51 protein-coding genes and 2 pseudogenes are annotated in these 56906 nt (G+C 66.5%); 19 read left to right on the top strand and 34 right to left on the bottom strand.

The window, feature by feature from the left end; translation table 11 throughout:
• Positions 1-98: 98 nt before the first annotated feature.
• Positions 99-338: pseudogene (locus C7T96_RS24375) on the bottom strand (integrase core domain-containing protein); the annotation flags it as partial.
• A gap of 1 nt (position 339) precedes the next feature.
• Here C7T96_RS24375 and C7T96_RS24380 point away from each other — a divergent pair.
• Positions 340-501, top strand: a pseudogene (locus C7T96_RS24380) (EamA/RhaT family transporter); the annotation flags it as partial.
• Between the two features lie 208 nt (positions 502-709).
• Here C7T96_RS24380 and C7T96_RS13965 read toward each other — a convergent pair.
• The 10 genes from C7T96_RS13965 to C7T96_RS14010 form a co-directional block, all read right to left on the bottom strand.
• Positions 710-1813, bottom strand: coding sequence for an NADH:flavin oxidoreductase/NADH oxidase (locus tag C7T96_RS13965; RefSeq protein ID WP_106571862.1), 1104 nt, complete (start codon positions 1811-1813; stop codon positions 710-712).
• A gap of 42 nt (positions 1814-1855) precedes the next feature.
• A complete protein-coding gene (locus C7T96_RS13970) occupies positions 1856-3037 on the bottom strand; it encodes a M20 family metallopeptidase (RefSeq protein ID WP_106571863.1) in 1182 nt (393 codons plus the stop codon).
• A gap of 48 nt (positions 3038-3085) precedes the next feature.
• The gene (locus C7T96_RS13975; protein WP_106571864.1) at positions 3086-3823 is read right to left on the bottom strand and encodes an ABC transporter ATP-binding protein; all 738 of its coding nucleotides are present in this window, start codon (positions 3821-3823) and stop codon (positions 3086-3088) included.
• Entirely contained in the window at positions 3820-4800 is a 981-nt protein-coding gene (locus C7T96_RS13980; protein ID WP_106571865.1) for a branched-chain amino acid ABC transporter permease, read from the bottom strand. The genes C7T96_RS13975 and C7T96_RS13980 overlap by 4 nt, the downstream gene beginning before the upstream one ends.
• Positions 4797-5675 (bottom strand): branched-chain amino acid ABC transporter permease, encoded by an 879-nt coding sequence (locus C7T96_RS13985; RefSeq protein WP_106571866.1) that lies wholly within the window; start codon positions 5673-5675, stop codon positions 4797-4799. The genes C7T96_RS13980 and C7T96_RS13985 overlap by 4 nt, the downstream gene beginning before the upstream one ends.
• Positions 5676-5690: 15 nt before the next feature.
• Complete coding sequence (locus C7T96_RS13990; protein ID WP_199190485.1) at positions 5691-6512, bottom strand: polysaccharide deacetylase; 822 nt, start codon at positions 6510-6512, stop codon at positions 5691-5693.
• Between the two features lie 21 nt (positions 6513-6533).
• Positions 6534-7679, bottom strand: coding sequence for a C45 family peptidase (locus C7T96_RS13995; RefSeq protein ID WP_158264371.1), 1146 nt, complete (start codon positions 7677-7679; stop codon positions 6534-6536).
• An 85-nt stretch (positions 7680-7764) separates the two neighbouring features.
• Complete coding sequence (locus C7T96_RS14000; RefSeq protein ID WP_106571868.1) at positions 7765-8988, bottom strand: amino acid ABC transporter substrate-binding protein; 1224 nt, start codon at positions 8986-8988, stop codon at positions 7765-7767.
• Between the two features lie 29 nt (positions 8989-9017).
• Positions 9018-9776, bottom strand: coding sequence for an ABC transporter ATP-binding protein (locus C7T96_RS14005; RefSeq protein ID WP_238719877.1), 759 nt, complete (start codon positions 9774-9776; stop codon positions 9018-9020).
• Between the two features lie 136 nt (positions 9777-9912).
• Entirely contained in the window at positions 9913-10644 is a 732-nt protein-coding gene (locus C7T96_RS14010) for an IclR family transcriptional regulator C-terminal domain-containing protein (RefSeq protein WP_245414145.1), read from the bottom strand.
• Positions 10645-10856: 212 nt separating this feature from the next.
• Here C7T96_RS14010 and C7T96_RS14015 point away from each other — a divergent pair, with 212 nt between their 5' ends.
• Positions 10857-12020, top strand: coding sequence for a M20/M25/M40 family metallo-hydrolase (locus C7T96_RS14015; RefSeq protein ID WP_106572083.1), 1164 nt, complete (start codon positions 10857-10859; stop codon positions 12018-12020).
• Between the two features lie 40 nt (positions 12021-12060).
• Here the strand turns inward: C7T96_RS14015 and C7T96_RS14020 are convergent, their stop codons facing one another.
• The 9 genes from C7T96_RS14020 to C7T96_RS14060 form a co-directional block, all read right to left on the bottom strand.
• Positions 12061-13581 (bottom strand): hypothetical protein, encoded by a 1521-nt coding sequence (locus C7T96_RS14020; RefSeq protein ID WP_106571871.1) that lies wholly within the window; start codon positions 13579-13581, stop codon positions 12061-12063.
• 46 nt (positions 13582-13627) lie between these two features.
• The gene (locus C7T96_RS14025) at positions 13628-14608 is read right to left on the bottom strand and encodes a glucokinase (RefSeq protein ID WP_106571872.1); all 981 of its coding nucleotides are present in this window, start codon (positions 14606-14608) and stop codon (positions 13628-13630) included.
• Positions 14605-15603 (bottom strand): SIS domain-containing protein, encoded by a 999-nt coding sequence (locus C7T96_RS14030; RefSeq protein WP_106572084.1) that lies wholly within the window; start codon positions 15601-15603, stop codon positions 14605-14607. The genes C7T96_RS14025 and C7T96_RS14030 overlap by 4 nt, the downstream gene beginning before the upstream one ends.
• A gap of 5 nt (positions 15604-15608) precedes the next feature.
• Positions 15609-16661: a Gfo/Idh/MocA family oxidoreductase gene (locus C7T96_RS14035; protein ID WP_106571873.1), complete on the bottom strand. Its 1053-nt coding sequence runs from the start codon at positions 16659-16661 to the stop codon at positions 15609-15611.
• Complete coding sequence (locus tag C7T96_RS14040; protein WP_106571874.1) at positions 16658-17722, bottom strand: Gfo/Idh/MocA family oxidoreductase; 1065 nt, start codon at positions 17720-17722, stop codon at positions 16658-16660. Before C7T96_RS14040 ends, C7T96_RS14035 begins: the two co-directional genes overlap by 4 nt.
• Before the next feature lie 79 nt (positions 17723-17801).
• Positions 17802-18836 (bottom strand): ABC transporter substrate-binding protein, encoded by a 1035-nt coding sequence (locus C7T96_RS14045; RefSeq protein WP_158264372.1) that lies wholly within the window; start codon positions 18834-18836, stop codon positions 17802-17804.
• 40 nt (positions 18837-18876) lie between these two features.
• A complete protein-coding gene (locus C7T96_RS14050; protein WP_106571876.1) occupies positions 18877-19650 on the bottom strand; it encodes an ABC transporter permease in 774 nt (257 codons plus the stop codon).
• The gene (locus tag C7T96_RS14055; RefSeq protein WP_158264373.1) at positions 19647-20441 is read right to left on the bottom strand and encodes an ABC transporter permease; all 795 of its coding nucleotides are present in this window, start codon (positions 20439-20441) and stop codon (positions 19647-19649) included. Before C7T96_RS14055 ends, C7T96_RS14050 begins: the two co-directional genes overlap by 4 nt.
• The gene (locus C7T96_RS14060) at positions 20438-21118 is read right to left on the bottom strand and encodes an ABC transporter ATP-binding protein (protein WP_158264374.1); all 681 of its coding nucleotides are present in this window, start codon (positions 21116-21118) and stop codon (positions 20438-20440) included. The genes C7T96_RS14055 and C7T96_RS14060 overlap by 4 nt, the downstream gene beginning before the upstream one ends.
• A gap of 373 nt (positions 21119-21491) precedes the next feature.
• Here C7T96_RS14060 and C7T96_RS14065 point away from each other — a divergent pair, with 373 nt between their 5' ends.
• Positions 21492-22607 carry a substrate-binding domain-containing protein gene (locus tag C7T96_RS14065; RefSeq protein WP_158264375.1) on the top strand — a complete coding sequence of 372 codons (1116 nt, stop codon included), beginning with the start codon at positions 21492-21494 and terminating at the stop codon, positions 22605-22607.
• A 71-nt stretch (positions 22608-22678) separates the two neighbouring features.
• On the opposite strand, the gene C7T96_RS14070 is transcribed toward C7T96_RS14065, so the two are convergent.
• Positions 22679-23158: a MarR family transcriptional regulator gene (locus C7T96_RS14070; protein WP_199190482.1), complete on the bottom strand. Its 480-nt coding sequence runs from the start codon at positions 23156-23158 to the stop codon at positions 22679-22681.
• A gap of 115 nt (positions 23159-23273) precedes the next feature.
• Between C7T96_RS14070 and C7T96_RS14075 the strand changes: the two genes are divergently transcribed.
• From C7T96_RS14075 to C7T96_RS14100, 6 genes are all read left to right on the top strand, one after another.
• Entirely contained in the window at positions 23274-25346 is a 2073-nt protein-coding gene (locus tag C7T96_RS14075) for a hydantoinase/oxoprolinase family protein (RefSeq protein WP_106571880.1), read from the top strand.
• A 14-nt stretch (positions 25347-25360) separates the two neighbouring features.
• Positions 25361-27121, top strand: coding sequence for a hydantoinase B/oxoprolinase family protein (locus C7T96_RS14080; protein WP_106571881.1), 1761 nt, complete (start codon positions 25361-25363; stop codon positions 27119-27121).
• 130 nt (positions 27122-27251) lie between these two features.
• Positions 27252-28358 (top strand): sugar ABC transporter substrate-binding protein, encoded by a 1107-nt coding sequence (locus C7T96_RS14085; protein WP_158264376.1) that lies wholly within the window; start codon positions 27252-27254, stop codon positions 28356-28358.
• On the top strand, positions 28355-29905 hold the full coding sequence (locus C7T96_RS14090) for a sugar ABC transporter ATP-binding protein (RefSeq protein ID WP_106571883.1): 1551 nt from the start codon (positions 28355-28357) through the stop codon (positions 29903-29905). Before C7T96_RS14085 ends, C7T96_RS14090 begins: the two co-directional genes overlap by 4 nt.
• Positions 29892-30854, top strand: coding sequence for an ABC transporter permease (locus tag C7T96_RS14095; RefSeq protein ID WP_106571884.1), 963 nt, complete (start codon positions 29892-29894; stop codon positions 30852-30854). Before C7T96_RS14090 ends, C7T96_RS14095 begins: the two co-directional genes overlap by 14 nt.
• Complete coding sequence (locus tag C7T96_RS14100) at positions 30851-32101, top strand: Zn-dependent hydrolase (protein ID WP_106571885.1); 1251 nt, start codon at positions 30851-30853, stop codon at positions 32099-32101. Before C7T96_RS14095 ends, C7T96_RS14100 begins: the two co-directional genes overlap by 4 nt.
• Before the next feature lie 124 nt (positions 32102-32225).
• Here the strand turns inward: C7T96_RS14100 and C7T96_RS14105 are convergent, their stop codons facing one another.
• The 8 genes from C7T96_RS14105 to C7T96_RS14140 form a co-directional block, all read right to left on the bottom strand.
• The gene (locus tag C7T96_RS14105; protein WP_106571886.1) at positions 32226-33218 is read right to left on the bottom strand and encodes an LLM class flavin-dependent oxidoreductase; all 993 of its coding nucleotides are present in this window, start codon (positions 33216-33218) and stop codon (positions 32226-32228) included.
• Between the two features lie 12 nt (positions 33219-33230).
• Positions 33231-33725, bottom strand: coding sequence for a (2Fe-2S)-binding protein (locus tag C7T96_RS14110; protein WP_106571887.1), 495 nt, complete (start codon positions 33723-33725; stop codon positions 33231-33233).
• Positions 33722-34546, bottom strand: coding sequence for an FAD binding domain-containing protein (locus tag C7T96_RS14115; RefSeq protein ID WP_106571888.1), 825 nt, complete (start codon positions 34544-34546; stop codon positions 33722-33724). The genes C7T96_RS14110 and C7T96_RS14115 overlap by 4 nt, the downstream gene beginning before the upstream one ends.
• Complete coding sequence (locus C7T96_RS14120; protein ID WP_106571889.1) at positions 34543-36885, bottom strand: xanthine dehydrogenase family protein molybdopterin-binding subunit; 2343 nt, start codon at positions 36883-36885, stop codon at positions 34543-34545. Before C7T96_RS14120 ends, C7T96_RS14115 begins: the two co-directional genes overlap by 4 nt.
• A 34-nt stretch (positions 36886-36919) precedes the next feature.
• Complete coding sequence (locus C7T96_RS14125; protein WP_106571890.1) at positions 36920-38239, bottom strand: TRAP transporter large permease subunit; 1320 nt, start codon at positions 38237-38239, stop codon at positions 36920-36922.
• A complete protein-coding gene (locus C7T96_RS14130; protein ID WP_106571891.1) occupies positions 38232-38723 on the bottom strand; it encodes a TRAP transporter small permease subunit in 492 nt (163 codons plus the stop codon). Before C7T96_RS14130 ends, C7T96_RS14125 begins: the two co-directional genes overlap by 8 nt.
• A gap of 61 nt (positions 38724-38784) precedes the next feature.
• Complete coding sequence (locus C7T96_RS14135) at positions 38785-39852, bottom strand: C4-dicarboxylate ABC transporter substrate-binding protein (protein ID WP_158264377.1); 1068 nt, start codon at positions 39850-39852, stop codon at positions 38785-38787.
• Positions 39853-39956: 104 nt separating this feature from the next.
• Complete coding sequence (locus tag C7T96_RS14140; RefSeq protein ID WP_106571893.1) at positions 39957-41234, bottom strand: pyridoxal-phosphate dependent enzyme; 1278 nt, start codon at positions 41232-41234, stop codon at positions 39957-39959.
• A gap of 148 nt (positions 41235-41382) precedes the next feature.
• Between C7T96_RS14140 and C7T96_RS14145 the strand changes: the two genes are divergently transcribed.
• A complete protein-coding gene (locus tag C7T96_RS14145; RefSeq protein WP_158264378.1) occupies positions 41383-42180 on the top strand; it encodes an IclR family transcriptional regulator in 798 nt (265 codons plus the stop codon).
• Between the two features lie 35 nt (positions 42181-42215).
• On the opposite strand, the gene C7T96_RS14150 is transcribed toward C7T96_RS14145, so the two are convergent.
• Positions 42216-43424, bottom strand: a complete 1209-nt coding sequence (locus tag C7T96_RS14150) for a Xaa-Pro peptidase family protein (RefSeq protein ID WP_158264379.1) — start codon at positions 43422-43424, stop codon at positions 42216-42218.
• A gap of 218 nt (positions 43425-43642) precedes the next feature.
• Here C7T96_RS14150 and C7T96_RS14155 point away from each other — a divergent pair, with 218 nt between their 5' ends.
• From C7T96_RS14155 to C7T96_RS14190, 8 genes are all read left to right on the top strand, one after another.
• Positions 43643-44647: a TIGR03619 family F420-dependent LLM class oxidoreductase gene (locus C7T96_RS14155; RefSeq protein WP_106571896.1), complete on the top strand. Its 1005-nt coding sequence runs from the start codon at positions 43643-43645 to the stop codon at positions 44645-44647.
• A gap of 42 nt (positions 44648-44689) precedes the next feature.
• Positions 44690-45370 carry an NADPH-dependent F420 reductase gene (gene npdG, locus C7T96_RS14160; protein ID WP_106571897.1) on the top strand — a complete coding sequence of 227 codons (681 nt, stop codon included), beginning with the start codon at positions 44690-44692 and terminating at the stop codon, positions 45368-45370.
• Complete coding sequence (gene cofE / locus C7T96_RS14165) at positions 45370-46146, top strand: coenzyme F420-0:L-glutamate ligase (protein ID WP_245414146.1); 777 nt, start codon at positions 45370-45372, stop codon at positions 46144-46146. The genes npdG and cofE overlap by 1 nt, the downstream gene beginning before the upstream one ends.
• Positions 46143-47120 (top strand): 2-phospho-L-lactate transferase, encoded by a 978-nt coding sequence (gene cofD, locus C7T96_RS14170; RefSeq protein ID WP_106571898.1) that lies wholly within the window; start codon positions 46143-46145, stop codon positions 47118-47120. Before cofE ends, cofD begins: the two co-directional genes overlap by 4 nt.
• A complete protein-coding gene (gene cofC / locus C7T96_RS14175) occupies positions 47117-47815 on the top strand; it encodes a 2-phospho-L-lactate guanylyltransferase (protein WP_106571899.1) in 699 nt (232 codons plus the stop codon). The genes cofD and cofC overlap by 4 nt, the downstream gene beginning before the upstream one ends.
• Positions 47812-50268: a 5-amino-6-(D-ribitylamino)uracil--L-tyrosine 4-hydroxyphenyl transferase CofH gene (cofH, locus tag C7T96_RS14180; RefSeq protein ID WP_106571900.1), complete on the top strand. Its 2457-nt coding sequence runs from the start codon at positions 47812-47814 to the stop codon at positions 50266-50268. Before cofC ends, cofH begins: the two co-directional genes overlap by 4 nt.
• A gap of 121 nt (positions 50269-50389) precedes the next feature.
• Positions 50390-51964, top strand: a complete 1575-nt coding sequence (locus tag C7T96_RS14185; RefSeq protein ID WP_106571901.1) for a Re/Si-specific NAD(P)(+) transhydrogenase subunit alpha — start codon at positions 50390-50392, stop codon at positions 51962-51964.
• Positions 51965-51978: 14 nt separating this feature from the next.
• The gene (locus tag C7T96_RS14190; RefSeq protein WP_106571902.1) at positions 51979-53421 is read left to right on the top strand and encodes an NAD(P)(+) transhydrogenase (Re/Si-specific) subunit beta; all 1443 of its coding nucleotides are present in this window, start codon (positions 51979-51981) and stop codon (positions 53419-53421) included.
• A 75-nt stretch (positions 53422-53496) separates the two neighbouring features.
• On the opposite strand, the gene C7T96_RS14195 is transcribed toward C7T96_RS14190, so the two are convergent.
• The 4 genes from C7T96_RS14195 to C7T96_RS14210 form a co-directional block, all read right to left on the bottom strand.
• Positions 53497-53874 carry a RidA family protein gene (locus tag C7T96_RS14195; protein WP_106571903.1) on the bottom strand — a complete coding sequence of 126 codons (378 nt, stop codon included), beginning with the start codon at positions 53872-53874 and terminating at the stop codon, positions 53497-53499.
• A gap of 186 nt (positions 53875-54060) precedes the next feature.
• The gene (locus tag C7T96_RS14200; RefSeq protein ID WP_158264380.1) at positions 54061-54777 is read right to left on the bottom strand and encodes a GntR family transcriptional regulator; all 717 of its coding nucleotides are present in this window, start codon (positions 54775-54777) and stop codon (positions 54061-54063) included.
• A gap of 242 nt (positions 54778-55019) precedes the next feature.
• Positions 55020-55514 carry a DUF4149 domain-containing protein gene (locus C7T96_RS14205; protein WP_106571905.1) on the bottom strand — a complete coding sequence of 165 codons (495 nt, stop codon included), beginning with the start codon at positions 55512-55514 and terminating at the stop codon, positions 55020-55022.
• A gap of 1 nt (position 55515) precedes the next feature.
• Complete coding sequence (locus tag C7T96_RS14210) at positions 55516-55986, bottom strand: group III truncated hemoglobin (RefSeq protein ID WP_106571906.1); 471 nt, start codon at positions 55984-55986, stop codon at positions 55516-55518.
• Between the two features lie 213 nt (positions 55987-56199).
• Between C7T96_RS14210 and folE the strand changes: the two genes are divergently transcribed.
• Positions 56200-56874, top strand: a complete 675-nt coding sequence (folE, locus tag C7T96_RS14215) for a GTP cyclohydrolase I FolE (protein WP_106571907.1) — start codon at positions 56200-56202, stop codon at positions 56872-56874.
• The last annotated feature ends 32 nt before the right edge of the window (positions 56875-56906 follow it).

Here is a 56906-nt window from a genome sequence, read left to right on the forward strand (position 1 = left end):
ACAGCGGGAAGTACGGCGATATCCGCGCCATCTGGCCCTCGCTCAGCAGAAACAAATCACCCATCACGGCCTCCTTCTCAAAGACCGTGAATCACATCTCAAAAGGAATTAATAGGTCCTGAGATTAGAGCCTCGGCTGTTTGTGTTACGCCGTGGGGCGCGGGTCGAGCAGCCGGCGGAGACGCGTAGCCCTTGTCGAGCGAAGCGTCGTAGCCGGTTGCGGTGAGGATCTCGGCGAAGGCCGCCGGGGTCTAGTATCCGAGCGAGGAGTGCGGTCTCGCCGTGTTGAAGTCCCGCCTTCATTCGGCGATGGCGCTTCGGGGGTGATCGAGGCCGAAGCTTGAAACGGTGCTCACGCCGGTATGGGTGTGGATGATCTTCGCCGAAGTGCCCACCACCGCTTCGCTGATAGGCGGTTCGATATTGGTGATGACACTGATCGCCCATTCGGTCTGGGCACTCGGCCCAGGCAAGGAAATTCCCGCAAGAGCGGCCGGTTAGAAAGACCGTCATGGGCAAAATCGCCGATGACGGTGAACATCCTGAACGCCCTTTGCGCCGGAACCTGGCCCGCTTCGACCGCCTTCGGAAAACCCTTGGCGCTTCACGGCTGCCACCGGCGCCTTGCGTCACCTCCGATCCCGGTCCAAACAACCGCTGGATACGTCCGTGGCAGCCGAGCGCCGACCGGCCGATGAGCGCGAGCGTCTCAGTCGGCGTCGGAATAGGCCGCGCCGGGCCAAACCGCGTCGGCCGCGCGCTGATACTGGACCGGCCGCTCGACATCGGCACCGAGGACCCGCGCCGCTGCCCAGCCCCAATGCGGATTGTCGAGAAAGGCGCGGCCGAGCGCGACCATGTCGGCGTCGCCGGCCACGACGATCCGCTCAGCCTGCTTCGGCGTCGTCACCAGGCCGACGGCACGCACGGCAAGGCCCGTTTCATCACGCACCCGCTTCGCCAGCGCGACCTGATAGCCGGGCCCGATCCGCGGCGCCGCGCTCGGCGTCACCCCGCCGCTGCTCACGCACACGAAATCGACGCCTTCCGCCTTCAGCCCGTGGGCGAAACGCACCGCCTCGTCGAGGTCGATACCGCCCTCAACCCAGTCCGAGCCGGTCATGCGCACCCCGAGCGGTCGGTCCCGCGGCCATGCCTTTCTGACCGCACGGACCACCTCGAGCGGGAAACGCATGCGGTTGTCGATGCTGCCGCCGTAGTCGTCGGTTCGCCGGTTGGCGCGCCCGGACAGAAACTGATGCAGCAGATAGCCGTGCGCGGCATGCAGCTCCAGAAGGTCGAAACCGAGCCGAGCCGCGCGCCCGGCGCTTGCCGCATGCGCTGCCTTCACGCGCTCCAGGTCGGCCCGCTCCATGGCGCGCGGCACGTGCCAGCCCTCTCCGAAGGCCTCCGCCGAGGGCGCGATCGTCGTCCACGGCTTTTCGTCCGCCCCGAGCGCCCGGCCTCCCTCCCACGGCCGTTGCGCGGAGGCCTTGCGCCCCGCGTGGCTGAGCTGGATGCCGAGCCGCGCCGCCCCATGGTCGCGGCAATACGACACGATGCGCGCCAGAGCGTCCTCGCTGGCCTCGTCGTAAAGCCCCAGATCGCCGTGGGTGATGCGTCCTTCAGGCTCGACAGCGGTCGCTTCGACGACCAACAAGCCGGCGCCGGAGGCGCTCAGCGTGCCCAGATGCGCCAGGTGCCAGTCGGTCGCCGCGCCGTCGACGGCGCTGTATTGGCACATCGGCGATACCGCGATCCGGTTGGCAAGGGTCAGACCTCGCAGGGTGATCGGCGAAAACAACGCGCTCAAGTGCCGCTCCTCGATAAGAGATGAAGACTGGATGAAAGGGGTTTAGCCGGTCGCGAGGCTCTGGAAATGCCGCGACGTCAGCATGGCGTACAGCAAGGCGGCGCGTGGGGCTATGGTGGACACGAGAATATGCTCGTCGACGGCATGGGCGCCAGCCCCGCCGCAGCCCAGGCCGTCCAGCACCGGCCGGCCGAGCGCGGCGGCGAAATTGCCGTCCGACACGCCGCCGCGCGCCGTCTCGCCGATCGGCAGGCCGAGATGGGCAGCAAGCGCGCGAGCGGCCGAATAAAGCCGTGCCACGGCCGGCGAGCGGACGAAGGGCGGCCGATTGAGGCCTCCGTTCACCTCCAGGCGGATATCGCGGTCGACCGCCCGCCGCGCCAACATCGCCGCGACGAGACGCTCGGCGGTCGCCATGTCGTCGACGCGCATGTCGACTTCGATGCCGGCCTTGTCCGGCACGACATTGGCGCGCGTGCCGCCATGCACGGTTCCGACATTGAACGTCGCCGCACTCTCGCTATCGTTCATCGCCTCGATGGCAAGAACCTGGCGCGCGATCTCGCGGATCGCGCTGCGCCCGTCGTCGCGGTTGCCGCCGGCATGCGCGGACACGCCGTGCGCGGCCAGGTCGAAACGCGCCCAGCCCTTGCGGGCGGTCACGACGGTTCCCGGCGCGCCGTACGAAGGTTCGGGGACCAGCACGAAGGCCGCGTCGCCCACCAGGCGCTCGATGGTGCCGCGCGAGACGGGGCTGCCGATCTCCTCGTCGCCGTTGAGAAAGACGCGCACCGGGCGCGGCGGCACGATCCCCTGCCGGGCGATGCGCCGCAACGTCTCCGTCGCCAGATAGGAGCCGGCCTTCATGTCGAAGATTCCGGGCCCGTAAAGCCGGTCGCCCTCGCGCCGGACCGGCCGTTCGGCCAGCGTCCCGGCGCTCCAGACCGTATCGACGTGCCCCATCAACAAGGCCGCGTCGCCGTCGCAGCCTTCGGGCCGGTAGTCGATCACCATCTGGCCGCCGCAGCCGTCGCGCGCCGGCAGACGCCGGATTTCGACCGGCAGGCCGTCGAACGCGCTCTCGACCCGGTCGAACATCCGGTCGATCAGGTCGGGCCGATCGGACGGCGTCTCCATCTCCACCCAGTCGACGATCCCCTCGGCCAGCTTTTCGCCGTCGAAGGCCTGTGCCCGCAGCAGCGCGGGCTCGAATTCTTCCGCCATGATCCCGTCTCCGTCCGGCCTGCGCCGCGCTGAAGCGGCATGTCCGCCTCAGCCGGCATTGTCCTCGAGCGGCTCTCCGAGATAGGCGGCGATCACCTTGGGATTGGCGACAACCTGCTGCGGCGTGCCCTCGGCGATCTTCTGGCCGGCATCGATCACCACGATGCGATCGCAGACGCTGGTGACCGCCTTCATGTCGTGTTCCACCAGCCATACCGTGGTGCCCAGATCGCGCACCTTGCGCAGGCAGCCGACCATTTCCTCGGTCTCGGCCGGATTGAGGCCGGCACACGGCTCGTCGGCCAGCAGCAGGGACGGCCTCGTGGCATAGGCACGCGCGACTTCCAGCTTGCGCAGCGAGCCCACGGTCAGCCCCTCCGCGGTGCGGTCCGCAAGCTCTTCCAGACCGGCGATGGCCAGCGCCTGGTCGACCACGTCCTCGGCCGCGCGCGCGCCGGGGCGTCCGAACATCGCGCCCACCCGTACGTTCTCGCGCACCGTCAGGGCCGGAAAGGGTTTCGATATCTGGAACGCCCGGGCGATGCCTGCCTGGTTGCGCCGATAGGTCGGCAGCGGGGAAAGATCCTCTCCCTTGAAACGGATTTCGCCGCCGGTCAGCGCGTAGTAGCCGGTGATCAGGTTGAACAGCGTCGACTTGCCGGCGCCGTTCGGGCCGATCAGCCCGAAGATCGCGCCGGCGGGAATGTCGAAATCGACGTCGCGGATGGCGGTCAGCCCGCGAAAGGACTTCGTCACGCCGCGGCCGGACAAAAGAATATCGCTCATGAGCCGGTCTCCGTCGCCGCCGCCCCGCCGCCCACGGCCGGGCGCCGCCACGAGCGCAGCGCCCCGATGATGCCGCCGGGCATGAGAAGGATGATCGCCACCACGATGGCTCCGGTGATCAACAGATGGATATCCAGGAACCGCGACAACAGCACCTGGGTGATGAAGAGCATGATCGCGGTTCCGATGACCGGTCCGGCCAGCGTGCCGATGCCGCCGATCAGGCAGAAGACGATCATGTTCAGCGAAAAATCGAGCCGGAACACCGTATAGGTGGTGAAATAGCCGACGCTGTAACCATAGACCGCGCCGAACGTTCCCACGAGCACGGCCGACAGCACGAAGGCCATGATCTTGTAGCGCTCCGTCGCCACGCCGAGCATCATCGCCGTATCCTCGTCCTCGCGGATCGACAGCAGCGCATAACCGAAGCGGGACTTGCGCACCGCGACCGCGATCAGGATGGAGGCGAGCAACAGCGCGCCGAACAGGTAGTAGAAAAAGTCCTCCGGCGCGGTGCCGGCCGGCAGCGGCGTTTGAAGAAAGACGCCGACCCCGCCCTGGAACCACGACAGATTGTTGACCAGCTCGCCGACGACCTGACTGACCCCGAGCATAGCGATGGCGAAATAGATGCCGCGCAGTCGCAGGATCGGATAGGCGATGATGGCGGCGAACAGGCCGCAGATCAGGCCGGACAGCAGGATCGGCAGGACCATCGACAAAGGCCCGTCGCCGAACGGCCCCAGCCTGGTGACGATATGCGCGGCGCTGAACGCCCCCATGCCGATGAAGACGGTGTGACCGAAGCTCCAATAGCCGGCAAAGCCGCCCAGAAGGTTCCATGCGACCGCCAGGCCGGCGGAAAAGAAAAACAGCTGGATGACGCGCGTGTAGAAGGGACCGATCCACAGCGGCAGCAAAACGGCCGCGAGGACGACGGCTATGGCCGCGAGGAGGACGAGGGCGCGGTTCATCGGCTTTCTCCGAACGCGTTGCCGAGCAGCCCGCTCGGCCGTACCAGCAGCATGAGCACCAGAACCAGGAACATCGCCGCCTGCGTCAGCGAGGGACCGACATATTGCGCGGTATAGGCGTTGATGAGGCCCAGAAGCAGGCCGCCCACCAGCGCCCCGGCGGGACTGCCGATACCGCCGAGCACGACGACGATGAAGGCGTTGAGCGTCCAGGCGACCTCGCTCGCCGCCGTGAACGGCTGCACGATGCCGATGATGGCGCCGGCCGCCCCGGCCATCGCCGCGCCGAGCCCGAATGTCAGCCCGTGCAGATTCTTGACGTTCAGCCCGCAGAGTTCCGCGGCCAGCGGCTGCTGGGCCGTGGCGCGGATCGCCCGGCCGAAATGCGTCCTGGCCAGGACCAGCGCCAGAACTGTCAGCAGCACAAGGCTCGCGCCCAGGGCCACGATGCGCACGACGTCGATGCGCAGCGGCCCGAGCGGAATGCTGAGGAAACTGTAGCTCGGCGTGATGGTGTGGACGTCCGGCCCGAACACGAGCTGGAGGCCGTTGCGCGCCATCATCGCCACCCCGAACGTCACCACCAGCGACGCGACCAGCGAGGCGCGCGAAACCGCCCACTGGATGATCGTGCGCTGATACACATACCCGACCGCAAACAGGGCCAGCCCGATCGGCACGATCCCGACCAGCGGATCGATGCCGAGCTCGGCAAACAGCACCAGCGCGCCATAGGCGCCGGCCACGACGAAGATGCCGTGCGTCAGGTTGACGATGCCGAGCACGCCGAAGACCAGCGAGAAACCGACGGCGGCGAGCGAATAGATGCCGCCCAGCACGAGGCCGTTCAGGGTCGTTTGCAGGAAGAGGGTCATGAGGCCGACAAGCTCCTAGCCGTTTTCCTTGGCGGCCCAGGCCGACGCCACTTCCGCGCCGGTCGCGAACCACACATCGGGAAAGCGGCGCACGAAGGCGATGAACTCGCGCAGCATGGCGAGCCGCGACGGCCTGCCGATGATCTGCGGATGCGTGACGACGTTGACCAGCCCGCCCCAGCGGTAGATTTCCGTGAATTCCTGTTTCCACACATTCAGGATGTGGTCGTTGGTGTGGATCGGGCGCGGCGACTGGATGGCGAACAGCGCGAAGGGCGCATCGTCCATGCTCCAGTGCCAGGGCAGTTCGACCGGACCGGGCGTGCCGTCTTCCAAAACATGCCGGTAGGGACTGACCTGGTCCATCAGCGAACTGTCGTATTCAAAGCCGTATTCGTGCAGCAGGCCGATCATGTTCTGCGAGGTTTCGCCGGCCGGCGAACGATATCCTTTCGGCTTGACGCCGACCGTTGTCTTCAGCGCCTCGAGGCCCTTTTCAAGCGCTTCGCGCTCCTTGTCGGGGAAATCCGGATCGATCCATTCGTGCAGATAGCCATGATGGCCGATCTCGTGGCCGGCGGCGGCGATCGCGTCCATGCGGTCGCGATATTTTTCGGCCGTCCAGCCAGGCACGAAGAAGGTGCCCTTCAGGCTCTCCTCGCGCATCAGCTCGAGTATTTTGGGCACGCCGGTCTTGGCTCCGTAAATGCCCTGGGAAAGCACGCCCGGGCGCCGAGCATTGTCGGGATTACGCGACAGCCACAGCGTCTCGGCGTCGAAGTCGAAGGTCAGCATCACGGCGCAGCGCGCACCGTTCGGCCATTCGATAGGGTTCATGTCGTCCACGGCAAGTTCTCCTCAGGCATCATCGCAACGGCGCTCATCGGTATCGAGCGGAAAGGCCTGGAACGGGGCCTCGCAGGGCGGGCCGTCGGTCGCGTAGAGAATGCGCTCGTCCAGGTCGAGAACAATGGCCGCCACCGTGATGACGCGCTTTTCGGGCCGCAGCAGCGGGTCGGCGTGGCGGCAGATCGCGGCCGGCGCGGAAAAATGATCGCGCATCACCTCTTCGAGCGCCGGGCGATCGATCCGGCCGAGATGGCGCCGCAGGAGGCGCTCGGCGCGCGGCCCGCGATAGAGCGTGTTCGGGGCGATCCGCTCCATCTGCGAGACCGTTCGCGTCTCCTTCACCAGATGGTTGGCGTGCACGACAAGCCCGTCGGCCGGCGACAGGTAGGCGCAATGCTCGGGCGTGGCTTCGATATCGAGAATCTCGCCGTCGCTGTGGCCGATCAAGAAATTGCTCGAGGCGGTGCGGTCGGTCTCCACGACCGGCGCCAGCGCCTGGTCGAAACGCCAGGCGTCGAGAATCTCCTTGCAGCGCACGTGAAAAGGTTTGCGCATGCCGGTCGTGCCGTCTCGAGGCGTCACCAGCCCGTTGACGCACAGGCCGATGCCGGCCGCGTTGACGCCCATCTTCGATCCGACGATGCCGGCCTCGCTGAAACCGACGAAATCGGGCTTGCCGTCCTCCGGCCGGGACGCGCGCCGGACACGCTGCACGAAGGTGCGTCCGCGCACATTGGCCAGCCAGTCCCAGTTCTGCGCCAACATTGTATGCCCGTCGGCGGTCGCTTCGGGCAACATGCCGAAGGACGTGCAACCTTCCTGCTCGAGGCGCCCATTGGCGGCTTTCGCCTCGGTGCCGAAGGCGAGATAGGTGATTTCGTAGCGCGCGTTCAGCATGGCGATCTCGGTCGCCGACAGGCCCGACGCCGCCGCGATCGCGCCCATCTCCTCGCCATATTCGCCATTGTCGGCAACGATGAACGCGAGCCAGGCCTCGCTCTGCTCCAGGATCGTCGCGCGCGTCGCGCCGGCCGCTTCGAAGCGGGCGAGATAGGTCGCCACGTTGTCGCGGATGGCGCCGGCCAGCGTGGCGCCGTGGATGCGGCCGCGCTCGCGCGGGTCCGCGCCGAGTTCCAGAAGCGGGAGGTCTGCCATATTATGCTCGTCGACTAGCGAAACAGGATCGCGGCGGCCGGAAAGCCGGGGGCATGCCGGACGCCGCGCTCGTTGCAGCGCGCGGTCAGGCGCGCTCCTGCCATGTCGGGGCGGGATAGACGGGCTTGGCCGAGGCGCCGTCCGGCGGCGCCACCACCTCCATCTCGCCATTCTGGCGCTGGATCAAAAGCGGGCCGAGCAGGTCGGGATCGCCGTCGCCGTCCTGCGTAAAGCGCACGCGCCCGTAGAAGCACTCGAAATCGAGCGCATCCAGCCCATCGCGCACGGCATCGAGATCGAGCGAACCGGCCTGCTTGGCCGCCTCGACATAGGCCACGATACAGGCCGCGCCGCTGGCCATGTGATAGGTCAGATCACGGTCGAAATTGGCACGGAAATATTTGGCGAAATCGGCCGCCGACCCGAAATAGCTACCCGAATAGGGTGCGCGCTCGGACCAGTAGGCCTGGGTGACGACACCATTTGCGTAATTGCCCAGCGCGTCGCGGAACGCCGCCGTCTGCGGGCCGAGCGTCTGGTAGAGCATCGGCACGTTGGTCTCGGTGGAGACCATCTGGCGGGCGATCAGGATCGAGGTCTGGTCATGGGTGGTGCAGACCAGAATGTCCGGCGCGCTCTCGCGGATCGTGGTGAGCACGTTCGACACGTCGCTGACGCCGGCCGGCAAGGCGATATAGTCGACCACCTCGATGCCGGCCTGTTCGATGGTCTGGCGCGCGCCCTTGGCCTGGAATTCCGAGAAGGCATCGTTGGTGTAGATGATCGACACCGTCTTCACCGCCGGGTCGAGGCTGGTGAACATGTTGACCGACGATACGAATTGCTGCGAGGCGCGCGGGAAGATGCCGAACACGCGCTTGCGGCCTTGGGTGAAGATCAGGTCGGACCCGCCGCCGGCCTGCACCATGATGCGGCCGGCCGCTTCGGTGATGGAACAAGTGGGCAGCACGATGTTGGAGCCGAACGAGCCCAGGAAGAAGCTGATGCCTTCATCGACCTGGCGCTGAATCAGCGTGGTGGCGCGCGCCGGATCGGACGCGTCGTCGAAAATGTTGAGATCGAGCTGATAGCTCTGCCCGCCGATCTCGGCGCCACCCATTTCCTCGTTGATGTATTTGACCGCGCACTGGTAGCCCTGGAGCACGTTCTGGCCGGTCTCCGCGGCGGCGCCCGTCATCGGCACCGATCCGCCGAAGGTGATGGTGTTGTCCTGGCCGAAAGCCAGTTTCGGCATCGCGCCGGCAGCGAGCGCGGCGGTCGTCGCTTGCAGGAAGGTGCGTCTTCTCATCTTTCGTCTCCCATTTTGAAATCCGGCATTCAGACCAGCCCGAGATAGGCTTCCTTTACCTTCGGGTCGTTGAGCAGGCGGCGGCCTTCGCCCTCCTGGACGACGCGGCCCTTTTCCAGCACGTAGGCGTAGTCGGCGATGGCAAGCGTGTGGTGCACGTTCTGCTCGACGAGCAGCACGCTGATGCCCTCCGCGTTGAGCTTGCGCACCAGTTCGAAAATCTGCCCGACGAGAATCGGGCTCAGACCCAGGGACGGCTCGTCCAGGATCAAGAGGCGCGGCATGGTCATCAGGCCGCGGCCGATCGCCAGCATCTGCTGCTCGCCGCCCGACAGCGAGCCGGCAAATTGGGTCTGGCGCTCCTTGAGGCGCGGAAAAAGCTCGAAGACCCGCTCCAGCGATTGCGAGCATTTTTCCCGGGCGCGGCGCACGTGGCCGCTCAGGATCAGGTTTTCGCGAACCGTCAGGTGCTGGAACACGAGACGACCTTCCGGCACCAGCGCGACACCGAGTTCGACGACCTTGTGCGCCGGCAGTCCGCCGATCTCCCGGCCGTCGAGCATGATCGAGCCGGACCTGCTCCTCAGGGCGCCGGCGATCATCTTGACGCTGGTGGACTTGCCCGCACCGTTGCCGCCGATCAGCGCCGCGATCTTGCCGCGGCGAAGTTCCAGCGAACAGTTCGAGACCGCGCTGACGCCGGCATAGTCGTAGGCCAGGCCCGACACGCGCAGCAGCGCCTCGCCTGCCGAATCCATCCCATTCTGCCCGCCGGGTGTGGCCGTCATGCGACTTCCCTTTTTGCGTATTGCTAAGCGATACGATCGAACTGTATTTGACAATTTACGGACCTGCCGTCCGATTTGTCAAGCGAGCGGGCGTTCGAGCGGGAATACGGCGTCGCGGCGGAGGCGGGCGACCGACTCAGGAAGGGCGCAGTCCGGCCGCCGCCGCGGTGACCAGCGGGCCGGCGCGCGCGACGAATTCGTCCGGCTGCCACTCGGCCAGGGAAGCGGCAACGTGAATCGCGCCCACGGGATGGCCGGCTTCGTCGAGCACGGCCGCCGCCACAGCGATTTCGCCGACCAGAACCTCTTCGATCGCCAGCGAATAGCCGGTTTCGCGCACCTGGACGATCCGCTCCATGATCTGGTCGATCTCCACGGTGGTGCGCGGCGTCAACTTGCGCCTCTGCGAGCGCTGGAGGATGTCGAGAACGTCTTCCTCCGGAAGGTGGCTAAGGACGGCACGCCCCCCCGACGTGCAGTAGGTCGGCACGCGCCGCCCGATCAGATGGGCGTAGAATGTGTCGCGCTTGCTTTGCATGCGCACGACGTAAAGCATCGTCAGATCGTCGAAGAGGCTGAGATCGACGCGTTCCTTGATGGTCCTGCGCAGGTCGGCCAGAATGGGGATGGCCCGATTGATGAGCGGATTGGACCTCAAATAATCGAACGAGCGGTCCAGGATGCGCCGACTCGGCGCGACGCCGGCAGCCGTCTTTTCCAGATAACCGATCGAGACCAGCGTATGCACCAGGCGCTGGGCCGCGCTTTTGTCGAGCCCGCTTGCCGCCGCGATTTCAGCAAGCGACATCGCCGTCGGCCGGTCGGCGAAGGCCTCGAGCACGCGGAACCCCCGCGCCAGAGCCTCCACGAACAATCGGTCGGGCTTTGGGGCGGCGCCGTCCGGTGGCGTCGATCCTCTCGGGGGGCGTGGTATTGCTGCTGCCACAACGTCCTCTCTGTGCGGGTGTTCGGGCGATTTGCGGATGTAGCGTGATCCTGTTTCGGGATGGTTTGACCGCCGCGAAAATCTCGATTTATGATAGCGTCGATTTAAACACATTGCAGAGCGATACGCAAACGATGCATGCTAATGATTTCGCTGGTCTCGATGTCACGAAACTCGGGTTCGACAGCGGCCGGATGGCGGCCGGCCTGCGCGCCTGGGTCGAGACGGAAAGCCCGACCTACGAGCGCGACGCCGTGAACCGGATGATGGACCTCGCCGCCCACGATCTGGCGCTCCTGGGCGCGGTCGTCCAGCGCATTCCGGGAACGCGCGGCTTCGGCGACTGCGTCAAGGCCAGCTTTCCGCATTCCCGGGCCGGACAGCCCGGCATCCTGGTCTTGGGACACTTGGACACCGTTCATCCTCTCGGCACGATCGAGCATTTCGCCTGGCGCGAGCAGGACGGGCGCTGCTACGGACCCGGCGTGCTCGACATGAAGGCGGGCAACTATCTGGCGCTCGAGGCAATCGGCCAATTGATGCGCATCGGCCACCAGACGCCGCTGCCCGTCACCGTGTTGTTCACCAGCGACGAGGAGGTGGGCAGCCCGAGCACCCGCGCGCTGATCGAAGCCGAGGCGGCCAGGCACCGCTACGTGCTGGTGCCCGAACCGGCGCGCCGCAACGGCGGCGTCGTGACCGGCCGCTACGCGATCGCCCGCTTCGATATCGAGACGCGCGGCCGGCCGAGCCATGCGGGACTGCGGCTCGGCGAAGGTGTATCGGCGATCCGCGAGATGGCGCACCAGATCATCGCCGTGGAAGCGATGACAGATGCCGAAACCGGCTACAGCGTCGGTGTCGTCCAGGGCGGCCGCTGGTCGAACTGCGTGTCGACGACCTGCAAGGCCAAGGCGCTGGTATCGGCCACCACCGACGAGAAACTGGCCGAAGCAATCGCCCGGATGGAGAGCCTGAAGCCGGTCGGCGGGGACGCCCAGGTGATCGTCAGACGCGACGTCGTAAGGCCTGTATGGACCGCAAGCCCGGCCTCATGGTCGCTTTACGAACATGCGGCGCGTCTGGCGCAGGCAATCGGCCTGGAGATTCCGCATCAGGATTCGGGCGGCGGTTCGGACGGCAATTTCACCGGCGCGATGGCCATCGCCACCCTCGACGGGCTCGGCGCGCGCGGAGACGGCCCTCACACGCTGGAAGAATATATCGTGACGGAAAGCCTGGCCGAAAGGGCGCGCCTGGTCGCCGCCCTTCTGGCAACGCTGGACGGCTCGGTCTGAAACCTGAAACGGCACAGGTTACGGCCGCAGGCGAACGGCGTTATCGGCAAAAAACCGGGCTCGTCCAGGCCGATTGGCCGTTGGCCTGGCGCATACGCGCCATCACCCATTCCCCGCGCCGCAGCGCGCCGAGCCGCACCGTGCCCGTCCATTGCCATTGCTGTGGCCTGGGCAGTGGGTGAAACCGGAACGCGGGAGAATCGATCGGGCCGATATTGCCCGACACGGCCCCTTTCAAAAGACGATCGACATCGACCGACACATGCTCGCCAGACAGTTCGGCGACGATCCGCGCGCCCGGCCGCAACCGCACCCGCGCCGCGATCGCCTGCGTGGTGGCGGTGAAATTGTTCGGATTGGCATGGGCGCGCAGCGAAAAGGCAACCGTGCTGCCGTCGTGAACAATCCGGCTTTCGTGCGGCACCGGTGCGCGCGCCTCAAGCGGCGAAACGATCTCGGGACCGCGCAGGCGCGGTTCGACGGCCAGGATCTCGCCGTTTTCGAGCTTGAGAACGCCGTCCCAGTCGTGATGGCTGCCGCGGGCGCCCCAGCCCAGTTCGAGCACGAGCAGCGTCTCCAGCGCGTCCGGGTCGCTCGTCACGGCCGATGGGCGCAGCGCCGGCGTGATCCGCTCGAAGAGCGCGCCGTTCCTGACGATGTCGATCTGATCGATGAAGCTGCCGCCGACCGCCTCGATCGCCATGTCCGCCTGGCTTGCCGGCGCCACGACGTCGCCCTGGATCGCGCCGCCGATCGACAAGAACAAATGCGCGTTGTCGCCGGTCAGCGCGTTGGTGCGGCGCGAAAACAGGCTTTGCCACAGCGCCTCGGGACTGTTTTCGGCCACGTAGACGGCCGAGCGTCCATGGGCATACGAGCCCGGAAAGCCGCTATGGTGGTCGGTATTGCCGAGCACGCCGAACAGATGGCCGTCATTGAGGCCGGCATGGACCGTGTTGACGCCGTCGCACGGTCCCATCGAATGCAGGAACGGCCGGTCGGTCAGCGATGTCTCCGCGCAACCGTGCATGGAGATCATTTCCAACACAGGCGACAGATCCTGCTCGAAGCTCGACCAGTTGATGCCCCGCGCACCGGTCCGGTAGCCAATATGGTGCGGAAAGGCGAAGGCGCGCGTGCCGTATCGGCCGCGCAGTCGCTCCAGCAGCGTATGCGGATCGTCGGCCTTGAGAATCTCGCGCTGGTCGAGATCGCGCAGCACGATCGTGTAGTCGCCATGCGCGCAGGAATGGATCTCGTAGCCCGGAAACACGGTGAAGCGGCCGGGATCGTGGAACGCGGCCAGCGTGTCGAAATGGGCCGGCCAGGTCCGCTCGAGCCGCGAAAACCCCTTGACGTGGAAATCGACGATATGGGCGACGCGCGGGTCGTCGACCGGCATGTCGGGCCAGTAGGCGTGGCCGGTGATGGAGACGAAGTCGAGCTGCCTGCGGGCGTTCTCCAGCGCCGCCTCGAGCTCGCCGTGCCCATAGGACAGATTGCAGTGATTGTGCAGATCGCCATAAAGCGGGCGCAGGCCGGCGGCAGCGGTGAGCGGCATCAGGCGTTCTGGGAGCGGTTGTGTCGGCAAGACGATCCTCCGCCGGTCAGGTCGGTCCGGCGGCGCGACCGCCGCGGACCGTGTTGCAGGGAAGGTCGGGCCAGGCGAGACAGCCGACTAGGGCGGCGCTTTGGTCCATCACCAGGTCGAGCGTGAACCCCCGCATCAACTCGCGCATCCGCCCCTTGGCCAGGAAGGCACGCGCGAACGGGCTGTCGGGGCCCTGGATGAATGGCGCCAGCGCGCCTGTCACGCCACCTGTCAAATAGATGCCGCCGCGCGGCAGGAAGGTGAGCGCCAGATCGCCGGCCGTCCGCCCGAGCATGCCGGAGAGCGTGCCGCAGGCGAGAACCGCGTCGGCGTCGCGACCGGCCGCGCCTTCGGCCGTCACCGCCGCCGCATCGCCGAGCGCCGCCGCCCGGCCGGAGCGGTCGCAGGCCACCCGGTAGAGCGCGACGAGGCCGGAGCCCGACAACACACGATCGAGCGAGCAGCGGCCGAAGCGGCCGGCGAAATGGTCACGCAACGCCGTCTCAAGTCCCGGCTCGGGCGCAAAACCGGTGTGGCCGATCTCGGCGGCGAGCACATGGCCGCCCTCGATCAGCGCGCTGGCATTGAAGCCGGTGCCGGCGCCGAGCACCAGCTTGACGCCCCGCCCCGCCGCGCCCGGCAGGACCGACCTTGTGACCAACGCCTCGGCCCGCGACAAGGCCGCTCCGAGCGCGACGAAATCGTTGATCAGCACGACGTCGCCAGTGCCGGCGATTTCGGCGATTTCGGCACGCGCGATCGTCCAGTTGCGATTGGTCAGACAGATCGTGTCACCATCGATCGGGGCGGCCAGCGCCACGACGGCGCGCTCGACCCGACCCACCCGGACCTGGCCGAAATAGTGTTTCAGCGCCGTGCCGAAATCGGAAAATCGCTCGTTGGGAAACTGTACGACCGTTTCGGGGTCGAGGCGCCCGTCGACACCGAGCCCGAAGCGCACATTCGTCCCGCCGAGATCGCAGGCCAGCGCCCTCATGTCGTCACCGTCACCTTGGCGAGCCGGGCCGGCCGGTCGGGATCGCGCCCCAGCAGCAGCGACAATTGCTCGGCGAACCGGTAAAAACTCACCACTTGGCAGATCGGGTCGAGCAGCACGTGACCGGCTTCGACCGTCGGCAGCGTCTCGCGCGGTCCGGCGACGAACACGGCGGCACCGGCCTGGTGCAAGGCGCGCGTCGCCTCGCCGATGCCGGCGGCGGACCGGTCGCGGGCCGCAAACACCAGCGCGGTAAGATCGTCTCCCGCCAGCTCGATCGGCCCGTGGCGCAGCTCGGCCGCACTATAGGCCTCGGCATGCAGCCGGCAGGTTTCCTTGAGCTTGAGCGCGGCCTCGCAGGCGACCGCGAAGCCTGGCCCCCGCGCCACGATGTAAAGACTGCCGCCGGCCGCAAACGGCGCCATCGCCGCCGTCCAGTCCGTTGCCGCGGCCTCGGCAAGCCTGGCCGGCAGATCGCGGATGGCGGCGGCGAGATCGACATCGTCGAGCCAGCCGGCGACGAGCGCGGCCAGCGCGACCAGCGAGGACACGAAGGTTTTTGTGGCCGCAACCGCGCGTTCCTCGCCCGCATGCAGCGCCAGGCAGATTTCCGCCTGTCGGGCCAGCGTCGAACGTGCCGTGTTGGTGAGGGCGAGCGTCGGCGCCCCGCCTGCGCGCGCGGCGCGCTGCAGGGCGACAATGTCGGCGCTGGCGCCCGATTGCGAAATGCTGACGAGCGGCACATTGGCCATTTTCAACGGCGTCTCGTAGATCGAGGCGACCGAGGGGCCCATCGAACCGACCGGAATGCCGATCCTCGTCTCGACCAGATATTTGAAATAGGTCGCCGCGTGATCGGAACTGCCGCGCGCGCAGGTGACGACACAGGCTGGCGCGCGCCGGCCGAGCATGCGGCCGGCCTCCAGATAGTCGTCCATCGCCAGGGCGAGCTGGCGCTCGACCACGTCGGGCACGGCGCTGATTTCGCGCGCCATCCAGGTCACGGCTCGACCTCGGGATAGTCGATCGGCACCATCCGCTCTTGCCGGGCCGCCTCGTAAGCCGCCTCGATCATCGCCGAGGCGTAAAGACCGTCGCGCGCGCCCGTCGGCATCGCGGTGCCGGCGGCAAGCGCATCGATGAAGGCCCAGGCGACATGCTCGTGGAACACGCCGGTCTTGAAATGCGGCACGATGTCGGAGACCTGCCAGCCGCGCGCGGTTCCGTCACGGCGGAAGACCTGCAAAAACGCCTCTTCGCGCGTCGGCCGCGAGGCGATGTCGACGCCGCTGACCAGCACGGTGCCACCGGTGCCGTAAATCTCGATCGAATGGTCGGCGGCGGCGAAACACCAGCTCGTCGAGACTTCCGCCAGCAGGCCCGATCGATAGGAGAATGTCGCCAACGCCGTGTCCTCGACCGGCAGCCCCAGCGTGTGCGCCGACAGCGCCGCGAACGCCCGTTCCGGCTCGCCGAACAACAGCCGCAGCAGGTCGGCCGCGTGCACCCCCTCGTCGAGCAGGGTCCCGCCGCCAGATTTCTGCGGGTCGACGAACCAGGCCTTGCAGAAATCGTCGCTCAGCCCGTGGCTGTGACCGTGCCGTATGCGGCACAGCGTGACCGTGCCGAGATCGCCGGAGGCCACGATCTGGCGTACGGCCTCGCTTACCGGGTCGAACCGCTTCGGGAAACCCTGCATGAACGGCACCGGCGAAGCGACGAGCATGCGGCAAATCTCGAGCCCCTCGCGCACGTTCACCGAAAGCGGCTTTTCGCACAGGATCGGCTTGCCGACGTCGAGGGCCGCGGCGATCAGCTCCTTGTGCTCGACCGTGGTCGAACAGATGGCGACCGCATCGCAGGCCTGCAGCAGGGCCTGCCGATCGTCGAACGCGGTCAGGGCGTAGGCGTTGGCGAATTTCCCGGCCAGCGCGGGGTCGCTGTCCCAGATACCGGCGATGGCGGCGTCCTTTCGGGCCAGGATCGCCTTGGTCCAGAAATTGGCGTGATAGTGCTGAACGCCCAGAAGGGCGATGCGGATCGGATGTGTCATCGGTCCTCGTGCTCCTCGGGCGTTGGGTCGGCAACCGCGACCCGTCGCCCTTCGCCGGCGGCGCGATAGATCGCCTCGGCGACAAGAATCGAGGCCAGGCCGGCGGACGCGCTGTCGTCGGGGCGCGCCTGCCCGCGCACGATGTCGAGCCAGTGCCGGTGATGGGCAGCTCCCAGCGTCTCATCGGCAAGCGGCGGGTTCACCCAGCCGTCCTGCCCGGTTATCTCGGGCGCGTAGATCGCCGCCGGCCCGCGTTCGCTGCGAAGCCAGACCGTGCCCTTGTCGGCGTGGAGTTCGAGGCGAAACCGGTCGCAGCCGGCGATCTCGGTATAGCTCATCTCGTGGCTGACCAGCGCGCCGCTGGCGAGCGTGTAGCTTGCCACGACATTGTCCTCCAGCGCGGTGGTCACCACGCGCCCGTCGGCCAGCCGGCGACGCGGACGGGCCGTGGCCAGGCTGGCGGTCACCTCGGCGATCGGACCAAACAGATGGCCGCACAGATCGATGCCGTGCACGCCGAGCTGCATGACGACGCCGCCGGATACGTTGTCGGGCGAATAGAACCAGTCCGCCCAGTCGGCGCCGGGCGTGGCGTTGCGGATGCGCACGGAATGGATCCGGCCGAGCGTACCGTCCTGGAGCAGGCGCTTGAGCCAGCGCACTTCCGGGAAATAACGATGCATGAAGCTGACGGTCAGTGGCGCGCCGGAGGCCTCCGACGCGGCGATGATCTCGGCGCATTGCGCCGCATCGAGCGCCATCGGCTTCTGCAACAGCACGGCCTTGCTCCGCGACAGCGCGGCGATGGCGTGGTCGCGATGCAGCCCGTCCGGTGTCGCCACGACGACGCCGTCGATGGCAGGGTCGGCAAGCACCGCGTCGAGGTCGGTCGCAGCGCCCTCGATGCCGAACTCGGCCGCGCGCGCCCGGGTTCGCGCCGGATCGCGGCCGACCAGGCAGGCGATCGTGACATCGCCGGCCGCCGTCAGGCCGCGGACGTGATAATCGCTGATGAAACCCGCGCCGAGGATCGCGATGCGGGGTTTGGCCGGGCTGACCATGTCGATCGGTCTCCAGATAGTGGTTGGAACGATGCCGCCTGGCGACGCCCCGGCGAAACCGGGGCGCCTGGGAGGAGCGTCAGGGCTTCCATTGGCCCTCGACGGACACGAGCGCGCTGTCGGCGGCCGCCAGCGGCTCGGAATAGGTGAAGCTCAGCGCGTCACGCCGATCCTTGATCCTGTTGGTGGCTTCCAGGAAATCGGTGATCGCCGCCATGTCCTCGACATAGGTCTCGTCGATCGAGGCGTCGAACGTATAGTTCGACAACAGCGCCTGGTTCATCTCCAGCGGCTGCTCCTGGAAGTCGGAAAAGATCGTCAGCACCTCGTCGCGGTTGGCCGGGTCGCTCACATATTTCTGCGTGCGCACCAGAACCTCGACCAGCGCCTTGGCCGCATTGGGATTGTCGCGCACCCAGTCCTGCGAGGCGACCCACACGGTGCGGTTGTTGGAAACCTGAACTTTTTCGCCGTCATTTTGGGCGAAGCCGCTCACCGTGCCGGTGTGCACGACCTCGGTGTCGAGCTCGGTCAGCGCGCGATACGGCCACGGCTCCCAGAACACGATGCCCTGGATCTCGTTGTTGGCGAGGCTGGCCATCGCCTCCGGCGGAGCCAGGTTGACCGCCTGGATCTTGTTGAAGTCGAGGCCGTAATGCTCGGCGACATTGCCCAACAGCGCGCCCGAGGTCGAGCTGACCAACAGGCCGAGCTTGACGTTGTAGAGATCCTCCGGCTTTTCGACATTGGCGTCCTTGCGCACGACGATCTTTTCCAGACCGTGACTGACCGCATTGCTACCCAGGATGACGACCGGCACGCCATTATGGGCCATGGCGATCGGCGGCAGATTGCCCGGCGTCCAGAGCTGGATTTCGCCGGCCAGCAGCGCCTCGCCGGCGAGATTGCCCGACTGGAACTTCTTGAACTCGACATTGGTGAAGCCGGCCTCGGCCAGCCAGCCCTTTTCCTTGGCCACGACATGGACCAGGAACGGCAGGTCGACGCCGATGCTGATCGACAGCGTATCGGTCTCCACGTCCGCCGCCGCGGCATTGGCCGCAAAGGTCGCCACAAGCGCGGCCAGCGCCGCGCCCTTCAATCGTTTCATCATGACTAGTCTCCTTCCCTGTTGATTGTGTCTCGCACGGTTCCTACACGCCGCTGCCGTGCCAGCGGCCGATCCATCGCTGGATCGCGCTGCCGATGGCGGCATCGGTGAGCAGATTGAGAAAACCGATCAAAAGAATGCCGACGATGATGACGCTGACCGATCCGCCGGTGTTGCGCTCGTTCATGATCATGTAGCCGAGCCCGCGATCGGCAGCGATCAGCTCGGCGGCGACCAGCACGCCGAAGCTCAGCCCCCAACCGATGCGAATGCCGGTCGCAAGATCCGGCGAGGCCGCCGGCAGGACGATGCGGGTAAGCAGCGACCAGCCGCCCACGCTGAACGTGCGCGCCGCGCGCACCAGGATCGGGTCGACATTGGTGACGCCGTGATAGGTGGCGGTGACGACGGGAAAGAACGCGCCCAGGAAGATGATGAAGAATTTCGACGGCTCGCCCAGACCGAACCAGATGATCGCCAGCGGGATCCAGGCCAAAGGCGGGATCGGACGCAGCAATTCGATCAACGGTCGGGCGATCAGGCCAAACCAGCGATACCAGCCGGCGAGAACGCCGATCACGACGCCGGCGGCAACACCGAGCGCGAAACCGGAAAACACCCGAAACAGGCTCCAGGCCATGTGTTCGCCGACGGTATCGGCCGACAGCCGGCCGGCGGCCTCGGCTATCGCGGTGACCGGTCCGGGAAAGACGCGCGGGTCGATCGCGCCCAGCCGCGACGCCGCCTCCCAGACCGCAACCACGATCAGCGTGCCGATCAGCGGCAGGGCGATATTGGTCAGGCGCTCCCGGTTCATGCGCGCGCCCCCTCCCCCGTCGCGCCCCAGGGCAAAAGAACGCGCTCCAGCGCGGCCAGTCCCGTCGAGATCACGAAGCCAAGCACGCCGATCACCAGCATGCCGATAATGGTGATCTCGCTGCGGTAGAAGGTGCGCGCCTCCATGATCAACGCGCCGAGCCCCTCGATCGTGCCGATCATCTCGGCGCCGACAATGACCATGAAACCGACGCCGAGCGCCATGCGCGCGCCGGCGAACATGCGCGGCAGCGCCGCCGGCAGCACGACCTCGCAATAGAGCGCGACGCCCTTGAGGCCGAAGGAGCGACCGGCCCGGATCAGCACCGGATCGACATAGACGACGGCGGCGATCACGTTGGACAGCATCACCCAGAAGCAGCCATAGGCGATCAGGATCACCTTGGTCAGCTCGCCGGCCCCGAACCAGACGATGACCAGCGGCAGCAGGCTGAGCGTGGCGATCGACCGGCAAAACACGATCACCGGCTCCAGCATCTTGTTGACGAGCGGAAAGGCGCCGATCACCAGCCCGACGGGTATCGCGAGCGCAAGCGCGGCCAGATAACCTTGCAGGATGCGCGTGACGGTCGTCAGGACATGCGACCAGATGGTGATGCCGGTCGGAAAGCCGGTCGTCGCGATCTCGACGAAACCTTCGGCGATCCTGCTGGCCGGCGGAAACTGGTAGGCCTTCAGATAGCCGGTCTTAACGCCGAGCTCCCACAACGCGATCGCTCCGACAATAACGGCGGCCGACACGGCGTATTGGAGGACGAGGCGGCCCCTCATGACGACAGGCCCTTCCAGATTTCCTCGTGCAGGGCGATGAAGCGCGGGTCGGTGCGCAGACGCGGACGCGGCAGATCGATCGCCAGATCGCGCTCGATGCGACCGGGATGCGGCGCGAGCAGGATGACGCGGTCCGACAGCGCCAGCGCCTCGTTGATCGAGTGCGTGACGAAGACAACGGTCTTCTTGCGCGCCTCCCATATGCGCAGCAGCTCCTGCTGCAACTCGATGCGGGTCAGCTCGTCCAGGGCGCCGAACGGCTCGTCCATCAGCAGGATTTCGGGGTCCAGAGCCAGCGCCCGGGCGATCGCCACACGCTGCTGCATGCCGCCAGACATCTCGCGCGGGTATTTGTCGGCGGCCGCCGACAACCCCACCAATTGCAGCAATTCGCGGGCCCGCTCCTGCTTGTCCGATTTGGACAAGGACGCGTCGCGGAAGCCGAAGACCACGTTCCTGAGTGCCGTCATCCACGGAAACAGGGCATGCTGCTGGAAAACGACGCCCTGGCCCTGACCCGGTCCGCGCACCGCGCGACCGTGGATTTCCACCGTGCCGGAGGTCGGGCGCTCCAGCCCGGCGATGATGTTGAGCAAGGTGGTCTTACCGCAACCGCTGCGACCGACCAGCGAAACGAATTCGTTCTCGCGCACCGTCAGATCGATCGTTCGTAGCACGGTCGGGCCGTGCCCGGGGGCGCCGAAGGATTTGGTGACGTTCGAGATCCGGATGGCGCTCCCCGCAGACGGTTCCGCTTCGACCCGAGTCGCCGCGCCCGATCCAACCTGAGAATGCCCTTCCCGTCCGACAGTCACATCTTCCTCCCCAGACCACCCAGCCTGCCACCGTCAAATGCAATCACAGATACAATATGATTGTAAAGGTCCAGATACAATTTTTGTATTTTTTGTATCTTACACGAAATAGAATACTGATATTAATGGAATTTTTCCGAAGTTCGCCACATAGAATCACTTGTTTTCTGGACCGATAGGTTGGCTTGCAAGATTGTATTCGGCAATGTATCTATCGAACGAAAGGAGACGACCGTTGCGGGCAGGTTCCTCGGACATGATCGCGCAATCGCTCATCGAGCTGATCGATGCAGCCGACGATGGCGCACGCCTGCCGACCGTACGCGAACTGATGGCCCGGCACGGCGTCGGCCAGGCGACCGTGCAGGAGGCCTTTGCGCGGTTGCGCGCCATGGGGCTGATCAGTTCGCAGGTTGGCCGCGGCTCGTTTGTCGTCAAGCCGCACGGCCGCGCCGCGTCCCGCCCCGCCGTTGCCGCGCCGGCCCGGCGGGTTGGGCTTCGCAGCCTCCTGATCCTCGCCAATTCCAGCATGAACGAGCGTTGCTCGCTGGTACAGAACCGGATCGTCGAGGTCGTCGGCGCCGATGGCGGCAAGGTCGTGCAGATGTCCTACCACGACACCGATCATCTGCTCGACATCCTCAAATCGATCCCGACCTTCGACGCGGTGATCCTGCAGTCCCATTACGAGGTGATACCGGTTCGGCTGCTGGCCATGCTGCAGAGCAAGACGCGCGCGCTGGTGGTCGACGGCCACACGGTTTCGGGCGTCGACATCGACCGCATGGGCATCGACTGGGAAGAGGCGCTCGACCACGCGCTCGACCATCTGACCGGTCTCGGTCACCGGCGCATTACGCTGGTCTCGCTCGACAGCTCTGCGCAGCCGATCCTGGGCGGGCGGCGCTATTTCGCCCGCATGAGCCGCTGGCGGGGCCAGGAGATCGACGGCCGGCTGGCCGTCCTGGAAGGCATGAAGCATCCGACCCAGGGCGTCGCCTCGGCACTCGAAAAAGCGCTTGCGCGGCTACGCGCTGACGAGACGCAATCCATGCCGACAGCCCTGATCTTCATCGGCTTTTCCGACTGCATGGGAATTCGCGAGGTCATGCGCGATATGCGCATCGACATCCCCGGCGAGCTCAGCATCGTCATTCTGGGTCACCCCGACGTGGCGACGGAACATCTGGGCCTGTTCACGATGGTCGGGGGAACCCACGAGGATGGCGCCGAGGCCCTGATCGAGATCATGAAGGCCCGGATCGAGGATCCAGGGCAGCCGCCGCAGATCGTCTATCTCGATTGCAGGATGCACGTCAGGGACAGCACCGGCCCGGCCCGCGCGGACTGAAGGTCCGGCTCCCCGCAAGCCCCGCATTTTTTCGTCTCCGCCGGCCGGCGCGGCCCGCGCGCGCAAAAACGTCAGGACCGCATCACCGCCGAACGCAACAGGTCGGGCCCGGTCGCGATCTTCCGCGCCAATTCGAAGAACACGGCTCTCTCCTCGCTCGACAGCGGCCCGAGCAACTCCTCCTGGCGCTGGCGCGAAACCTCGATCAGGTCGGCAAGCACCGCCGTGCCGGCCTCCGTTGCAAACAGGCGCTTCTCGCGGCCGTCCGAATCGGATGGTTTCTGCACGATGAAGCCCCGCGTCTCGAGCAGGGAGACCGCGCGGCTGATCGTGTTTTGCGGGCGCGGGAAGAGGTGGCGGATCTCCTTGGCGCGGATGCCGGGAAATTTGTCGATCGCGTAGAGCGCCGACCAGGCCTGCACGGGCATATGGAACCTGCGCTCGATGTAGCGGGTGGTCACCGCATTGTTGCCCAGCACGATGTAGCTGATCACCATCAGCTCGCGCAGATTCCCGGCAAAAATGGTCTCAAGCAGTTTGTCCGCGCTCACGTCCGATCAACCTCCGTTGCCGTGGATCGGTCCTAGCTCCTAAACCCATTTGGATTCAACTTGCCATTTCAATCCAAATGGATCAATGTTGCCTCCAGGACTTGTGGAGGCAGGAATGATTGCACTGGGCGTCGACGTCGGCGGAACGTTTACCGATCTGATCCTGGCGGATCTGGCGAAGGGAGACGTCACCATCCACAAGACGCCTTCCACGCCCAGCGATCCGGCCCAAGGGGTGATCAACGGCGTCAGGGGTATTTGCGAACTCACCGGTACCGAACCGGGCCGAATCGACGCCATCTTCCACGGCACCACGGTCGGCACCAACGCGATGCTCGTCCACGACGGCGCCGTGACCGGCATGATCACCAATGAGGGTTTTCGCGACATTCTCCATATCGGGCGCCACCAGCGTCCCCAGCATTATTCGATCATGCAGGATCTGCCCTGGCAGAGCCGACCCCTGATCCGCCGCCGCTTCCGCAAGACGGTGGCCGGGCGGCTGGACGCCAAGGGCAACGAACTCGTTCCGCTCGACGAGGAGGCCGTCGCCGAGGCCGCCCGCGACCTGGGCGCGGCCGGCGTCGAGGCGATCCTGGTCGGGTTCCTGTTCTCCTACGTCAATCCCGCGCACGAACGGCGCGCCGCCGAGATCGTGCGCGCCGCCCTGCCCGACGTGTTCGTGACCACCTCGGCCGAGGTCTCGCCGCAATTTCGCGAGTTCGAGCGCTTCACCACCGCGGCGATGTCCGCCTTCATCGGACCGAAAGTGCGGCGCTACGTCAGCAGGCTCTCCGACGAACTGCGCGAGATCGGCGTCCACGGCGAATTGCGGGTCATGACCTCGAGCGGTGGGCTGGCGACACCTGAAATGATCGCCGAACGCCCAGCGACCACCCTGCTGTCCGGCCTGGTCGCCGGCGTGCGCGGCGGTGCCTGGGTCGGCTCGCATGCCGGCACCGACCGGCTGGTGACGCTCGATATCGGCGGCACCAGCGCCGATATCGGCATCATCCGCGACGGGCGGCTGGCCGAAGCGGACGCGCGCAGCGCCAAGATCGCCGATTTCCCGGTGATGCTGCCGATGATCGACATCCACACGGTCGGCGCCGGCGGCGGCTCGATCGCCCATATCGACCGCGGCAAGGCTTTTCGCGTCGGACCGCAGAGCGCGGGCGCCGATCCGGGCCCGGCCGCCTACGGACGCGGCGGCACCGTTCCCACCGTCACCGACGCCAACCTGGTGCTCGGCCGGCTGGTCGCCGACAATTTCCTCGGCGGGCGCATGGCGCTCGACGCCGAGGCCGCAGCGCGCGTCATCGGCGAGCTCGCCGAAAAACTTGGCCGCACGCCCGAGGAGACGGCGGAAGGCGCCCTCACCGTGCTCAACAGCAACATGGCCAACGCCATTCGTTCGCGCACCGTGCAGAAGGGCATCGACCCGCGCGACTTCACGCTGTGCGGCTTCGGCGGTGCCGGACCGCTGCACGCGGCCGAGGTGGCGACCATGCTCGACATGAAAAACGTGCTGATCCCGCCGCATCCGGGCATCACCTCCGCGGTCGGCCTGCTGACCGCCGATCTCGAGTATCACGCGCTCAGAACCGCGTTCGCGGTCAAGGGCGCGCTCGACATCGCCCGGCTGCAGGCGCTCTACGACGACATGGAGCGCGAACTCGGCGCGATCTTCGCACGCGACCGGGTGCCGTCCGACAAGATCAAGATGCTGCGCCAGGCCGATCTGCGTTATGTCGGCCAGGGATACGAACTGAAGATCGACGTGCCGGACGGCCCGCTTTCCGACGCCGCGCTCGACCAGGTCTGGCAGGCGTTCCACGACCGCCACCGCGAGGAATACGGCCACGCCTTCGAGGCGAGCCCGATCGAGATCGTGACGGTGAAGCTGCGCGGCCTGGGCACGGTGGACAAGCTCGCCGAACCGCCGGCCTACGCGGTGTCGTCGGAGCCGAAGCAGGTCGGCGCCGGACGGTGCGTGTTCCGCGTCGACGACGCGCTGGAAACCCACGACACGCCGCATATCGAACGGAACTCGCTGCCGGTCGAGCGCAAGTTCGCCGGCCCGGCGATCCTGCTTCAGACAGACACCACGACCGTGGTACCGCCCGGCTGGACCTATTGGGCCGACCGGCACGGCAATGTGCGCATGACGCGCGACAACCAGGCTTGAAGGGGGACAGAAAGATGCAAACACGCGTTGATCCCTTCCTCGCAGCGGTCATCCACGGGGCGCTGGAAAACATCGCCATCGAGATGGGCCACAAGCTCATGCGCATGAGCTATTCGAGCATCATCCGCGAAAGCGAGGATTTCGGCGCCGCGCTGACCGACGCGACCGGCCGCCAGCTTTGCGAATGCACAATGAGCACGCCGCTCCAGTCCGGCCCGATTCCCGGCTACATCGCCGGCATTCTGCGCGAACTGGAACATCGCGGCGACCAGGTGAAACCCGGCGACGTGTTCATGCACAACGACCCCTATGGCGGCGCCTCGCACGGCCCCGACGTCGGTTTCGTCGTTCCGATCTTCCACAACCAGGAGCTCGCCGGCTTTTCGGTGACGACCGCGCACCATCTCGACATCGGCGCGCTGACGCCGGGAAGCTGCGGTATCGTCGACGCGGTCGACACCTACGCCGAAGGGCTCCAGTTCAAGGCGGTGCGCGTCTACGAGGACGGCCGCAAGGTCGAGCCGGTCTGGCAGATCCTGCGCAGCAATATCCGCATCGCCGACCTCGTCGTGGGCGACATGGAGGCTCAGGTCGCCGCCGCGCGGATCGGTGCGGAGCGCTACTCCGCGCTTCTCGACCAATACGGTCTCGACACCGTCACCGGCGCCTACGAGGACCTGCTCGATTATTCCGAAAACCTGATGCGCGACGCCATCGCGCACATTCCCGACGGACGCTACAACGCCCGCACCTTCATCGACGGCTATGTCGACAGTCCCGACCCCGCGCTGAAAGACCTGCCGATCGAGGTGACGCTGACGATCTCCGGCTCCGATATCCATGTCGACCTGACCGGAACCGCACCGCAGACCCCGAACAAGCCGATCAACATGCCGCTGGTCGGCACGGTCGACTGTGCCGTGTGGCTGACGCTGCGCTCGATCCTGCTCGACAGCGACGTCTACGGGGCGATCCCGCAAAACAGCGGCCTGACCCGGCCGATCACGATCCACGCGCCGGAAGGCTGCCTCGCCAACCCGACCTTCCCGGCCCCGGTCATCGCGCGCTTCTGCCCCGGCAACGCCGTCGCCGACACGGTGATGAAGGCGATCGCGCCGGCCGTTCCAAAACAGGTCAGCGCCGGGATCGGCAATCTGCGGGTGATGGCGTTCAGCGGTGTCACCAACAACGCGCCCTGGGTCCATATGGAGATCATGGAGGGCGCCTATGGCGGCCGTTACGGCAAGGACGGCATGGACGCCGTCGACACGCTCTACGCCAACACGCGCAACAACCCGATTGAGGACATCGAATCGCATCTGCCCCTGCGGGTGCTGAACTACGAACTGCGCGAGAACGTCGCCGGACCGGGCGCCTCGCGCGGCGGCATCGGCTCGATCCGGTCGTTCGAACTGCTCGAGGACGGCGCAGTCTCGATCGAAGGCGACGGCCAGCGCTTCGATCCCTGGGGGTTTCTGGGCGGCGCCGACGGATCGCCGGCCAAGGTCGAGTTGGTTCAGGCGCGCGGCGCCACTGTCGAGCTGCCCTCGAAACTACCCTATCGGCAGCTTTCGAAGGGCGATCGCATCACCGCCTATGGCCCGTGCGGCGGCGGCTACGGCGACCCGCTGGAACGCGAACCGCAGGCTGTTCTCGACGACATGCTCGACGGCCTGATCGATGCCGCCTCGGCGCGCGCCGACTACGGCGTCGTCGTGGACGGACAAGGCGTGGACGAGGCTGCGACGCGGGCGCTGCGCGCCGGCCGCGCCTAGGCGCGGAGCGGACCCGGGCCTGCCGGCTGCCAGGACCGTCAGGCCCGCAAAAGGAGACGACCCGCGATGCGGCTCGCATGAGCCCGTCTCGAGGTCAAAGGGGATCCAACGCGTAACAAGGGAGAATGGCATGACACGCCTGAAAACACTGACCGGCCTCGCATCCGCCTTCGTCCTCGCCAACCTGCTGCCCGCCGCGGCACAGGACGGCGTCGACCAGGCGCGCGCCAATATCGAAGCCTATTCGGGCATTCCCGACTTTGAGGCGCCGGGCGAACCGTTCGACGCCAAATCCTGCATGGCCGGCAAGAAAATCTTCACGATACCCGCCTCCAGCTCGATCCCGTTCATCAAGACGATCAGCGATCACAAGGGCAAGCTCGCCGCCGAGCTCGGCTTCGAGCACATGGAGTGGGAAAACCAAGGCAATCCCACCCAGTGGATCCAGGGCATCGAGCACGCCACCAACAATGGCTACGACCTGGTGAGCCTGCTCGCCGGCGCCGATCCGCGTTTCTTCGAGCCTCAGGTCGCCCAGGCCCAGGCCGCGGGCGTCAAGATCGTCACCTCGCACCTGACCGGGTTGGAGCAGGACGCGCCCGCCGGCGTCGATGCCGCAGTAGCGATCGACTACCGCAAGGCCGGCGAATTGATGGCCGACTGGACGATCGCCCGGACCGGCGGCAAGACCAATGCGCTGGTTCTGGTGTCCAACGAGGCGCTGTCAACGGATTCGATCGTCAGCGGCCTCAAGGAGGCCTTCGACACGCGCTGCCCGGAATGCACATACGAGATCGTCAACGTGCCGATCACCGACTGGGCGACGAAGATCCAGCCGACCGTCGCCGGCGCGCTGCAGGCCGATGCCGGGCTGAACTACGTGATCCCGATCTATGACAGCATGTCGAGTTTCGTAACGCCCGCGATCGCCATCGCCGGCCGCACCGACCAGGTCAAGGTCGCCACCTTCAACGGTACGCCCTTCGTGCTCGACCTGATCCGCGCCGGCGACGTGGAGATGGACATCGGCGAGAACCTCGACTGGATCGCGCACGCCATGCTCGACGCCGAGATGCGTCTGTTGTGCGGCAAGGAAACGATCCGCGATTCCAAGGTTCCGCTGCGCGTCTTCGACGCGGACAATATCGGCGAGGTCGGCGAGCCGGCCGACGCGGCCAAGGGGTACGGCGACGCCTATGTGGCGGGCTACCGGAAGCTGTGGCAGCTCGCTGAGTGAACGAGCGGCATCCTCCGAGGCTGGCGATCAGGGGACTGTCGAAGTCGTTTGGCGGGGTCCACGCGCTTTCGGGCGCCGACCTTGCCGTGATGCCTGGCGAGATCCATGGGCTTCTCGGCAAGAACGGCTCCGGCAAGTCCACGCTGATCAAGATCCTGTCCGGCTTTCACAAGCCGGACGGGGGCACGCTCGAGATCGACGGAAAACCGGTTCCGCTGCCGATTCCGCCCGGTCGCAGCGAGCGTATCGGACTGTCCTTCGTCCACCAGAATCTGGGCCTGCTGCCCGAGGCCACGGTGCTGGAAAACCTGATCGCCGGCGATCATGAGCGGGTCGCGTCCTGGTTCATCAACTGGCCCGCGGAAGCCGCGCGGGCGCGCCGGCTGTTTGCGGAGCACCACCTCGACCTCGATCCCTGGGCCGCGGTCGAGGAGCTGACGCCGGTTAAGCGCGCCCAGCTCGCCATCATCCGCGCGGCCGACCGCGTCGGCTCGCACAACGAGCAGGCCACGCCGGGACTTCTGGTTCTGGACGAACCGACGCCCTTCCTGCCGATCGAGGACGTTCGCGAACTCTTCGCCATGATGCGTCGGCTCAAACAGTCCGGGGTCAGCATCATCTTCGTCTCGCACGACATCGACGAGGTAATGGAGATTACCGACCGCGCCACCGTGCTGCGCGACGGCCAGGTGATCGGCAGTTTCGAAACCGGCCGCACCGACCGCTCCGAAATCGTCGCCGCGATCGTCGGCCGCTCAATGAGCCAGGCCAGGCTCGTCGGCGATCCGCCCTCCGGCGATCCTCCGGCGGCGTCGGTAGCCGGGCTGCGCGGCCGGTTCGTCGAGGATCTCGACCTAAGGGTCGCGCCCGGCGAAATCCTCGGCCTGACCGGGCTGATCGGTTCGGGTTACGACGAGGTCCCCTATCTTCTGTCGGGCGCGTCGGCGGCGGTGGCAGGCAGGCTCTCAATGGGCGGTCGAAGCCACGAACTGCGCCACCTCAAGCCGGCCGAGGCGGTCGCGGCCGGAATCGTGTTCATTCCCGCCGACCGTCAGAAGGCGGGCCTGGCGCTCGATCTCACATTGACCGAAAACGCCATGCTGCCAGCGACGGTGCAGGGTGGCGGTCGCCTGCGGATCGATCATCGCGGCAACAGGACGATAACGGCGGAGCTGATGCGCCGCTTCGTTGTGAAGGCGCAGTCGCCGCAGCAGGCGGCCTCGGAACTGTCGGGCGGCAACCAGCAGAAATTGCTGCTTGCCAAATGGCTGCGCCTCGACCCGAGGTTGATCCTGCTCGACGAGCCCACGCAGGGCATCGACGTCGGCGCGCGCCGGGAGATCTACGATCGGTTGCTGGAAGCCTGCGCCCGGGGCGCGGCCATCCTCTGCGCCACATCGGAGTTCGAACAGCTCGAAATGATCGCCCACCGGGTGCTTGTGTTCGAGCGCGGCCGCGTCAAGGCGGAGCTGCGAGGGGCGGCGGTCACGAAATCGTCCATCGAGGCGGCGTGTTACGGGGAGAGCAGAATTCATGCGTCAGTCTAGTGTCGGCTATCAAGTCGAGCGGTTCGGGCTCGTTCTGGTGTGGCTGGCCGTCATCGCGCTCTTCGGCGCCATGCGCCCGGAGACATTTTTGACCTGGTCCAACTTCTCCAGCATCTTCGGCTCAGAAGCCGTGCTGGTGATCGTCACCCTCGGCCTGATCATTCCACTCACCGCCGGCGACTTCGACCTGTCCATCGCCCAGACCCTGACTTTCGTGTCGATGCTGACCGCGATCTTGAGCGCGCGCTTGGGCGTGCCGCTCGTCTACATCATTCCGATCGCGCTCGCCGCCGGCGCGCTGGTCGGCGTGGTCAACGGCACGATCGTGCTGTTTTTTCGCGTCCATTCACTGATCGTCACGCTCGGGGTGGGAACGTTCCTGCACGGCATCACGCTGTGGATGAGCGACAGCCAGACGATCAGCGGCGTCTCGCGCATGCTGATGCAATACGTGATCATACACCGGATTTTCGGCATCCCGATCAGCTTCTATTACGCGGTCGCGCTGGCCGCGATCGTCTGGTACGTGCTTTCCTACACCGCCTACGGGCAGCAATTGCTGTTTACCGGGCGCGGGCGCGAGGTCGGCCGCCTCACCGGCGTGGCGGTCGGGCGCGTGCGCATGATCGCCTTCGCCGCGTCGGGCATGATGGGGGCGGTTGCCGGCATGCTCTATACCGGCACCACCGGCTCGGCCAATCCGAACTCCGGAACGACCTTGCTGCTGCCCGCCTTCGCCGCGGCCTTTCTCGGCGCGACCTGCATCAAGCCGGGCCGCTTCAACGCGTGGGGATCGGTGATCGCGGTCTATTTCCTGGTGACGGGCATTAACGGGCTTTCGGTTCTTGGCTTCCGCACCTATGTGCACGATCTCTTCTACGGCGGCGCCCTGGTGCTGGCGGTGATGATTTCTCAGCTCGTCAGCGGGCGCAGGGAGAAAACGCTTTGACCGAAATTGCCAACGATGCCCTGCCCTTGCTGCGCATCAACGCCGATCGGCTGTGGGCACGCCACATGGAAATCGCCCGGATCGGGGCGATCGCCGGCAACGGGTCCTGCCGTCTGGCGATGACGGCGGAGGACGCCGAGGCGCGCGCCCTGCTGGCGTCCTGGTGCCGCGACGCCGGTCTCGAGCTGAAAATCGACCGCGCCGGCAACATGGTCGCGATCCGCCCCGGCAGCGATCCCGCGCGCGGCATCGTCGCCTCGGGAAGCCATCTCGACACCCAGCCGCACGGCGGCCGCTTCGACGGCGTCTCGGGCGTGCTGGCAGCCCTCGAGGCGGTGGAGACGCTCAATGACGCGGGCGTCGCGACCGCCGCGCCGCTGGCTGTGGTCAACTGGACCAACGAGGAGGGCGTGCGTTACGCGCCGGGCCTGCTCGGTTCGGCCTGGTATGCCGGACTGCTGACGGATGACGCGCTTTCCGACACCCGCGCCGCCGACGGCATGCTGTTCGACGACGAGGCGCGGCTGCGCGGCTGGCTCGGAAATTCTTCGGAAAAAATCCCGCTCGCGGCATTCCTCGAACTGCATATCGAGCAGGGACCGGTGCTGGAGCGGGAGGAAAAGCAGGTCGGCATCGTCACCTCCGTCCAGGGCCTGACCTGGCTGGACGTGAGGGTTTCGGGCACCGACGCCCATGCCGGCACCACGCCCCTCGATCACCGGCAGGACGCGCTGCTGGCGGCCGCCCGGATGCTGGCGGCGCTCAACGAGGCCGGTCTGGAATGCGGCCCGGCGGCCCGCGTCAGCGTCGGCCGTCTGACAACCGCCACCGATGGGCCGAGCACCGTCGTCGGCGAAGCCGCCTTCGTGATCGACATCCGCCACCCCGACGCCGGAACGCTGGCCGAGTTGACCGCCAGATGCAGCGCGATCTGCGAAACCCTCGCCGCCAAATCCGGATGCACGGCAGCCGTCACCCGGCGGATCCAGGTTTCGCCGACGCAGTTCGACGCACGCTGCATTCGCGCGCTCGAGGCCGGCGCCCGGCGGCGCGGCTACGCCTATCGCAAGATCGCCAGCGGCGCGCTGCACGATGCCGCCAATGTCGCCCAGGTTGTGCCCACGGCGATGGTTTTCGTGCCGTGCCGGAACGGCATCAGCCACAACGTCAACGAATACGCCTCGCCGGAAGACCTGGCCGCCGGAACCAACGTGCTGCTCGACGCCGTGCTCGAACTGGCGCGGTAGCTCAAGCCGGTCTTGCGACGACCGCCCTGTTTCAACAGGGCGGTCGTCGCAAGAACGTACGAGTGAAGCGTCCTCGCGGCCGACGATCCGGCCGGCCCGAGGATTTCGGTTCGCCGGGCCCCGGCTAGCGCACCGCGCCCCACAGCCGGTGCACCATCGCCTCGTAGTCGAACCGCTCGAGCACCTCGAGGCTCGGACGCAGGCCGAAAATATCGGCTCCCGCCGCCGCCAGGTCCTGGATGCCGGCCCGACATTCCTCGGCCGAGCCGATCACCGCGATCCGGTCGATATAGTCGTCCGGAATCAGGTCCGGTCCGACCTTGGCCGCGCCGCCGCGCATGACGGCGCGGATCTTCTCGACCTCGTCCTTGTCGATCCCCAGGATCCCCGTCACCTTGCTGTGCGAATTGGCGATGGTGCGCGCGGTGATCAGCCGGATCGTGTCGTACATGGCCGATTTCTCCTCGCCGCAAAGGGCAAAGTTCCAGGCCACGATCTTGACGTCGTCCTCCGGTCGGCCGGCGGCGGCCGCCGCCTCGCGGATCCACCCCGTCACCGTCCTCATCGCTTCGGGGCGTCCGACATTGCCGACGATCACGCCGTCGGCGACCTCGCCGGCCATGCGGAAAGCGCGCGGATGGGTGGTGGCGACATAGATGTCGACCGGGTTCTTCGGCTTGAACTCCATATGCGCGTTGTCGAAACGAAAGACGTCGTTTGCCACTGAATGATGTTCACCCGCCAGCACCGCCTTCATCGCCACGATGGCGTCGCGGGTGGTTTCGGTAAAGTCCCCGTCCGGCGCGGCCATCGCCTTGCGTGTCGGTTTCAGCCCCGCGCCGATGCCCAGCACCACGCGGCCCTCGCACAGATCCGCTACCGTGCCCACGGCCCGGGCGATCTGGATCGGGTGCCGCGTATAGGGATTGGCGATGCCGACCCCGAGCCGGATCGTGGTCGTCTTGGCCGCGATCGCGCCCAAAAGCACGTACGGGTCGCGCATGAAGGTCTCGTCGGGCACCCAGACCATGGGGATGCCGGCATCCTCGGCCCGCTGCACCATCTCGATGACCTCGGCCGCGGTCTGCCGTGGCAATGCGCAAAATGAAAAATCCATACCGTCCTCTCGTTAGGTGGTTCCGGCTTTCGCCGCGGTAGCTTGGCTCTTGGTCTCGATGACACGCGCGATCGCGCGGACGATGCCGCGATAACCGGTACAGCGGCAGATGCAGCCGGCGAGCTCGGCGCGGATCTGCTCGGTATCGGGCCGGTCGTGGCGCAGCACGATGTCGCGCGCCGTGGCCAGCATGCCCGGCGTGCAATAGCCGCATTGAAGTGCGTGCTCGTCGCGGAAGGCCTGGCGCAGCCGGGTGACCACCGGGTCGTCGTCGAAACCTTCGACCGTGGTGACCCGCACGCCCTCGCACGACGCCGCCAGCGTGATGCAGGAGCGCATCGGCATGTCGTCCACCACCACCGTGCAGGCCCCGCAGGCGCCATGCTCGCAGCCGAGATGCGTGCCTTTCAGCGCCAGGTTCTCGCGCAGAAAATCGGCCAGGCTGAGCCGCGGATCGATCTCGGCGCGCACCGGCTCGCCGTTGACGGTAAGCGAAAGCGTGGTCACGACGAAACCTCCTTCATGGCACGGCGCAGGCAGGTGGCATGGATCTGCATCTCGTAGCGGTCGAGATCGGGCTCGCGCTCAGCAAGCGCGGCGCGGATCGTTGCCTCCGCGGCCAGGCTTCCGGACGCGACAGCCCCTTCGAGGGCCTCCAGCCGGCAGGGCCCGCCGACCGCGCTGCTGCCGGCGACGACGCGGGTGAAGCCGCGCGCGGGATCGTGCACCACCGCCGCGATCGCCTCGCCGAAGGTCCCGGCCTTCTTGCGCATCTTGCGGTAGGACCAGCGGGCCGAAGGCGACAGTTTCGGCAACCGGATCCCGGTCAGCATCTCGTCCTCTTCGAGCGCCGTCGTGAAAACGTCGACGGAAAAATCCTCGCTTGCCAGCGCCCGTTCGCCATCAGGGCCGGCAAGCTGCACTGTGGCGCCGAGCGCCATCATGGCCACCGGCCAGTCGGCGGCGGGGTCGGCATGGCAAAGGCTACCGCCCAGCGTGCCGCGATTGCGCACGGCGCGATAGGCGATGTCGCGGGCGACGAAGGCGAGCATGCCGCGCCAGTGATCGCCCGAGGCGCCGTCCTCGAGCGTGGCGTGGGTGACGCTGGCCCCGATCAGCACGGTTTCGCCCTCGTCCGAGACGGCACGCAGGTCGGCGATCGCGCCGATATCGACGAGCGTTTCGGCGAAGGCGACGCGCAGGTTGAGCATCGGCACGAGCGACTGGCCGCCGGCGAGTATCCGCGCACCGCCAGCGCCTTCGGCGAGCGCGGCAACGGCCTCGGCAATGCTGACGGGACGCAGATAGGCGAACGCGGGAGCCTTCATCGCGCGGCCTCCTTCTTGCCGGCGGCGCGGTCCTGGGCATCGAAGATCGCCTGCAGCACCCGGCGCGGCGTGGCCGGCACCGCGCACAGCTCCGCCCCGGTGGATCGAAGCGCGTCGTTGATGGCGTTGACCAGGGCGGCCGGCGGGGCGATGGCACCGCCTTCGCCGACACCCTTGACGCCGAAGCGCGTATAGGGCGAGCGCGTTTCCATATGGTCGAGCCGGATCATCGGGATCTCGCTCGCCGCCGGCACCGAATAGTCGCCAAACGTGGTTGCAAGCGGCTGTCCCTGGTCGTCGAAGGGCACTTCCTCGAACAGCGCCGTGCCGATCCCCTGCGCGACGCCGCCCAGCACCTGGCCGTCGACGATCATCGGGTTGACCCGGGTGCCGCAATCGTCGACCGCGACATAGTCGAGCACCTCCACGGTTCCCAGTTCCGGGTCGACCGCCACCCGCGCGGCATGGGCGGCATAGGCAAAGGGCGCCCGGTCTCCGTCGGGCCGATAGCCGCCGGTGACCTCCAGCCCGTCGCGCAAAAGCTCCTCGGGCAGGTCGAAGGGACGGAAATGCCAGATCACGGCTGCTTCCTCGATCGTCATCGAGGCGCCCGGCCCGACGAGTTCGCCGGCCTCCAACCGCACATCATCGGCCGTGCACTGCATCATGTGCGCGGCGATCTCCCTGAGCTTGAACACAAGCTTGTCGGCGGCGGCAGCGACCGCACCGCCGGTCATGACGATGGCGCGCGAGGCGTAGGTGCCGGTCGAATAGGGCGAAAGCGCCGTATCGCCATGGCGCACCGACACGCGTTGCGGGTCTATGCCCAGCACCTCCGACGCGATCTGCGCCAGCGTCGTCTCCATGCCTTGCCCGTGCGACTGCACACCGACCCGGATCTCGAGGCTGCCGTCCGGCTGCATGAGCGCGGCGACCTGCTCGAAGCCGGGCATCATCTGCACGCCGATCTGGGAGATTGTGGCGGTGGAGACCGCTGTGTGCTCGGTATAGACGGCATAGCCGGTGCCGATCAGCCTGTCGGGTCCGGCATCTGCCGACACCGCGTCGACCATCGCGCGCGCCCGGCGCAGCGAGGCCGGATAGTCGCCGCTGTCATATTCCTTGCCGGTGATCGCCTTGTAGGGCATCGCCGCGGCGGGCACGAGATTTTCCAGCCGCACCTCGACCGGGTCGCGGCCGACCGCACGCGCCACGGCGTCGACAAGGGTCTCCATGGCGAAGCAGGCGCCGGGGCGCGCGACCGCCCGGTAGGGCGAGAGCGGCGGCTTGTTGGTCGCAACCGTCATCGTGCGCACCCGGTAGCCGCCGATATCGTAGGGGCCGGTCAGGATGCCGCTTGCCTGGATGGCGTCGAAGCCATTGGTGTGCGGCCAGATCGAATAGGCGCCGGCATCGGTGGTCAGCACCGCGTCCAGCGCCAGGATGCGGCCGCGATCGTCGGCATGCGCCGTCATCCGGTAGCGATGCTGGCGCGCGTTGGCGCCGGCGGTCAGGTGCTCGAACCGGTCTTCCAGCCAGCGGACCGGCCGTTTCAGCCGCAGCGCCAGCCAGGCGACGATCACCTCCTCGGGATGCAGGATCGCCTTGTAGCCAAAGCCGCCGCCGACATCAGGCGCCACGACCCGCACTTGACGCTGCTGCAGGCCGAGGCACTGGCAAAGCGCGTTGCGGATCATATGCGGTGACTGGGTGGAGGAATAGACCACGAGCTGGCCGTCTCGGGCATCGTAATGGGCGAGCGCGCCCTTGCCCTCGAGCGGCACCATCGCCTGGCGCGCCATGTCGAGCGTGCGTGTCACCTGGACGGTGGCGCGCGCCACCTGCTCCTCGATGCCGCTGTCGAAGCGGGTTTCCATCGATAGATTCGTGCCCCAGTCCGCGTGCACGAGCGGCGCGCCCTCGGCCATCGCCGCGTCGATCGAGGCCACCACGGGCAGTTCCTTCAGGTCGGGGACCACCCGCTCGGCCAGATCCTCGGCCTGCGCCCGGTTCGGAGCGAGGCAGGCGGCGATGATCTCGCCGACGAAACGCACGCGGGTCAGCGCCATTGGCGGGCTGCCTACGATCCGGTGTCCGGCCACGTTGGAGGTGGGCCGGATCGGCGCGACGCCGTCCATGTCGCGGGCGGTGAAGACCCGCTCGCCGGCATCCTCCGGTTTGTCGATCCCCACGATCTCGGCATGGGCGAGCGGGCTGCGCACGAACGCCACGTCCAGCATGCGCGGCATCTCGATATCCGCGAGGTAGCGGCCGCGCCCGTGAAGAAAGCGGTCATCCTCCTTGCGCGGGAGAGACGCGCCGACGCCTGTGTCTGTCATGGGATTTTCCTTCGTTCCTTCGCTCCGGTCGCCGTCAGATCCCGACAAAGGAGGTGAGCCACAAGGCGGTCGCCGGAAAGAAATAGACGATCAGCATCACCAGCACCTGGCAGGCCACGAACGGCATCACGCCGAACGCCATCTGGCGATAACTCATGTCCGGCGGCGCGATCGAGCGCAGATAAAACAGCGACGGCGCCATCGGCGGGGTCAGATAGCTGGTCTGCAGGGCGATGATGGCGAGCACCGCGAACCAGACCGGATCGATGCCGGCGGCACGCAGGAGCGGATCGTAGATCGGCACGCAGATCAAAACGATCGAGATCCAGTCCAAGACGAAGCCGAGGATCATGATGATCAAAAGCACGATCAGGATCAGTTCGCCCGAGGACAGGTCCATCGCCAGGATCGTCGACTGGATCAGCTGACGGCCGCCATTGATCTGAAAGATGCTTGTGAACATGGTTCCGCCCACGACGATAAGCATCACCATCGCAGTGATCACCAGCGTCGCGCGCGTCGCCGACCACAGCACCTCGATCGAGAGACGCCGGTAGAACAGTGTCAGAATGATCGTGCCGAGCGCGCCGACGCCGGCGGCTTCGGTCGGCGCGGCGATCCCGGCGATGATCGACCCAACCACCGCCAGCACCAGCGCCAGTGCCGGCAGCAGCGAGGTCAACGTGATCCAGATCTTGTCGCGCATCGGCATCGCGAAGTCCTCGTCCGCGACCGGCGGGCCGTCCTGCGGACGCAGCGCGCAGCGCGCCAGCGCGTATCCCAAGAAGCAGGCGACCATCAATATGCTTGGAATGATGACCGCGGCGAACAAATCGCCGATCGAAAGCTGCCCTTGGGTGGCGTAGACCACGACGACGATCGACGGCGGGATCATGGTGCCGAGCGAGCCGCCGGCGCAAATCGTGCCGGCGATCAGGTCGTTGGAATAGTTGTATTTCTTCATAGCCGGAATCGCCATCATGCCGACCATGACCTCGACCGCGCCGACAATGCCGGTTCCGGCGGCGAAGATCGCGCACATCGACAGCGCCGCGAGCGACAGCCCGCCCGGCAACCGGCCGAGCCACAGCCGCATCGCCTCGAAAAGGCGCGCCGCGATCCCGGAGCGTTCCAGCATCGCGCCCATGAACACAAACAGCGGGATGGCCGCGAACGTGGGCTGGGAAGCGACCTTGTCGACGAAGCGGTAGAGCTGTGCCGGCGCGATGTCGCCGAAGGCCAGAAGCGCGAAGCCGAAGGCGGTAACGATCAGGCTGAACGCGACCGGCAGGCCCAGCAGAATGAGAAGAAAGAGGGTCGGAAACATCAACCCCGCGAGCAAGGGATCACCCATGACGCCCTGCCGCTTTCAAGCTGGCGCGCAGGCCGGTCACCAAAATCTGGGCTGTCAGCATCACCATGCCCGCCGCCAGCGCGGCGTAGAAGGGCCATAATTGCGGCGCGAACGCGCTGACCGGGTCGACCTCGCCCTTTTCATAAGCGCGCAACGCTTTGGTCACCGCGACGTAGCTGATCGCCGAAAAGGTCGGCAAAGCGAGTGTGAGAAGCAGTACGGCGCCGATGCCGGAGCGCAGGCGATCGGGCAGCATCAGCACGAGGAAGTCGATACTGACGTGACCGTCCTCCTTCAGGCAGAAGGCGGCCGCGCACAAGAACAGCGCGCCGCCCAGCATATAGGTCAGGTCGCCCGCCCACAGGGTCGGACTGCCGAACACGTAGCGGCTGGCGACCTCGAAGATCATCACCGCGATCAGCAGAAAGACCATGATGCCCGCGAGGAAGGCGAAGCCGGCCGATAGTCTGTCGATGAGTTTCATTGTGACTTCCTGCTGGAAGGCCGGGCCCGAAGCCGCATAGCGCGACCTGGGCCCGGTCCGGTCATTTCCGATCCAGGTGCTTGTAGGAAGCGCCGTCGGCGTAGAGATCCTGATAGGCGAAGTAGCTGTCGCCGATCTTCTTCATCCACGCATTGCCGCCCGCCGTCTGCTCCTCGGCCTTGGCTGCGGCCCATTTGCGGCCCGCCGCGGTGATCGCCTCGGTGACTTCCGCCGGCAGTTCCTGAAGCTTGTTGTTGCCCGAGCGCAGCTCCTTCATCGCGACCAGGTCGGCCATGCCCGACTGCAGGTAGCTTTCGAACACGGCGAGTTTGGCCGCCGCGGTCACGATTTCCTTGAGATCGTCGGGCAGTGCGTCCCATTTTTCCGCCGTGACGATGAATTCGTTGATCCCGGCGGGAAAATGAAGACCCGGCGCGATGATGTACTCGGCCGCATTCTCCAGTCCCGCGATCTGATTGTCGGCCGGCCCGGACCATTCGGCAATGTCCACCCCGCCACGATCGAGCATCTGGTAGACTTCGCTGCCGGTCACGAAGACCGGCGCGGCTTCGAATTCCTCCGACAGGATGGAAGCCCACGAGCCCGCGGCGCGGAACTTCAACCCCTTCAGATCCGCGACGCCTTCGATCGGCTTGTGCGAATGCCAAAGCTCCGTGCCGACAACGCCGCCGACCAGCGAATGCAGACCGAGCGTGTCGCGCTTGAACTGGGTCAGCAGGTCCTGCCCGCCGCCCTCGTAAAGCCAATAGAGCATGGTTTCCGGCCCCATGCCGCCGGGATGGCCAGCATAGAAGCTGTTGGCCGGATCGGCGTTGACCGCGTAGAGCGGCGTGATCATGGCCGCATCGGCGGTCCCGTCGAGCACCGCCTCGTAATTCTTGGTGGCCGGCGCGAGCACGTCGACCGGATAGGGTTCGATCACCAGCCGGCCCTCGGAGAGCTCGTTCACGCGCTTGGTGAAGGGCATGACGATGTTCTTCCACAGACCCCAGGTCTCGCCAGCATAGCTCGACATCCGCCAGGTGATCGGTTCGTCCTGCGCCAGGGCCGGGAGCGTACCGGCAAGAGTTGCGACCGCCACAAGGGCCGCCTTTGTCCACCGTTTCATGTGTTGGTTCTCCTGTTGATCCCCTCCGGTTGGTTTTTCGGAGGCCATTGGTTCTTTTCATCTGCGTCCAAAAATGCTTGCTCTGCTGGTACCCTCCACACCGATCAGATTTCCAGTCCGTAGTTTTCGCGGAGCACGCGTGAGGCGTCCTCGAAGGATCCGTCCGTTTCCGGCAGGCCCTCGCCCGCCCCGTCGACATCCTTCATTCCGCTTGCGGTCGCCAGACAGACCACCGCGCCCGCGGCAAGCTCGGCGTGCCCCGCCTGTTGGCGCAGGCCCGCAAGTCCGGCCGCGGCGGAAAACTCCACCCAAAGCCCCGACTGTGCGAGCCTGGCGCGCGCCGCCTCGATCTCCTCATCGTCCATCGCCAGCGCTTTGCCGCCGCTTTCCAGGATTGCGCGGCGGCCGCGCAGGCCGCCGACCGGCGTGGCGATCGACAGCGCCCTTGTGCTGCCGTTGGGCGACGGCACGCTCGCGACGGGCTGATCGTCACGCATGGCGCGGTGGAGTGGACCGTAGACAGTCGATTCGCACGAATAGAGCTGCGGAACCCGGTCCGTCAGGCCGAGTGCCTTGAGTTCGGCAAAGCCTTTCCACACACCGTAGAGCAGTTCGCCGTAACCGGTCGGCACGAAAACCGACCCGGGCGCGGTGCCGCCGAGATCGCGAAAAATCTCGTAGGCGATCGACTTGTAGCCCTCGATCGCGAAGGGGTGCCCGGTATGGGCTTGCGGGGTCAGGTTGCTGACCGGATGGAAACCCGTCTTGTCCCGCAATCGGGCCATCAGTTCCCAGCGCCGGTCGGACGGTACGGCGAGCGCGGCCGCACCATAGGCGGCGACGAAACGCTGCATGGCGAGCGGTGCGGTGGAACTCGCCAGCACGATGCACGGCAGGCCAGCAGCCGCCGCGTAGGCCGACGCCGACGCGCCATGATTGCCCGAAGAGGCGACGATGACGCCCGGGGCGCCGGCGAGTTGCGCGGCGCTGACGGTGCAGCGGTTGAGGCGGTCTTTGTGGCTCCAGGTCGGATTGCGGCCCTCGTCCTTGACGAAGACGGGGCGGTCTATCCCGGCCCAATCGGCAAGCGTCGCCATTTCGAAAAACGGCGTTTCGCCCTCACCCAGATTGGTTTGCGGCGTCAGCGGCGGCATCAGCGGGGCCCACGCGCCAAGCCCGAGACTGGGACCGGATCGCGGCGCGAGAAACAGGCTCTTATCCAAAGCGGAATAGTCGAAATCCAGCTCCAGCGGCCATGGCAGAGACGGATCGGCGTCCCGGCGAAACTCACCGACCTGCGGCGGAAACAGCGGAAGGTCCACGGAGGGATCGCCCATCGCGGTTTGCCGAAGCGCCAGGGAGTTGGTGTGCGTCGTCTGCATGAGGTCAGGAAATCCAATCGCCTGTAAGTGTTTCTGTTTTTGATTGACCGTTCCGATTACTGGAATGTATTCACATCTTGGGTCAAGTAAGCGGCACCGTCGCCGGCTTGGCCGACAGCCAACCGAGGTCGAAATGCCGCCATCGAACATGTCCCGGACCGACGAGATCGATCCGCGAACGCAACCCAATCTGAACCTGGCGCGCGGGCTGCGCATCCTGGAGGCGTTCGACAGCGAACATCCCGAATGGGGCGTTCGGGACTTGTCGCGCGCGCTCGACGCCAATCCGACGACGATCCACCGGCTTCTGACCACGCTCGAGAATTTCGGCTATGTCGAACACTCCAGGAACTCGCAGCGTTATCGGCTGAGCGCCAAGGTCATGCGCCTGGCCAGCCGCTATGCGGAACAAAACCCGGTGCAGGACGTGGCGCGCCGCGTGTTCGAGGAATTGTCGGGAGAGTTCGAACACAGTTTTTATCTTGGTGTCCTGAGCAATTTCGAGGTCGTCTACACGGCGGTTGTCGAAGGCCGCGGCGCGCTCAAGATCTCCACCCATGTCGGCGAGCGCATCCCTTTGCACACCACGGCGATCGGCAAGGTGTTGCTGGCCGCGCAGGACGGCGCCTTCTTCGAACGCTTCATCGCCGCTGCGCCGCTGACCCGGCGCACCGACAAGACCAAGACCACGCCCGAGGCGTTGCAGGAAGATATCGAGGAAGTGCGCCGGTCGGGCTTCGCCGTCAGTCTCGGGGAGAATTTCGAAGATATCGGCGCGGTCGGCGTGCCGCTCTACGACGCCCAGGGCGGCGTCGTCGCGGGCCTTTCGCTCGGCTTTCCGCTGCATCTGCTGACGACCGGCCGCCTCGAGATCACCGCGCTCGTCAAGCTGGCGCAGACGCTGTCGGCGGGAATCACCTACCGGATCGACGGCCGGCTGCCCTGACGACAGGAAATCACCGCGAGACTTGACGGCGGCGTTCACGGCGCCACCACCATCAATTCACGGGTCAACCCGGTCAAAAGCGTGTTCTCGCCGCCCTCGCCCAGCACGAAGGGATCCTCGACATGGATGCCGCCGGTGCCGAACTCGTAGTAGGGCGTCTCGACATTCAGCACCATGCCGGCTTCCAGCACGAGATCGTTACCGGGCGTGAGGACCGGCTTTTCATAGATCTCCGCACCGATGCCGTGCCCGACATGGTGACGCCGATAATGCGGAATGCCCGCCTGCCGAACGCCGTCGACCATCAGGTCGAAAAGCGCGCCGGCGGTCATGCCGGGGCGGGCCGACTCAATCGCCACATCCTCGCCGTGCTTGAGCGCGGCATAATAGGAGGCCACCCGCGGATCGGGCTCGCCGAAGGAAACGTTGCGCGCGATATCGGACCAGTAGCCGTCGCGCGTACAAGCGACGTCGAACCAGATCGTGTCGCCCTTGCGCAACCGAGTCAGGTCGGGCAGCACCTGCCCGCCGACGCCGTTGCGTCCGAACCGGATCATGGTCAGTTGCGGGGTCGCCTCCTGCGAGGCGATCGCCCGGTTGAACTCGAGCATCATCTCGCGTTCTGTCACGCCCTCGTCGAGCACCGCTGCAACCGCACGGATCGCCTGCTCGGTGGCCGCCGCGGCGCGGCGCAGGCGGCGGACCTCCTCCGCCGTCTTGACCCGGCGGGTCCAGGACAGAAGGTCGGAAGCGTTTGAAAACCGCGCCTCCGGCAACAAGCGCCGGAGTTCCTCGCCGATGCCGGGCTTCATGCCGTCCTCGTCGAGACCGATATGCGCGCGCGCAAGGCCGGCCGCCTCCAGCGCGGAGGCCAAAGCAGCCGCCGGCGCATCCGAAGACGCAAGCTCGACCGACGCCGCCTTGAGCCGCGTCTCCGCCTCCGTCAACTGCAGCGGCCCGTCGTCCCGCATTTCGCGATAAAAGGTGCCGAAGGTCGCCGCGACCTCGACCCCGCTGAAGGAATCGAGCACCTGATCAACCTCGCCGACGCTCGAAACGAGCTTCGCGCCGCCGGTCGCGCCGGCGGTCACGAAGGCGAAGCAATTGCCGAAATAAGGATGGATCTTCAGGGAGACGCTGCCGATCCCCGTGAAGTAGCGGACGTTCTCGAACGTGGCAGCGACAACCGCGTCGACTTTGTTTTCCGCCAGAGCGCGGTCCAGACGTTCGCGGTTCAACAGCATGCATTTTCTCCAACCGATCGAGCGTACCGATTTTCGGAACGCCATTTCGATATTTTTAGGTTAGAGGACGCTATCCTGACATGTCAACATCTGTTATCACGAACTTCAGTCTTGCAAAATTGACCTACATAAGCTTGACAAAGGAAATTCCGCACCTGATGATTTTCGCAACAGCGTTCCGATTATCGAATTATCTGCGGAAATAAGGAAGCGAAGCCATGAAAGTAAGCGTAGGCCTGCCGACCGGCATGGAAGGCATGATGTACCCGGTGCCGTTTGCCGGAGTTCATGACCTGGTAGACATGGCCAAGCGGGCAGAAGCCCTGGGCTACGATTCAGTGTGGGGCAACGACCACATGACGACCCAGCAATATGTCCGCGAGGAATTTTCCCAGGCCCCCAATTTCTGGGAGATCCTGTCGACCTACGCCTATATCGCCGCCGAAACGACGTCGCTGCGGTTGGGCACCGGCATGCTGGTCCTGCCGATGCGGCGCGACATCGTCGTGGCGGCCAAGCAGATCGCCACGATTGACCATCTAAGCCGCGGCCGGCTGGAAATCGGGATCGGCATCGGCGCCTACCGCGAGGAGTTCGAGGCGCTGCATCCCGGCTGGAAGGTTCATCGCGGCCGTATGGTCGAGGAGGCGTTCCAGGCGCTCGACCTGCTTTACAACCAGCGCTCCGCCAGTTTCGACGGCGAGTTCTACAAGTTCAACGACATCGAGATGTACCCCAAGACGTTCCAGCCCGTCCTGCCGACCTATGTCGGCGGCAACAACGTCAACGCCCTGCAGCGCACGGTCGACTACGCGACCGGCTGGCTGCCGGCCTGTCTGGAGGTCGAGAAGCTGCGCCAGAACGTCGAGAAACTCCACGCCCTGGCCGAACAGAAAAACCGCGACCCCAAGCAGATCGAGGTGGCGCCGCAATATGTCGTCTATGTCGGCCGCACCCGCGAACAGGCCGTCGCCCGTTACCAGGAAAGCCAGATGCACAAACATCTGGTCTCGCTCTCGCAATCGACGCTGAAGGACCAGGGCGAAGTCCGGCACGAGGACATCAACCTGATCGGCACCCCCGAGCAGGTGATCGAGAAGGCGCAGGCGCTCAAGGCAGCCGGCGCGACCCATCTTCTGGGACTGTACTTCGCCGTCAACACCCTGCCGGAGCTCTACGACCAGATGGAAATCTTCGCCAAGGAAGTCGTGCCGCACATCTGATGCGACCTCCGCCTTCCCGCGCAAGGCAAGGACATTCAAGACATGAGTGAGATAAAGAACATCGCTATCGTGGGCGGCACCGGCGCGCTGGGCGGCGGGCTGGCCATGGCCTGCGCCCGCGCCGGGCTTGCCGTCTTCATCGGTTCGCGCGACGTAGCGCGGGCCGAGGCGGCCGCCGCCGAGATCGCCGAAAACACAGGTGCGAAAGTCGTCGGGCTCGACAATGTCGCTTGCGCTGAGGCCGGCGAGATCGTGGCCATCACCGTGCCCTCGGCCAACCATGTCAGCACGCTCGAGACCATCGCCGACAAGGTCGCCGGCAAGATCGTGCTCGACACCACCGTGCCGCTGGTGCCGCCGAAAGTTGCGCGCGTCCAGATGCCGGCGGAGGGCTGCGCGGCCAACCGGGCAGCCGCCACGCTCGGCCCGCAAGCGCGGCTGGTAACCGGTTTCCACAGCGTCTCGGCCCAGAAGCTGCGCAAGGGCGAAAAGATCGACGGCGACGTGTTGCTGTTTTCCGACGATGTGGCTGCCCGCGAGACGATCGTGGCGTTGGCGGACCGGATCGGCCTGCGCGGCGTCCATGCCGGGCCGCTCGCCAACTCGGTCGCCGCAGAGGCGCTGACGTCTGTGCTAATCGGCATCAACAAACGCTACAACATTCCCGAAGGCGCCGGCATCGTCGTCACCGGAATCCGGGACAAGGCCGCCGAACGGGCGTGATGACCGGGATGGCCCCGATCGAGATCCTGAAGCTGGCCGGCCTGCCGATAATCGGGCCGGACAGCGATCTCTGCGCGGAAATCGCGGGTGCGATGAAGCGCAGCGCGATCGCCTTGCAGGACGGCGACATCGTCGTGGTGGCGCAGAAGATCGTCAGCAAGGCGGAGGGCCGCAAGCGTGTCTTGAGCGACTACGTTCCCTCGCCGGCCGCGCGCGACCTCGCCGGCACGGTGAACAAGGATGCCAGACTGGTCGAGGCCGTCCTGTCGGAAAGCCGCGCCGTCATCCGCGCCGTCCCGAACGTGCTGATCGTCGAGCACAGGCTCGGGCATATCATGGCCAATGCCGGCATCGACCAATCCAATGTCGAAACAGACGGCGCAGACGGCGAGACGATCCTGCTCCTGCCCGAGGATCCCGACGCCTCCGCCCGCGCGCTGCGCGACCGGCTTCGCCCGCACGGCGTCGAGCACATCGGCGTGGTCATCTCCGACAGTTTCGGCCGGCCCTGGCGGATCGGCACGACGGGCGTTGCGATCGGCGTCGCCGGCGTGCCGGCCGTCATCGACCGGCGCGGCGAAAAAGACATGTTCGGCCGGGTGATGCAGGTGACGGAAGTCGGCTTCGCCGACGCGGTCGCCTCCGCCGCGTGCCTGGCAATGGGCGAAGGCGCGGAAGCAATTCCGGCCGCGATCGTGCGCGGGCTCGACTGGCACGCCGGCACGTGCAACGCCAGCGACGGGCTGCGCGATCCGGAAAGGGACCTCTTCCGATGAGCCGCACCGTTTCCTCCCCCACTGTCGACGGCCGCGTCGTCGCGCTGTGCGGTGGCATCGGCGGCGCCAAGCTGGCGCTCGGCCTGTCGCACGTGGTGCCGGCCGACAGGCTGACCATCATCGTCAATACCGGCGACGATTTCCGCCATTTCGGCCTGCATGTCAGCCCCGACATCGATACCGTCACCTATACGCTCGCAGGCCGCTCCAACCGCGACAGCGGCTGGGGCCGCGACGGTGAGAGCTGGCGCTTCATGGAGGCCGTCAAGGAACTGGGCGGCGAAAGCTGGTTCGCGCTCGGCGACACCGATCTCGCCACCAAGGCCGTGCGTACCCAGCGTCTGGCACAGGGCGCGCGGCTGACCGAAATCACCGGCGAGATCGCCCGCGCCCTCGGTGTAGGCTGCACGATCCTGCCGGCAACGGACGACGCCGTGGCCACGATCGTCGACACCGACGAGGGCGCCCTGCCCTTCCAGCACTATTTCGTCGGCCGGCGCTGGCAGCCGCAGATCCGAGCCCTGCGCTTCGACGGCGCCGAGCGGGCGCGCCCGACCCGGGAGGCGCTGGCCGCCCTCGGCGCCGAGCCGCTCGCCGCGCTGGTGATCTGCCCGTCCAACCCCTATCTGTCGATCGATCCGATGCTGGCCATCCCCGGCCTGCGCGACGCGATCCGCGCCGTCCGCGCACCGGTTGTGGCGGTGTCGCCGCTGGTCGGCGGCAAAGCCGTCAAGGGTCCGCTTGCCAAGATGATCGGCGAACTCGGTCACGCAGCAACGCTGCAGACGATCGCCGATCATTATGCCGACTTCCTCGATATCCTGATCGCCGACGAGGCCGACAGCGGCGCCGCGGTGACCGGCCCGAAAACCCTGTTCGCGCCGACGCTCATGCATGGCCTCGAGGAGTCCGTCGCGCTGGCCCGCACGGTGCTCGCGGCAGCCGGCGCCCACGCAGCGGACGCGCGATCATGAGTCGCGGCGCCTGGGCCCTGTTACCCGTCAAGGAGGGCGCGCGGGCGAAGTCCCGGCTCGCCGGCATCCTGACGCCGCCGGAGCGCGCCGACCTGCAGCAGGCCATGCTGCTCGACCTGCTCGACGGGCTGCGCGCGTCCCAGCTTCTGTCCGGCATCGCGCTCTGCGGTCCCGACCCGGCGACGGCGACGCTGGCCGCGCGATCCGGTCACACCTTCATCCATCAGCCCGCCGGCACGGACGGGCTCAACGCCGCCGTCGCCTTCGCCACCCGCGCCCTGGCGCGCAGCGGCGCGCGAATCGTGGCCGTACTGCCCGCCGACCTGCCGCTCCTGGACGGCGCGGAACTGGATCTCGCCATAACAGCCGCCGCGCTCTCAGGCGCCTGCGCGGTCGTGCCGGACCGGCGCTGCACCGGCACCAACGGTCTCGTTTTTCCGGCATCGACGCCGCCCGAATTTCGCTTCGGCCCCGACAGTTTCCGTCGCCATCTCGGCCGCCCCGACGACCGGCGCATACCGCCCAGGCACGGGCTTCGCCTCGCCTCGCTGGCCTGCGACATCGACCTGCCAGACGACCTTGAGCGGTTGCGCGCCACGCCATCCGGCGACAGAGGCCACCGGTCACGCGCCCTGGCACGCGCCGTGCAACAAAAAAGCCAGGCCCAAAGCCCGACAAAGGAGATTGCGCAATGACCACGCCGCCAATCGCACAGTGGAGCGAGCGTATCATCAAGGGGGGCAGGCTCGACGACGACGAAGCCCTGCTGATTGCCGCGTGCGGCGACCTCGAAGGCCTGACAGAAGCGGCCAGCGCCATCCGCGATGCCGGTCACGGCGACGTCGTCACGGTCTCGCGCAAGGTGTTCATTCCGCTCACCCAGCTCTGCCGGGACGTATGTCATTACTGCACCTTCGCGCAGGCGCCGCGAAACTGCGGCGCGGCCTTCCTGACGCCCGATGAGGTGCTGGCGATCGCCGAAGACGGCGTCAAGGCAGGCTGCGACGAGGCCCTGTTCACGCTCGGCGACAAACCCGAGCTGCGCTACCGGATCGCCCGCGATGAACTGGCCGCGCTCGGCTACAAAACCACTGTCGACTATCTCGCCGCGATGGCCGACATGGTGCTGCGCAAAACCGGCCTGCTGCCCCATATCAATGCCGGTGTGATGAGCGAGGACGAAATCCGCGCACTGCGCGCGGTTTCGGTATCGCAGGGCATCATGCTGGAAACCGCGTCCGAGCGGCTGAGTGAACGCGGCGGGCCGCATTTCGGCTCACCCGACAAAAAACCCGCCGTAAGGCTGGCAACGATCGCAGCGGCAGGCCGCGCCAAGGTGCCGTTTACCAGCGGCATCCTGATCGGCATTGGCGAGACGAGGCGCGAGCGCGTCGAGGCGCTGCTCGCCCTGCGCGCGCTCCACGCTGAACACGGCCACATCCAGGAAATCATCGTCCAGAACTTCCGCGCCAAGCCCGGCACCAAAATGGCCGATGCGCCCGAGCCGAGCCTCGACGACCAGCTCTGGACCATCGCCGTCGCCAGGATGATCTTCGGGCCCGACATGGCGATCCAGTCGCCACCCAATCTGCGCGCCGAGGGGCTGAAGCCGCTGATCGACGCTGGCATCAACGATTGGGGCGGCGTCTCGCCGGTCACCCCCGATCATGTCAATCCGGAAGCGCCTTGGCCGGAGCTCGAGCGGCTCGCCGCCGAGACCGCCCGCGCCGGCAAGACACTCGCGCCGCGACTGGCCGTCTACCCGGCCTGGCTGGACGCGTCCGGCACTTGGTTGGCGCCGGAACCGCGCAAGGCCGCTTTGCGCCGTCAGGACACGTCGGGCCTCGCCCATGAAAGCGGCTGGCGCGTCGGCCGGAGCGAACGCGGCCATGATTTCCCGGCCGCCGTCACCGTACCTTCAAATACCGCCGCCGCCATACGCGCGATCGATCTGGCCGTCGTCGGCCGGCCGCTCGGCGAAGAGGCGATCGTGTCGCTTTTCGAGGCGCGTGGATCGATGGCCGATGCTGTCATCGACGCCGCCGACGCGCTGCGCCGCGAGACGGTGGGCGACACGGTTGGCTACGTGGTGACGCGCAACATCAACTACACGAACGTGTGCACCTATGGCTGCCGATTCTGTGCCTTTTCCAAGGGCCGGACGGCCGCGCATCTGCGCGGCAGTCCCTACGATCTGGACTTATCGGAAATCACCCGGCGGGTCGGCGAAGCCTGGGAGCGCGGCGGCGTCGAGGTCTGCATGCAGGGCGGCATCCACCCCGACTATACCGGCGAGACCTATCTGGAAATCTGCCGCGCCGCCAAAAGCGCTGCCCCCGGCATCCACGTTCACGCTTTCTCGCCGCTCGAGGTCAGCCACGGCGCGCAATCGCTCAACATCCCGGTGCGCGAATTCCTCGAACGGCTGAAGGCGGCGGGGCTCGGCAGCCTGCCGGGCACGGCGGCGGAAATCCTCGACGACGAGATACGCGCGGCGCTCTGCGCACAAAAACTATCGACGGAGGACTGGCTCGGCGTAATCGAGGCCGCGCACGAAACCGGCCTGCGCACCACGGCCACCATCATGTTCGGCCATGTCGAGCGCTATCGGCACTGGGCACGGCACATTCTGCGCATCCGCGCCCTGCAGGAACGCACCGGCGGCTTCACCGAATTCGTGCCGCTGCCCTTCGTGCACATGGAGGCGCCGATCTATCTCAAGGGCGACGCCCGCCAGGGCCCCAGCTTCCGCGAAGCGGTGATGATGCATGCCGTGTCGCGCCTGGCCCTGAACCCGGTGATCGCCAATATCCAGGTCTCCTGGGTGAAGATGGGCGAGGCCGGAATCGCCGCCGCGCTGCGGGCGGGCGCAAACGATCTCGGCGGCGTGCTGATGGACGAATCGATCAGCCGCGCCGCCGGCACCCGCCACGGGCAGGAGTTTCCGCCGCACCGCATGGAAGAGACGATCCGCGCCGCCGGCCGCAACCCGCGCCAACGCACGACGCTCTACGGCACCCCGAACGAGGTGCAGCAGCGCCGGTCGCGTCAGGCGCCGCCGCTGGCCGAGCGCGTCCAGGCGCCGGCGCTCAAACATGCCCGCATCGGCAGCCGGCACGCCCTGGCCGAAGCCGAGATGGCTGGCTGAACGGCGCTCTTTCCGGCCGCACCGGCCTACGGCCGGCGCACAAACCGCTCCAAACCACGGCCGCGGGCCTGTCGGAGTGTCGTGATCTTCGCCGCCTCCACCAACAATAAGAGGACAAAAAATGAAAATCGGAACGCCAAGGGAGGTACTTGACGGCGAGGCGCGCGTCGCAATGACGCCGGACAGCGCCAGGATGCTGCAGAAGCTCGGCTTCGTCTGCGCCATCGAGACCGGCGCCGGCGAGAACGCCGGCTTCAGCGACGCCGCCTATGAAGAAGCCGGCGTCGAGATCGTCAAATCGGCCGAGCGCCTGTGGGCGGATGCCGACCTCGTCGCCAAGGTGCGTCCGCCCACCGGGACCGAGGTCGCCCTGCTGAGCACGGGCAAGGTGCTGATTTCCTTCTTTCATCCGGCCCAGAACGAGGCGCTGATGCGCCAGGCCGCCGACACGGGCGCGACCGTGGTGGCGATGGACATGGTGCCGCGCATCAGCCGCGCCCAGAAGCTCGACGCGCTGTCGTCGATGGCCAACATCGCCGGCTATCGCGCGGTGATTGAGGCCGGCAACAATTTCGGCCGTTTCTTCACCGGCCAGGTGACGGCCGCCGGCAAGGTGCCGCCGGCCAGGGTACTGGTGGTCGGCGCCGGCGTCGCCGGCCTCGCCGCGATCGGCACCTCCACCGCGCTCGGCGCGATCACCTACGCCTTCGACGTCCGCCCCGAAGTCGCCGAACAGATCGAATCGATGGGCGCGGAATTCGTCTATCTCGATTTCAACAGCGACCAGCAGGACGGATCCGCCAGCGGCGGTTACGCCGCGCCGTCCTCGCCCGAATTCCAGGCCAAGCAGCTCGAGAAATTTCGCGCGCTCGCGCCTGAGATCGACATCGTCATCACCACCGCGCTGATTCCCAACCGCGATGCGCCGGTGCTGTGGACCAAAGACATGGTCGCGGCGATGAAGCCCGGCTCCGTCATCGTCGACCTAGCCGCCGAACGCGGCGGCAATTGCGAACTGACGGTCAAGGACGACAAGATCGTCACCGACAACAAGGTGACGATCATCGGCTACACCGACTTTCCAAGCCGCATGGCAACCCAGGCCTCGACGCTTTATGCTAACAATGTCCGCCAGTTCGTGGGCGAACTCGCGCCGGCCAGGGACGGTACGCTGGTTCACGACATGCACGACGACGTCATCCGCGGATCGACCGTCGCCCATCAGGGCGCCGTGACCTATCCGCCGCCGCCGCCGAAAGTACGGGCGATCGCGGCAGCACCGCGCAAGGACAAGCCGAAGGAGCCGAGCCCGGAAGAGAAGCGGGCGCTCGAAGTTGCCGCCTTCCGCGCCCAGACGCGGCGCCAGGCCGGCCTGCTCGTCGCCGGCGCGGCGCTGATCGCCCTCGTCGGCGCGGTCGCGCCGGCCTCCTTCATGCAGCATTTCATCGTCTTCGTGCTCGCCTGCTTCATCGGCTTCCAGGTGATCTGGAACGTCAGCCACGCGCTGCACACGCCGCTGATGGCGGTGACCAACGCCATCTCGGGCATCGTCGTGCTCGGGGCGTTGCTGCAGATCGGCTCGGGCGACTGGCTCGTCGTGACACTCGCGGCCATCTCGATGCTGATCGCCAGCATCAACATCGTCGGCGGCTTTCTGGTCACGCGCCGCATGCTCGCAATGTTCCAGAAATCCTGAGGCGGAGGCAGCACATGTTCGCACAACCATTGGTTACCTCCGCCGCCGTCGCGGCGAGCGTACTTTTCATCCTGTCGCTCGGCGGGCTCTCCAACCAGGAAAGCGCCAAGCGCGCGGTCCGGTACGGCATCGCCGGCATGGCGCTCGCCGTGGTCTTCACAGCGCTCGGGCCAGGTGTCAGCAATTACGGGCTGATGCTGGCCATGGTGCTCGTTGGCGCCGCGATCGGCACGGTCGTCGCCAGGCGGGTGGAAATGACGCAGATGCCGCAACTGGTCGCCGCGCTGCACTCCTTCGTCGGCCTCGCCGCCGTGTTCGTCGGGCTCAACGCCGAGATGGAACGGCTGCGCGTCGCCGGCTTGCGCGCGGCGGGCGAGAGCCTCGACGGCCTGGCCGCCTTCGCCGCCAGGCTCGCCACTAAGACGCCGACCGAGATCGCCTTTCTTCAGGTTGAAGTCGTGCTCGGCGTCTTCATCGGAGCGATCACCTTCACCGGGTCGGTGGTCGCCTTCGGCAAGCTCGCCGGCAAACTGGACGGCAAGCCCGCGCAACTGCCGGGCGGACATCTGCTCAACGCCGCCGCCGCACTCGCCTGCGTGGTGCTGGCGGTGTATTATCTGGCGTTCGGCGGCATGCTGCCCCTGATCGCGATTACGGTGCTGGCGCTGTTCATCGGCTATCATCTGATCATGGGCATCGGCGGCGCCGACATGCCGGTGGTCGTCTCGATGCTCAACTCCTATTCGGGCTGGGCCGCGGCCGCGATCGGCTTCACGCTATCCAACGACCTGTTGATCGTCACCGGCGCGCTGGTCGGCTCCTCGGGCGCGATCCTGTCCTACATCATGTGCAAGGCCATGAACCGGGCCTTTGTGTCGGTCATCCTCGGCGGCTTCGGCGGCGTCAGCGGCCCGCAAATGGCGGTCGAGGGCGAAATGATCGCCACCACCGCCGACGAGGTCGCCGCCGCGCTGGACGACGCCGACAGCGTGGTCATCGTGCCCGGTTACGGCATGGCGGTCGCCCAGGCGCAAGGCGCGGTCTCCGAACTCACCCGCAGGCTTCGCGCCAAGGGCAAAGAGGTGCGCTTCGCCATCCACCCGGTCGCCGGCCGGCTGCCCGGACACATGAACGTGCTTCTGGCCGAGGCCAAGGTGCCCTACGACATCGTTCTGGAGATGGACGAGATCAACGACGATTTTTCCGACACCGACGTCGCGATCGTCATCGGCTCGAACGACATCGTGAACCCGGCAGCCCAGGACGATCCGAACTCGCCGATTGCCGGCATGCCGGTCCTGGAAGTCTGGAAGGCTGGTACCGTCATCGTGTGCAAGCGCGGCCAGGGCACCGGCTATTCCGGCATCGAGAACCCGCTGTTCTTTAAGGACAACGCCCGCATGCTCTATGGCGACGCCAAAAAGTCGATCGACGAGTTGCTGACCAAAATCGGCTGAGCGGTTTCCGACCGCCAACGAAAAAGGCCCGGCGCGGCGGCCGGGCTTTTCTTGTGCGCGCGAGCGCGAGACCGATCAGTCGAGCTCGATCACGGCTTCGACTTCGACCAGCGCGCCTTTCGGCAAGGCCGAGACCTCGTAACAGGCGCGAGCCGGATAGGGTTGCGCGAAAGCCCTGCCGTATTCCTCGTTGATGGCGGCAAATCCTCCCAAATCGGTCAGAAGGATGGTGGTCTTGACCGTACGCGAGATGTCGCTGCCGGCTTCCTTGGCGATCGCCGCGATATTGGCCAGGCACTGGCGCATCTGGCCAACCGCATCCGAGGCCGCGAATTCGCCCGTCTTCGGGTCGATCGGCAACTGTCCGGAAACGAACAGCAGCGAGCCGGTGCGGACGGCCTGCGAATAGGGACCGATCGCGGCGGGCGCGGCGGCGGTGGAAACTGGCTTCATTCGACTTTCTCCGTGGTTGAGCCGGGCCCTCGTCGACACGAAAGCCCGGGCTGGGTGAACTGGAAGTGCGGGGCGGATGGCGGCAGCGACAACGGTGTCGCGACCGTTGCGGTGGCCCGCGAGACAGCACCCGTTATGACCGTCCGTGCATTGGCCGACCGAACCCGGCCGATCGACGCAACGGCTTCAACGCCCGCTGCCGGCTGCCATGGCCGGGGCGATGTTTGCCTCGCTCAGGCTCGAATACTGGGTGATGCCGTCCATGACCATCTGGCGCACACTGTCGATATGCGCGATTGTGGTTGCGCGCGCCGTCGCCTTGTCGCCCTGTGCCAGCGCCTCGATCAAGGTGTGGTGTTCGGCGCGCACCTCGGTGGGGCGTTCGCGCAGCACGTAACCCAGATGCAGAAGCCGTGTCATCTCGTCGAGAATCTGCTCGAGCAATGTCGTCAGCCGCGAATTGTTGGCCGCGCGCGCGATCTCGAGATGAAACGCCTTGTTGGCGGCGATGAAGCGGGCCTCGCTCTCCACCTCTCCCGGCACGTAGCCATGCGCGCAGCGTGCGTCGAGTTCCAGCAACCGGTCGCGGTCGACCCGGCCGCAGGCCATCTCGCTGATTGCCGGCTCGACGATGCGGCGCAGCTCGAACAATTCGCGCATCGCCTTCAACGTGACTGGCGCGATCACATGGCCCCGCCGCGGCTGCGGCACGACATAGGATTCCTGAGACAGGCGCGAGAGCGCCGCACGGATCGGAGCTTTTCCGAAACCGTAGAGACCGCAGAGCTTGGTTTCGCTGACCTCCTCACCGGGACGAAGCCGGCACCAGACGATGTCGTCCTTTATCTTCGCGTAGGCCTGTTCGCTCAAGCCGATCCGCGGCAGCGCGTCGGACGTGTTCATAAGTCTGTCGGTCTCCTGTCGAGGCTTCGATTCATGCTTCCTTCTATCACTGACCTTGCACTTTAGGCAAATTGACATGTGCAGAATAGGAGGCCGCATATGCGACCGTTTCGGCCGCAGCACGCGAAAAGGCGAGGCCGCACCGCCCCGTCCACTGGCAGGGTCGCAATTCTCGGTTGGGATTCCGTCATACAACACGAACGGGATATGGCAACGCCTCGATGTTGCCCGATGGCGACCAGTCAACGTCCCGGGACTTGGTCCACCGATCTGTCCAGGCCCGCATTCGCGCCGAGACGCCGCAATCCGGATAGAGCGAGAGCGGCGAGCAAGACCGCCTTGCCGGTTTCAGCCACCGCGTAAAGCAGGTGGTGCCAGCTTGCCGGTTCCGGCTGCCCCTGGATGACGGCTTCGACCCGCGCGTCGAGGGCTGGCAGCAGCCAGATCGCCTCTACCGCGACGAGCGCGAGCACAAACGCGGCCAGCAGCCTCAAGCCGCGTCCGATGCCTGGCAGGCCGACCGCGACCGCGAGCAGCACGGCCATACCCCATTCGACCCGCGAAAACAGACCAAAGGTAACCCGGCCGACCTCGAGTGCGACCGGCAGGTCGAGCGAGGGCGCTTCGAACTTGACCGGCGTGGCCAGGAAGGAGACGCCGACGACCATGCCGAGCCACACCGCGGCAACCAACGCGGTCAGGGCCAGGGGCAGTCGGGCAGGCACTCGCGCGGCCATCTCAGCCCTCGCCCGGCGGCGTCGGATCGGTACCCGCCGCGACCCCGGCCGCCGGCAGGCGGTAAAACATCGCAAGTTTCAGGCTGGTGGCGATCCGCTCGGCCCGTTCGACGAACACGGCCGCGAGCGCCGGTTCGCAACGCTGGGAAACCGTCTGCCGAAAAAGGCCGAGCCAGATATCGAAATCCTCCGGGCGCACCTGTTTCAGCTTGATGTGGGCCGGCACGGGGCGGCCGTCATAGGCCCCGTTGCGCAGGATCACCGAACACCAGAAATCGGTCATCTTCTCCAGATGCGGTTCCCAGGCCTGGCCGATCTCGCCGGCAAAGATCGGCCCCAGGCGCGGATCGGCGCGAACCCGACCGTAAAAATCGCGCACCAGCTGGCCGATGAAGGCCCGGTCGACGCTGTCGGGAACCGCAGGCTCGCGCGGCTGAACCGGCCGGGCGCGCAATGAAAAGCGATCGGACATGGTGCCTCTAAAAGAGATATTTCAAATATAGCTTTTAACGCCCCCGAGGCTGCGCCGCAAGGGCGCGCATGTCGCACCCGCTGGCGACGGCGCGCCCGCCGCGCTTCGCAGACGGACCGGAAAACCGCCGCGTCGGACGGGCGCGGTTTACCGGGAACCTGCGGCCGCATCCCGCATCGAACGGTTGAATGCAACCGACACGGAGAACCGGATATGAATATCACAGCCGACCATCTGCAGCGCCCGACACGCGCCACGACCCTGCCTGAAGACCGCGATCACGCGGCCGCCAAAGCGCAACCGCGCCGAAGTGACACCCCTGTTCCGACCCGCAGCGAAACCGAGGCCGCCGTGGCGGCGCTGATACGCTGGGCCGGCGACGATCCGGCCCGGCCCGGCCTGGTCGACACCCCGGCGCGCGTGGCGCGCGCGTTCGAAGACTGGTTTGGCGGCTACGGCCTGGTGCCCGACAATATTCTGGGCACCACGTTCGACGAGATCGGCGGCTACGCGGACCCCGTCGAGCTGCGCGACATCCCCTTCTTTTCGTGGTGCGAACACCACATGGCGCCGATCCGCGGCAAGGCGCATATCGCCTATCTGCCCGATCAAAGGGTTGTCGGTATCTCCAAGCTCGCCCGGCTGGTCGATGCCTTCGCACGCCGGCTCCAGATCCAGGAACGCATGACCGATCAGATCGCCGCGGCGATCCAGCGGGTGCTGCAACCGGCCGGCGTGGCCGTCGTCATAGAAGCGCAGCACGACTGCATGCGCTCGCGCGGCATACGGGCCTGCGGGACCAGCCTGATGACGAAAGCCATGTCCGGCGCCTACCGCGAGAATGCGGCTCTGCGCGGCGAATTCCTGGCCTCGCTTCAGTCACGCTGAAAACGCCGGGAACCTTTTCGGCCCGCACGCAT

Source organism: Nitratireductor sp. StC3 (genome assembly GCF_003015025.1).
Lineage (GTDB): Bacteria > Pseudomonadota > Alphaproteobacteria > Rhizobiales > Rhizobiaceae > Mangrovimarina > Mangrovimarina alexandrii.

Bases quoted from the DNA above. Each gene is read 5' to 3' on its own strand.
- C7T96_RS13970 (WP_106571863.1), bottom strand. From the start codon at position 3,037: ATGGCGGAAGAATTCGAGCCCGCGCTGCTGCGGGCACAGGCCTTCGAC.
- C7T96_RS13975 (WP_106571864.1), bottom strand. From the start codon at position 3,823: ATGAGCGATATTCTTTTGTCCGGCCGCGGCGTGACGAAGTCCTTTCGC.
- C7T96_RS13980 (WP_106571865.1), bottom strand. From the start codon at position 4,800: ATGAACCGCGCCCTCGTCCTCCTCGCGGCCATAGCCGTCGTCCTCGCG.
- C7T96_RS13985 (WP_106571866.1), bottom strand. From the start codon at position 5,675: ATGACCCTCTTCCTGCAAACGACCCTGAACGGCCTCGTGCTGGGCGGC.
- C7T96_RS13990 (WP_199190485.1), bottom strand. From the start codon at position 6,512: ATGAACCCTATCGAATGGCCGAACGGTGCGCGCTGCGCCGTGATGCTG.
- C7T96_RS13995 (WP_158264371.1), bottom strand. From the start codon at position 7,679: ATGGCAGACCTCCCGCTTCTGGAACTCGGCGCGGACCCGCGCGAGCGC.
- C7T96_RS14000 (WP_106571868.1), bottom strand. From the start codon at position 8,988: ATGAGAAGACGCACCTTCCTGCAAGCGACGACCGCCGCGCTCGCTGCC.
- C7T96_RS14005 (WP_238719877.1), bottom strand. From the start codon at position 9,776: ATGACGGCCACACCCGGCGGGCAGAATGGGATGGATTCGGCAGGCGAG.
- C7T96_RS14015 (WP_106572083.1), top strand. From the start codon at position 10,857: ATGCATGCTAATGATTTCGCTGGTCTCGATGTCACGAAACTCGGGTTC.
- C7T96_RS14020 (WP_106571871.1), bottom strand. From the start codon at position 13,581: ATGCCGCTCACCGCTGCCGCCGGCCTGCGCCCGCTTTATGGCGATCTG.
- C7T96_RS14025 (WP_106571872.1), bottom strand. From the start codon at position 14,608: ATGAGGGCGCTGGCCTGCGATCTCGGCGGGACGAATGTGCGCTTCGGG.
- C7T96_RS14030 (WP_106572084.1), bottom strand. From the start codon at position 15,603: ATGGCGCGCGAAATCAGCGCCGTGCCCGACGTGGTCGAGCGCCAGCTC.
- C7T96_RS14035 (WP_106571873.1), bottom strand. From the start codon at position 16,661: ATGACACATCCGATCCGCATCGCCCTTCTGGGCGTTCAGCACTATCAC.
- C7T96_RS14040 (WP_106571874.1), bottom strand. From the start codon at position 17,722: ATGGTCAGCCCGGCCAAACCCCGCATCGCGATCCTCGGCGCGGGTTTC.
- C7T96_RS14045 (WP_158264372.1), bottom strand. From the start codon at position 18,836: ATGATGAAACGATTGAAGGGCGCGGCGCTGGCCGCGCTTGTGGCGACC.
- C7T96_RS14050 (WP_106571876.1), bottom strand. From the start codon at position 19,650: ATGAACCGGGAGCGCCTGACCAATATCGCCCTGCCGCTGATCGGCACG.
- C7T96_RS14055 (WP_158264373.1), bottom strand. From the start codon at position 20,441: ATGAGGGGCCGCCTCGTCCTCCAATACGCCGTGTCGGCCGCCGTTATT.
- C7T96_RS14075 (WP_106571880.1), top strand. From the start codon at position 23,274: ATGATTGCACTGGGCGTCGACGTCGGCGGAACGTTTACCGATCTGATC.
- C7T96_RS14080 (WP_106571881.1), top strand. From the start codon at position 25,361: ATGCAAACACGCGTTGATCCCTTCCTCGCAGCGGTCATCCACGGGGCG.
- C7T96_RS14085 (WP_158264376.1), top strand. From the start codon at position 27,252: ATGACACGCCTGAAAACACTGACCGGCCTCGCATCCGCCTTCGTCCTC.
- C7T96_RS14095 (WP_106571884.1), top strand. From the start codon at position 29,892: ATGCGTCAGTCTAGTGTCGGCTATCAAGTCGAGCGGTTCGGGCTCGTT.
- C7T96_RS14105 (WP_106571886.1), bottom strand. From the start codon at position 33,218: ATGGATTTTTCATTTTGCGCATTGCCACGGCAGACCGCGGCCGAGGTC.
- C7T96_RS14115 (WP_106571888.1), bottom strand. From the start codon at position 34,546: ATGAAGGCTCCCGCGTTCGCCTATCTGCGTCCCGTCAGCATTGCCGAG.
- C7T96_RS14120 (WP_106571889.1), bottom strand. From the start codon at position 36,885: ATGACAGACACAGGCGTCGGCGCGTCTCTCCCGCGCAAGGAGGATGAC.
- C7T96_RS14125 (WP_106571890.1), bottom strand. From the start codon at position 38,239: ATGGGTGATCCCTTGCTCGCGGGGTTGATGTTTCCGACCCTCTTTCTT.
- C7T96_RS14130 (WP_106571891.1), bottom strand. From the start codon at position 38,723: ATGAAACTCATCGACAGACTATCGGCCGGCTTCGCCTTCCTCGCGGGC.
- C7T96_RS14135 (WP_158264377.1), bottom strand. From the start codon at position 39,852: ATGAAACGGTGGACAAAGGCGGCCCTTGTGGCGGTCGCAACTCTTGCC.
- C7T96_RS14140 (WP_106571893.1), bottom strand. From the start codon at position 41,234: ATGCAGACGACGCACACCAACTCCCTGGCGCTTCGGCAAACCGCGATG.
- C7T96_RS14145 (WP_158264378.1), top strand. From the start codon at position 41,383: ATGTCCCGGACCGACGAGATCGATCCGCGAACGCAACCCAATCTGAAC.
- C7T96_RS14150 (WP_158264379.1), bottom strand. From the start codon at position 43,424: ATGCTGTTGAACCGCGAACGTCTGGACCGCGCTCTGGCGGAAAACAAA.
- C7T96_RS14155 (WP_106571896.1), top strand. From the start codon at position 43,643: ATGAAAGTAAGCGTAGGCCTGCCGACCGGCATGGAAGGCATGATGTAC.
- npdG (WP_106571897.1), top strand. From the start codon at position 44,690: ATGAGTGAGATAAAGAACATCGCTATCGTGGGCGGCACCGGCGCGCTG.
- cofE (WP_245414146.1), top strand. From the start codon at position 45,370: ATGACCGGGATGGCCCCGATCGAGATCCTGAAGCTGGCCGGCCTGCCG.
- cofD (WP_106571898.1), top strand. From the start codon at position 46,143: ATGAGCCGCACCGTTTCCTCCCCCACTGTCGACGGCCGCGTCGTCGCG.
- cofC (WP_106571899.1), top strand. From the start codon at position 47,117: ATGAGTCGCGGCGCCTGGGCCCTGTTACCCGTCAAGGAGGGCGCGCGG.
- cofH (WP_106571900.1), top strand. From the start codon at position 47,812: ATGACCACGCCGCCAATCGCACAGTGGAGCGAGCGTATCATCAAGGGG.
- C7T96_RS14185 (WP_106571901.1), top strand. From the start codon at position 50,390: ATGAAAATCGGAACGCCAAGGGAGGTACTTGACGGCGAGGCGCGCGTC.
- C7T96_RS14190 (WP_106571902.1), top strand. From the start codon at position 51,979: ATGTTCGCACAACCATTGGTTACCTCCGCCGCCGTCGCGGCGAGCGTA.
- C7T96_RS14195 (WP_106571903.1), bottom strand. From the start codon at position 53,874: ATGAAGCCAGTTTCCACCGCCGCCGCGCCCGCCGCGATCGGTCCCTAT.
- C7T96_RS14200 (WP_158264380.1), bottom strand. From the start codon at position 54,777: ATGAACACGTCCGACGCGCTGCCGCGGATCGGCTTGAGCGAACAGGCC.
- C7T96_RS14205 (WP_106571905.1), bottom strand. From the start codon at position 55,514: ATGGCCGCGCGAGTGCCTGCCCGACTGCCCCTGGCCCTGACCGCGTTG.
- C7T96_RS14210 (WP_106571906.1), bottom strand. From the start codon at position 55,986: ATGTCCGATCGCTTTTCATTGCGCGCCCGGCCGGTTCAGCCGCGCGAG.
- folE (WP_106571907.1), top strand. From the start codon at position 56,200: ATGAATATCACAGCCGACCATCTGCAGCGCCCGACACGCGCCACGACC.